This window comes from Mesorhizobium sp. M0340 (genome assembly GCF_040321535.1).
In the GTDB taxonomy this organism is placed as follows: domain Bacteria; phylum Pseudomonadota; class Alphaproteobacteria; order Rhizobiales; family Rhizobiaceae; genus Mesorhizobium.
Genome location: NZ_JAMYRR010000020.1, coordinates 57,672 through 105,084 on the forward strand (window position 1 = coordinate 57,672; position 47,413 = coordinate 105,084).

The window sequence follows — 47,413 nt, forward strand, 5'->3', positions numbered from 1 at the left end:
GTCAGAAGCAGCGCGTTTGCATCGCTCGGGCCTTGGCCGCCGACCCGGAACTCATTATCTGCGACGAAATCACGTCCGCGCTCGACCAGATTGTGCAAGAGGAAATCCTGAAGCTGTTAATGCGGCTTCAGCGCGACTTCGGCATGAGCTACATTTTCATCACCCATGACATTGCCACCGTGCGGGCCATCGCCGACGAAATTGTGGTCATGCACCAGGGTAAAGTCGTTGAGCAGGGATTAAAGAGCGAAATTCTCACGCCGCCGCATGCCCCCTATACCGAACGGCTTTTGTCCTCCGTGCCGGAAATGGATCCGGACTGGCTCACAAGGCTGCTCGCCACCCGGAGGATGTGATCGTCGGGCAGAATGTTCTTCCATATCGCCACGATTTACAGCTGCGCGGTGGGCCCTTGGCGAAGCAGCGCTCGATCGCAAACGGACAGCGCCCATCGCCCATCAATACAAGGATAGCGGCCCTTTGCCGTCACTCGGTTTTCTGAGAGCATGATGGACTACGTGTGATCCGGGAGCCGAGATTCCATGCCAACAAGAATCGATGCTGGTGAAGCGCGCCGGTGGTTTGCCGAAGACCTGCGTGTCTCGTCCCCAGTCTTGCACAACACTGCTGTCATCGAGGCCTTCGCAAAAGTTCCGCGCGAACACTACCTTGGCAACGGGCCATGGCGTATCCATTCGAGATTGCAGATCGGGGCGGTCCATACCAGCCCTTCAGCCGCACTTCATGAGATTTACCACGACGTTCTGGTCTCACTTGACGAAAAGTGCGGACTAAACAGCGGTTTGCCGTCGCTTTGGGCCTTGGTTTTTGACCATATGAACATCGCTCCCGGCCAGACCGTCCTTCAGGTAGGCGCCGGTGTCGGCTATTTCACCGCCATCCTCGCTGAACTGACGGGTTCTGAAGGACGCGTGATTGCCTATGAGATCGACGAAGAACTCGCCCGGCGCGCGCAAAGCAATCTTGCTCATTATGCCCATGTCGACGTGATTTTCGGTGATGCAACGCAGGCAGTTGATCTGCCAGACCTCGATGTCGTTGTCGCCTTTGCCGGAGTGACGCACGTGCCGGAACGGTGGCTTTCAAATTTGTCCGACGCTGGCCGGATGGCGCTGCCGTTCACGGGCGAAGATCAACGAGGCTTCATGATGCTTCTGGAAAGGGCTGGCGATACCTTTCCCGTACGGCCACTTGTGCCATGCGGGTTTTACCCCTGCAGCGGAGCCAGGCGCAGTGACGAAGAAAAGGCCTTGAAGGCTGCCCTCAAGGGGGCCCGAGGCAAAGTCACCGGTCTCGCGCAATATCATCGAGGCCGACCAGCAAACGGCATCGAGAACGCTTGGCTGGTGACTGAGACGTACTGGATTTCGAAGGCCTAGAGATCGACATCAATGTCGGGTGACGCCGTCGTGGCGTGCGGCACGGCTTTCCAAGGGCGATCCATCCGTCGGGAGCAGTCCTGGGCATTGTCATTGCGTCCGAAATTTCCCCGGTCCGCGCGTGGGGATTGCAGCCGCGGTCCTGGCCGGCTGCAGCACAGGCTTCCTCTTGTCCGACGACTGACCAGACCCATCCCGTGCAACACGATCCGCCGAGACGTCTCCGACCAGCGACGCAAGTTCAGTCTCGTCGAGCGTCTCGGTCTCGAGCAGCCTGCGTGCCGCCCTTTCCAGCACGTCGCGCCGCGCGGTGAGCAGGTCGACGGTTCGTTCGAATGCGGCCGCCACAATGTCGCGTACTTCCGCGTCGATGGCATCGGCGGCGGCTTCGCCGTAATCGTGCTCGCGCGGTCCGCCGGCGAGCGGGTTGGGGCTCAGGAAGGAGCGTGGGTCTTTTTCCAGCGCCACGTGCCCGAGTTTTGCCGACATGCCGTAACGCGTCACCATGGCGCGCGCTATGTCGGTTACCTTGGCGAGATCATCGGCGGCTCCGGTAGACAGATGGCCGAATACGATCCATTCGGCCGCCCTGCCGCCAAGCAGCACCGCCATCTTGTTGTCCAGCTCCTCGCGTGTCATCAGGAAGCGGTCCTCGGTCGGACGCTGGATAGTGTAGCCGAGCGCGCCGACGCCGCGCGGTATGATCGACACCTTGTGCACCGGGTCGACGCCAGGCAGCGCCATGGCTACCAGCGCATGACCCATTTCATGATAGGCGACGATCTCGCGCTCCTTCGGATTCAGGAGCCGGTTGCGCTTCTCCAGTCCCGCGACGATGCGCTCCACCGCATTGTTGAAATCGACCATCGTTACCGCATCCGCCTTGCGGCGCGTGGCGAGCAACGTCGCCTCGTTCACAAGATTGGCCAGGTCAGCGCCGGTGAAACCGGGCGTCAGCGCGGCCACTTTTTCCGCATCGACGTCCGTCGCCAGCTTGGCCTTGCTCATGTGGACCTCCAGGATCTTGATGCGGCCTTGCTTGTCGGGCCGGTCGACCAATACCTGGCGGTCGAATCGGCCGGCGCGCAGAAGGGCCGGGTCAAGGATTTCAGGACGGTTCGTTGCGGCCAGCAGCACGACGCCGATCTGTGGGTCGAAACCGTCGAGTTCGACCAGAAGCTGGTTGAGCGTCTGCTCCTTTTCGTCATGCCCGCCGACCATAGTCCCGCGGGCGCGGCCAAGAGCGTCGAGTTCGTCGATGAATATGATGGCGGGAGCCTTGGACCGCGCCTGCTCGAAAAGATCGCGCACACGCGCGGCCCCGACCCCCACGAACATCTCGACGAATTCCGAACCGGAGATCGAAAAGAACGGAACCTTGGCTTCGCCCGCGACGGCCTTGGCAAGCAGGGTTTTGCCCGTGCCCGGCGGCCCGACCAGCAGCACGCCCTTTGGCATGCGTCCTCCGAGGCGGCCGTATTCGCCCGGGTTCTTGAGAAAATCCACGATCTCCTGCAGTTCGGCCTTGGCCTCGTCGACCCCCGCCACATCGTCGAAGGTCACGCCCGTATTGGCTTCGACATAGATTCTGGCCTTGCTCCTGCCAATTTGCATCAAACCCCCGACGCCGCCGTCCATGCGCCTTAGAAGCAGCATCCACAGGCCAAAGAAGACGACCACCGGCACAACCCAGGAAAGCAGGTCGCTCAGGAAGGTGCTTTCGACCTGGCCAGTCACAGTGACGCCGTGTTCCTGCAGGTCACGGGCGAGGTTCGGCTCGACGCGTGTGGTGATAAACAGCGGCCTGCCGTCTTGCGGCTCCTTGAAGCGGCCCTGGATGAATCGGTCCGAAACCTGCACCTCGGCGATTTTGCCGGCGTTCAGCAGGGTCTCGAACTGGCTGTACGGTATCTGGGCGACGTGTTGCGTCGTGGCATAGATATACTGGACGACCATCACGCCCACGAATGCCGCGATCCAATACCAGATATTGAACTGGGTCTTTCTGTTGCTCATGTCCATGGCGGCCTCCACAGGGAAACGGATATAGGTCGCCCAGCCCGCGCGGCATCGGTGTAGGCCAGATCCGGCGCAAAAAAGTGGGACGCCCCAGACCGGCCGGTGACGACAATGGGTCTGTCATTGTCCTTTCCTGTGCGGCATGCCCGGCGCGCCTGTCTTGCCGTTTTCCTCCGCCGGATAGACCCCCTTCAAGACGTCGTTGAAATGATGGCTGACGGCCGCATTGCACTCGCAGGCATGCGAGCGCAGCCCTTCTGGACTGCGTACCGCAAGCCGGGAGCGCCGGGTTTCGATGACGCCGCGCTGCCTCAGGTCTCGAATGACCCGGCTCAGATAGGAGCGGCCGACCCCCAGCATCGTTGCAAGCTGTTCCTGCGTCACCGCCAGGTTTTCGGCGCCCGTCCGTTCTGTCGCGGCCAACAGCCATCTTGCCGTGCGCTGTTCGATCGAATGCGCTGCGCTGCAGGCGACGGATTGGAATACCTGCGCCATCAGGCAATCGGCGTAGCGGGCAAACAGGTGACGCAATGTCAAGGACCGCAATTTGGCTTCTTCGAGATGGTGCAGGTCGATCCTGAAGAATGAACCGCCGAGTTGAACTTCGGCCCGTGCATACGCCGGAAGTCTCCCTTGACTGACGATGCCGCCGACCGCTCCTTCACGTCCGATGAGCGCAGTCTCGATCGCTCGCCCGTCGCTCAGCACGACGCGGTAGGAGACCAGGGCCGATCCGCGAGGGAAGTAGGCGTAACGGACTGCATCGCCTGGCTCGTGCAGCAAGGTCCCGGCGGGCGCCGACCATTGTTCGAGCCTCCGTTCCAGGATCTCCCAGTCGTCGGCTCTGAGGGCCCGAAGCAGGTTGTTTCCGATCGGGTCTGGTTGTTTTCGAGGGTTCTCCATCGCGCTCCTCCTTCCGAATGGCGGCGTTTACAACGGACGGCGCGGAGAAATGTTCACAAGTGCGCAGACGAGGCGGGCGCGGCTATCTACACATTGCACAGGGGCGCTGATCCAGGCCTCACCGAGCGCGAGCCGTGGTGCATCGGCTTCCAGGCAGACCGACGGCTGCTGAGGGAAGAAAAATGCCGGCGACTGGATTCCGCGGCGTGGCGCCTCGTGCACGCCAAAAACTGCAACTCCCTGCAGCAAGGCGTGAACATGAGCGTCAGTGACCGGTCCAATCCAGGGGCCAACGGCCTGCTTCGACTCTATGTCGCCGGCGATGGGCCGGGCGCCCGCCGGGCGCTGGAAAGCCGTCTGAGGATAGTGGAGGAGTTGGCCGGCGGTATCGAAATCCAGGTCGTCGACGTCCTCGCGCATCCTGAAGAGGCGGAAAGGGCCGGCATTCTGGCGACGCCGACGCTCTCGGATGAGTCAACCACTCCTCCGCGCCGGCTGATTGGCGACATCAGCAACATCGCTCAGGTTCTCGACTATTTCGGTTATCGCAAGAAGGACAGTGGCTATGACCACAGCTGAAGAGATCCTCATCGATCCTGTGCTCGAACGCGTCAGGACCGGTATCGAGGCATTCGACGATCTTGTGATGGGCGGCCTGCCGCGCGGGCGCACCACCATCGTCGGAGGCACGCCGGGCAGTGGCAAGACTGTGTTTGCGACGCAGTTTCTGGCCCACGGCATCACCGTGCTCGACGAGCCCGGCGTCTTCGTCACGTTCGAGGAATCGCCGGTCGAGATCGAGGTCAACATGGCCAGCTTCGGCTGGGACATCCGCCGTTGGCGCGAGATGAACAAGCTGGTCTTCGTCGACGCCAGCCCGCGTGACCACGACCAGATGATTATCGGCAATTTCGATTTGTCAGGTTTGCTGACGCGTGTCCTGCACGCTGCGCGACAGGCCGCAGCGAAGCGCATCGTGCTGGATTCCGTCACGCAGCTGTTCGACCACTTCGTGGCGGAGCAGACATCGGTGCGTCGGGAGCTCCTTCGCATCGCGACGGCGCTAAAGAGGGATGGTTTGACGGTGCTGATGACCGCCGAACGCAACAGCGAGTATGGCGAGATCTCCCGCCACCGGATCGAGGAGTTCGTTGCCGACAACGTGGTAATCCTGCGCAACGCACTCGACCGCGAGCGGCGCAGGCGCACGATCGAAGTTCTCAAGATGCGGGGCAGCCGCCACGTCGAGGGCGAGGTGCCGATCACGCTTGTGGTGAAGCAAGGCATAGTGGCAGTGCCACTGTCTTCATTGCGGCTCGAGCAGCAATCCAGCACCAAGCGGGTAACGAGCGGCAATCCGGAACTCGACAGGATGTGTGGCGGTGGATTCTTCCGCGACAGCGTCACCCTCGTCAGCGGTGCGACGGGCACCGGAAAGACGCTGCTGGTGACAAACTTTCTGGCAGGCGGCGCAGCGGCTGGCGAACGTGCCTTGCTGGTCGGCTACGAAGAGAGCCGCGGCCAGCTGTTCCGCAATGCGCGCGGCTGGGGCGTCGATTTCGAGGCCATGGAGGCGGATGGCCGGCTTAAGGTCGTTTGCATTTACCCGGAAGCGCAGAACTTGCCGGACCACCTGTTGATGATCCGCGAGCTCGTTGAGGAGTTCAACCCTGACCGGATCGCTATCGACAGCCTGTCGGCATTGGAACGGATCGCACCAGAGACCGGTTTCCGTGAATTCCTGATCAGCCTCACTTCCTTCATCAAGAAACACGAGATCGCTGGCCTTTGCACGGCCACCAACAAATCGCTCGTCGGCGGCCAGAGTGCCAGCGAACAGCATATTTCAACCCTCACGGACTCGATCATCCTGTTGCGGTACATCCAGGAAGGGGATTTCATGCATCGGGGGATCATGGTGCTGAAAATGCGCGGCAGCGAGCATGACAAGCAGATTCGGCGCTTCACAATCGACGGCGCCGGCATGCATCTCGGTCAGCCCTTCGACGGCGCACCGGACGTGTTCGGCGACTCCGCCGCGTCCTCGGCGTGAGGAGCGTTGAGATGGCGCGCCGCGCAGCCGAAATCTTGGACCAATACGGCGACGCAAGTCTGGCGGGCATCAGCCAGCTCGACTTCCGACGGCTGATCGAAACCACCGCCGACGGGGTTCTCGTCGTCGATCTGTCGGGAACGGTGCTTTATGCAAATCCGGCGGCCGCCGCGATCTTCGGTTATCCGGCTGCCGATCTCGTCCACGTTCCCCTCGGGCGGCCGGTCATATCGGGTGAAACCACGGAAATCACCGTCCACAGGCCCAATCGAGCACCAGCCGAAGTGGAAATGCGGACGGTTGAGCTTAGCTGGGACGGTAGGCCGGCGCTGCTTGCCAGTGTTCGCGACGTCTCCGCGCAACGCGCGCAGCAGGAGCGTCGACGTCAATCACAAAAGCTCGAAGCGGTCGGCCGGCTCGCTGCCGGCATCGTTCACGACATCAACAATCTGCTCGCGGTGTTCGAATCGGGGCTGCGACTGCTTCAGAAGCAGCTGCGCGAGGATCCTGCCAATCCGAACACCGCGATTTTGATCGAAGAGTTGCTCAAACGAACGCAAAACGGCGGTGCGCTCACGCAGCAATTGCTCGCGTTCTCTCGCGGACAGTCGCTGTATCCGGAGACAATCGACCTGAATGGACGAATCAAAGCCGTCACGATGCTGCTGGAGCGGACGCTGGGGAACGGGATCCGCATCAGTCTTGAGCTGGATCCGGCACTTGGCCCTGTCCTCGTCGACGTCAATCAGCTGGACGTCGCCATCCTGAACCTGGCTGTGAATGCCAAGGACGCGATGGCCGGCAGGGGCACGCTGGCGATCGAGACCAGCGACACTCCCGACGACATCGAAGACGTGGCCGCTCTGGCTGCTTCTTTCGTTCGGGTCACGGTCAGCGATACGGGGCGCGGGATGAGCAAGGAGGTCCTGGCCCAAGTGTTCGAGCCGTTCTTTACCACCAAGGCGGATGGCCGCGGAACCGGACTTGGGCTTAGCCAGGTTTACGGCTTCATCAAGCAGTCTGGGGGCCATGTTCGGATCGAGAGTGCGGTCGGCGAGGGAACAAGCGTTCATCTCTTTCTTCCCCGCGCGCCCAGCACAGGAAATCACGAGCCGCAAATGCAGGGAGAGATCCGGCTTAATACACGTCGGTGAAAAGGCGGCCCTGTGTTTCGGCGACCGATGTGCCTGGCCGCAACGCCTGCAACGGCAGACCGCATCCATGGCGGTTGAAAAAAGCGGGCCCGGAAAACCGGGCCCGCCGGAGATGCTGGTCAGGCCGTTGAAAGCGGACGGTCGCCGAAGAACCAGAGGCTTCCGGCAGCCAGGGCCGCCACGATGACGCCCACGATCACATGAGCCCACATGGCCGCTGCCAGGGCCGAAAAACCGAGGGCCCAAGGCGAGATCAGCGTCCACAGCCCAACCACCAGGTTTGCCCATTCCTCATAGGCATGGAACGCAACCAGCGCACCCACGGCGATAAGGGCGATCACCGCACCGGCGATCCAGGCGTTCCAGGCCGCATGGGGTTCAGCCGCAAAGCCGAGATACCAAGGCGACAGGACCAGTGCTATGCCGGCGATCACATTGACGATATCGATCACCGGACGTTTTTCAGTTTTCAGCCATTTCTCCATTGTTCATCCTCCTTTCCGGACATTGTCAGTGCACCGCCCTCTGAGCGAAGGCGGGTGCGGCAGCCAGGAATTGCCCTCGCCACCGCGAAGCTTTCTTCGTCGGCCGGGCCGAATCCGGCCATCGCGCGGAACCGAACCGGCCAGAACGAAGGGCTTGACCTCGTCGGGCTGGAAGCGGTTGCCGGCGATCTCGCGCAGGGCGAGTTCGAGGGCACGGTCACTTTGTCGGACAGGCGAGGCTCAGAGCCCCGGCTGAGCGCGCGAGCCCGCCCCGCCGCGGCGACGGCCAGTGCGAAACGGTTCGGCACGGTATTTTCACAATCGAGCACGATCAGCGGATCCATGACGGCACCTCACATTGCCTTCTGCTTCTGTTGAGGAATGGAAACGGCCAGGTTCGCAGCCGTAACTGGCTCCAGTGCGAGCAGGGCCAATTCCACTTCGTCGAGCCGTGTCGGACGCGCGTTTTCCGGCATCCCCTCGGCCGTCGCGAGATCGACCAGATACTCGTTCCATGCCCAGTTTCGCAGGATGGCGCGTTTCTCGTCGGCTGTCAGAAGAGGATCGACGACCACGTCCATCGGCGATGCATAAAACGCCTCCGGGTCCGTCAGCGCCGGTCCATAATGAGGCGCCTGCGAAACCCCGCCGTGTCTGCTCTCCAGCAAAGCCAACTGGAGGCGGTTCCAGACAACGTCTGCGCCGGCCTGCAGGCGCTTGTCCGCATCAGAAGATTCGACACTGGACTTTTCGGCCGCCGGGCTTCCTTGAACCGCGTAGGCAAGCCCCTGGCGTTCGGCATAGTCGATGGCCGCCTGAGCCGTCGGAAAATCGAGCTCCACCTGGCTCAGCGTGTCACCGCTTCCGGTGTAGCCCATCAGCGGTTCAATGACCGGCGCAGTACGCCGCTCGAACACCAGCCGCCAGCCCTTCGGCCGCGCACGGCCCGAGGTCATGACTGAGCGGCAAGGCTTGTAGATTCGTGCGACCGCATCACGCGGGAACTCCGATCGGCCGAACGACGGCGCTCGCCCGCGTTTGTCGTTTGCCGGTCCGAGATTTTCTAAGATAGGTGTGACTTCTCTTTCTTGCTTCTGCATCACTCATCCCTCCCTTTTTTGGCGAAGGATGCGCCGGAGGCAGCGGCCTGCCGCCTCCGACTTGGTTCCATGCGTCAGTGGGTGATCGGGATGCGCTTCACCTTCGACTGCGCGTTCGGGTTCTTCGGTAGCGTCAGGGTCAGGACGCCATTGGCAAAGGACGCCTTGACCTTGTCGTCCTCGACCTCGTAGCCGAGGGGTATGCGCCGCTCGAAGCGACCGTAGAAGCGCTCGGAGTAGTCCTTCTCGTCGGTCTCCGACCGCTTTTCGCCACGCAGGGTCAGCACGTCCTCCTCAAGCAGGACTTCGATATCCTTCTCCTCCATACCGGGGACTTCGGCGGTGACGCGAAGCTCATTATCCGACTCCGAAATCTCCACCTTCGGCCAGCCGCTATCGAAAGGCGAAAGCTGTCCCGCAGCAGGCAAGCGCGTCTCGAAGCTCCTCAACATATCGTCAAAGAGCCTGTTTACCTCGCGGTGAAGCGAAAGGAACGGGTCGCCACCGCTATAGATGCTCGGGGCCTGGTTGTTGTTGCGGCCCCACGGGATAAGGTCACGCATGTTCATCTTCATTCACCTCCACGTTCAACCGCGCGGCACCGGGCGATTGCCGGTGCCGGTCGCTTCTGATTCACTCTGACTTCAGGCTGCGTTCTTTTCGGCGTCGATCTGCCGAGGCGCCGCCTTTGCCGTACTGCCGGCGATGGCGATGCGGCGCGGCTTCATCTCTTCGGGAAGCTCGCGCTTGAGATCGATGTTCAGCAGCCCATTGTCCAAGCTGGCGCCGACGACTTTCACATGGTCGGCCAGTTCGAACCGACGCTCGAAGTCGCGCCCGGCAATGCCGCGATAGAGATACTGGCCGTCATCGTCGCCAGATTGCGACCCGCTCACAACCAGCAGGTTAGGTTGATGAGTGATGGTCAGCTGATCCTGTGAGAAGCCGGCGACCGCCATGGTGATGCGATAGGCGTCCTCACCAGTCTTGGCGATGTCATAGGGCGGCCAATTGTCTATCGCAGTGACACGGCTCGCATTTTCCAACATGTTGAAAATGCGGTCGAAGCCGATGCTGGACCGGAACAGAGGGGTAAAATCGAGGTTTGTCCTCATAGCCACATCCTCCTTTGAGCAACATGGACACAATGAGACGCCAAGAGAGCCTTGACGCCTCCTGGACTTGCGCCGGCCCCATCTGGCGACCGGCGATTAGGTATTTATAACAGTGCTTTACGGATTCAAGGGCGTTATAGGAAAATTTTCAGCCAGACGAATGGTCGCAGAAGAACACGTCTATCCCGCCCGCCGGCAGGACCTCGCCGGTGGGCGGATGCCTCGGATGAAGAGCGTGGCCGCGCTCCGCTCAAGGTCGATCGACCGATGCTGTAAAACCGGTGACCGCGATGCTGTCAATCTCACGACCCCGACCGGCGCCGGGAAGCTTCTCCAATTGATCCAGTTGGCGCAACGCGTCCATGATGGCATCGAAGCTGACCGGTTCGGTTGCTCCCGGCGGCATGCGCAGCGCCGGCACCGATTCCACTGCACAGGCATCCGATGCCCATGACGAAAGAATTGCACGCTTCTCCTGGACGTCCAGCGTCACGTCAGTCAGCACGTCCTGAGGTCGCTCGAAATGCCGTGCCGGATGGAGCAACCGGTCAAGAAAAACATCAGGTCCCACGGGCCCGATTGAGGGAAAACTCGTCGAAATGGCTCCTTCCATCGATGGTCCTCCGCTTTGAATAGTCTCCTTTGTTGACGTCATGTTTGGTGGCTCTCGCGATTTCCACCAGCCAAAATTTCGGAGAGTTGCGAGCAAATTTCAATGGCCCCGCAAGGCCACATTTTCGCAGTTCAGCCCACCATCAACATTTTTTCGAACCGGTGAAACAATCGCCGTGAATGTCAGTTCTTGCGTCTGGGACAAGTCGCGCAGCAGCGCCAGGGCGGTCGGGCAGGAGAACCAATCATGTCTTACATTTCCAGGAAGCGACTGTGCATTGGCTTCGTCGCAGGAATTTTGATGCTCTCGGCTGGTGGCTTTGCTCCGGTTTCAGCGCAGGAAATCCCGAACGACTTCAGCGCAATCGTGCGTCAGAAGCTGCCGGCCGTGGTCGCGATCACGACAAGGCAGATCATCCAGGACCAAACGATGCTCGACGATTTTCTCAACCCCTTCGACAGCCGCGGGCCTGCCCAGCCGCAGGTGCGAGAAGCCCTTGGCTCCGGCTTCGTGGTCAGTCCCGAGGGCTACATCGTCACCAACAATCATGTCGTGGCCGACTCCACCGAAATCCGCGTCGTATTCTCCGATAAGGAGACTTCGCCCGCTCGACTTGTGGGCCGCGATCCAGCAACCGACATCGCGGTGCTGAAGGTCGATCCACGCCCCAACATGACGACCACCGCCTGGGGTGACTCTGACGCAATGCAGCCGGGGGCCTGGACGATCGCGATTGGCAGTCCCTTCGGCCTCGGGGGAACCGTGACCGTCGGCGTTCTTTCCGCCCGCTCGCGCGACATCCAAGCCGGCCCTTACGACGATTTCCTCCAGACAGACGCCTCGATCAATAGAGGCAATTCGGGCGGCCCCCTGTTTAACGCGCGCGGCGAAGTGATCGGGGTCAATACAGCCATCGTCTCTCCGTCTGGCGGCAGCATAGGCATCGGTTTCGCCGTGCCGTCCCGAACCGCACGAAGCGTTGCCGATCAGCTGATCCGCACCGGCCGGATCGAGCGCGGGTTCATCGGAGTGCGTCTCCAGGAGGTGACGCCGTCGATTGCCCAGGCACTTGGCATATCGAGCACCAAGGGGGCGCTGGTCGCCTCGGTCGAGCCCGGCAGTCCGGCGGAGAAGGCCGGCTTACAATCGGGAGATGTAATCACCCGGTTCAACGGCAAAGACATCCAGGGCGTCCATGACTTGACGCTGGCGGCAGCGAACGAAAAGCCAGGGTCGAAAGCGACGTTGACAAGGAACCGCGGCGGCTCCGAGCAGGAGGTGGAGCTGACCGTCGGTCAACGCAAGGACGAGGAGGTGCAGACCGGTGCCGTTCCGAGTCCGGAAGCGGCGGGCCAACGGCTCGGACTGTCGCTCAGCCCCATTCCGGACGAGGCGCGTCAACAACTCGGTCTCCAGCCGGGTACCACCGGGGTGTTTATCCAGGAGGTGGCGCCAAATAGCCCCGCCGCCGAGAACGGCCTTCGGCCTGGTGACGTCATCGTCTCGGCCAACAACCGCAACGTGACGCAGCCGTCGGATGTCCAGCAAGAGTCGACGAAATCCCGCCAGCAGAAAAAGCCCATCCTGTTCCGCATCGAAAGGCAAGGACAATCGCTTTTCGTTGCAGTGGCCCCTTCCTGACGCGGCGCTGCGTCAGGCTAGGCGCGCTCCTGGTAAGTGGCCGCATTGACAGCACGCCAATTCCGGCGAGGCCGCGCGTTCCTTATAGGGGATGCCGCACATGTGACGCCCCCAACAGGCGCTTTCGGTGGCAATTCAGGCGTCCACGACGCCTATAACCTTGCCCGGAAGCTTGCAGTAGTAGCACGCGGTCATGCCGATCCCTCGTTGCTGGATAGCTATGACATTGAGCGCCGGCCGGTCATCGAGGCTACGTTGGCGCAAGCGCTCGCCCGCCTACAGAAATGGTTCGACGATCCGTCGAAGCGGTTGCCTCCTCCGGTTGCGATCGTCGAGGATTACGACGTGGTATTTGGCCAGCGCTACACTGCAGGCATCGTGGCTCGGGAATCCACTCCGGACGATCACCGTTCCAAAAATCCACGGAGCTGTCAGGTCGCCCTGGCACGCGTTTACCGCATTTCGCGGTCGAGCGCGCCGGCCAGCAGATTTCGAGTCTCGATTTGTGCGATCGCGACCTTCTTCTCCTCTGCGGCGACGAAGCGTGGTGTCAGGCTGCTGACGCCGTAAGCCAACGCCTCCGTATGCCGCTGACCTGCCACGCCTTGGGTGCCAATGGGGATCTGATTGACTTGGACCATCGGTGCCTTCCGCGCCCGAGGTTGAAAGCGGCGGTGCTGTCTTGGTCAGGCCGGACGGCTTTGTCGCGTGGCGGTCATCGCACGGTGTGCCTGATCCGTACAGGTGCTGATCGAAACAATTGACGGGTTTGGTTTCCGCACGCAGGCACACGAACACCATCGGTGAGCGGCGGATGCCTCCTGCGTTCTGGCACGCCGATGTCGTCGCCGGGAATGCGGGCGATGCCAGGGGCGCAGACGGCCAGCGCACAAAGCCCGGCCGCTACGACTCCCTTGCCGATCCCATCGCCTGGAATGGCCGCGATCCCATGGCTTCGCATCGGTCCGGTCTTCCCTTGTGGCGCTAAACTCCGATGGACCACCGTGGCCTTGGCAGACCGAATGTCGCCATTACCGCAAATGGTCAATCAAACCGTTCAGCAGGAGCAGCAACGCCCCAGCGACGACAGCCGCGGCCGCGTCGTCCAGCATGATGCCGGCCCCACCCCTTACCTTGTCATGCATGATACGGATGGGCCAAGGCTTGACGACGTCGAAAAACCGGAAAGCAAGGAAGCCTGCTGCCCACCAGAGTGGGTCGAGCGGCAGCATGGAAAGTGTCGCGGCGGCGCCGAAGGTCTCATCGATGACGACGATCTGCGGGTCCTCCGTCCCGGTTCGGGAGATGACATGCGACGACGCCCATACGCCGACGGCGAACAGGGCCGCATAGGCAAGCACAGTCAGCCAAGGCGATGCCGGTATCAGAGCTGCGGCAACAGCCACTCCAACCATTGCGCCGGCCGTGCCCGGCCATATTGGAGATAATCCCGCGCCAAGAGAGGTCGCGAGCAGGTAGGCAAACTTGGGTGAAAATTTATGCATCGAGTTTCGGCCGGCTTCCGACGGATGGCAAGCAATCATAGTCACATCGTTCGGGCGCGGCCGCCAGACCGCCGGTCGATTTGCGCCGTCGGCTTGGCGAGCGCCTTAATCCGCCGGCCGCATCCGCCAAAAAGAAATCGCTGTTGCCGCCGGTTGAGAACGTTGCTGAGCCAGTTCTCCGTCTGCGTTGACCAAGTCGAACGGTGGCGACGGTGGAACAAACCCGCAAATTGCTGGTAAAGCTCGGTGAAACGACATCATCAGAGGAGCCGCCATGATCGCCGGTCTCATGAAAAGTCGCATCGACCCGCTATGGGAGCAGGCCGCCTCTCCGCTGATCGGCATCGGCATGACGCCGAACCAGGTTACGGCCAGTGGACTCGTGCTCGTCGCTTTGTCGTCGGCGGCCTACGTCTATCACCATTCAAGCCTTGCCTTTGGCCTTTGCCTGGCGTTTGCCTTCACCTTCGATGCGCTGGACGGTGCTGTCGCCCGCCGAACAAATATGATCACCAAGGCCGGTGGCTATTTCGACGCTGTCGTCGACCGCTATCAGGAATTGGCCGTCTTTGCGGCTATCGGCTGGGTCGCCGATCTGTGGGCGATCGCAATGTTCGCGTTCGCCGGCGGGATACTCACAAGTTACGCCAAGGCGCGGACGGCGCTGGAAATCCCTGTGGAAAACCATGGTTGGCCGGATTTCTTCGAGCGGATGGAACGTCTGGTTTTCATTTGCGTGCTGCTCGCCGCCGACGGAGTCGCGGCCGCCCTGGGCGCGGCATCGCCCTGGATTCTGGCGGGTGGGTTCGCGCTTTACGCAGTGCTGGCCAACGCCACAGCGCTGCAACGGATCAGTCGCGCATTCACGATGCTGAAACGAGCCGACGGAAAGCAGCCGTGAGACTGCAGCCCACTTGCGCGTAGTCTCACATGAAGGTATATCATGCTTCACATGAGGAGGCAGTGATGATGCTGGCGTTCGGAAATGTCGCCGACGTGCTGGGCTTGCCGCCCAAGGAAACGGCTGCACGGTCACCATTCGGGCTGATGGCTCGAATTGAAGACGGATTGCCCATCGGCGCGCTCGAACGCGTCTCACAATTGCTGGCACCGGCCGATGCCCAGTTCAAATATCGCCTCGTTCCAAAGGCAACCTATGAACGTCGCAAGAGGGGTGCTCTTCGACTGTCTTCGGAAGAGGGCATGCGGGTGGCACGAGTTGCTCGTGTATGGGACTTGGCCCTCGACGTCTGGAAGGTCGAAGATGAGGCTCGTGACTTTCTATTTCGGCCTCATCTCATGCTGGAAGACCGGCGCCCGATTGAAATGGTCATCCAAAACGAGATCGGCGCCGAGCTGGTGATCGATATCCTTGCAGGCCTGAAGTACGGCACCGCCGCTTGACGGCGCAGATACTCGATCGGACGCTGCTGTGCTTCAGGATCGGCGATCCTGCCGGCACTTATCCGATCTTTGACGCGACGGGCTCGACGATTGCGCCCGGCCGCTGGAACACGCCCGGCAGCCCGGTGATCTACGCCAGCGAGCATTATTCGACTGCCTTGCTGGAAAAGCTAGTGCACGGCAGCGGCAGACTGCCGCCCAACCAGCACTACGTCCAGATCATGGTTCCGCGCGGGCTGAGCTACGAGACCTTTTCTCAGCCGTCGCTGCCGGGTTGGGACGTAACGCCGGCAAAGGTGAGCAAGGAATTCGGTGAGACTTGGTGTATCGAGCGCCGCAGCGCGATCGTAATCGTACCAAGCGTCGTGGCTCGCCTCGACAACAACGTGTTGATCAATCCGGCCCATCCGGAGTTTGCCTTGATCACAGCCAGCCTGCATCAGCCCGTGTATTGGGACAGGCGGCTGTTCGGTTCCTGAGCGGGGCCGGGAGGGGAGGTTCCTGCCTCCTGCGGTCGATTGCTCAAACTCGTCAGCGCCAGCCCAAGCCCGGAGCGACATGGGTCAGGATCGCCTCGATGACGTGGGCATTGTAGTCGACGCCGAGCTGATTGGGGACGGTAAGCAGCAGCGTATCAGCCTCGGCGATGGCTTCGTCGCCCTTTAGCTGCTTGATCAGGACGTCCGGTTCGGCGGCATAGGAGCGGCCGAACACGGCGCGTCTGTCTGCCTCGATGTAACCGAAATGATCTCCGCTTTGGTTGCCGCCGAAATAGGCCCGGTCGCGATCGTCGACAAGCGCAAAAATGCTCCGGCTGACCGACACCCGCGGCTCGCGCGTGTGTCCGGCCGCCTTCCAGGCCTCACGAAAAGCCCGGATCTGTTCGGCCTGCTGGATGTGAAACGGCTTTCCGCCCTCATCGAATTTGAGCGTGGAGCTCTGCAGGTTCATCCCCAGTTTCGCCGCCCATTCGGCGGTGGCGTTTGTGGCGGCGCCCCACCAGATGCGCTTGCGCAGGCCCTCCGAGTGCGGCTCGACGCGGAGCAGGCCAGGCGGGTTGGGAAACATCGGCCGCGGGTTGGGCTGCGCAAAGCCTTTGCCCAGCAACACTTCGAGCAGCACTCCGGTGTGTCTGCGGGCCATGTCGGCATCGCTCTCGCCCTCTTGCGGGGCGTAGCCGAAGTAGCGCCATCCCTCGATTACCTGCTCCGGCGAGCCGCGGCTGATGCCCAGCTGCAGACGCCCTCCGGCGATTAGGTCGGCGGCGCCGGCGTCCTCCGCCATATAGAGCGGGTTCTCGTAACGCATGTCGATCACCGCCGTGCCGATCTCGATTCGTCTGGTCTTCGCCCCAACCGCTGCCAGCAGCGGGAAGGGCGAGGCGAGTTGGCGCGCGAAGTGATGCACGCGGTAATACGCGCCGTCCGCACCCAGCTCCTCGGCCGCGACAGCCAGCTCGACGGACTGCAAAAGCGCATCAGATGCCGTCCGGGTCTGCGATTGCGGCGAGGGCGTCCAGTGCCCGAACGAGAGGAAACCAATCTTCTTCATGAAATAGCCAGCCTAGAGGGAAGACAGGTGCAGACTATGCTTCGACGCAGAGCAAAGCATCCCGAAATCGGTACCGACGCCCCAGTTTGAGGTGAACGGTCCGTTGTTGATCAGCGATGCCGTCAATGGCGACCCTGTTGCCGGCGCGAGCGCATCTAGGAAGGCGCCGCGAATGCGAGCACTATCGCGATGAGGATCAACAGCGGCCCCATCCATTTAAAATGGGTTCCAAAGTTGGTCCACCATGCCTGCCGTTGGCCGGGGCGAGCTTGAGAGGGGTCCGGGAAAAATCCGAAGCCGACGCCAGCCATCCACAACCCGGCGCAGAACATGATGAACTCGTCGATGTAATCCGCGACCACGCTTCGAAGCTTTCGAATTCATGCCGCCGCTACATGCGCCGAATTCGAGCCGATATAGTTACGGATCGTTTCGATGATCCGGTCCTGGTCAGCCTCGCTCAGATAGGGATGCATCGGCAGGCACAGGATGCGCTTCGGCAACTCTTCCGAAACGGCAAGGCCGGTCGGCGTGCGCGGATAGTCGCGATAGGCAATCTGGCTGTGCAGCGGTTTCACATAGTAGATGACCGACGGAATGCCCTTTTCACCGAGATGTACCTTGAGCCCGTCGCGTTTCGGCGTTTCGATGGCGTATTGCGCCCAGGCCGAGCGGCCGCCGCCCAGATTGCGCGCCGCCTTGACGATATCGCCGAGACCTTCGGCGTAGCGATTGGCGACCGCTTGCCGCGCCACCATCTCGTCCTCGAGGATGGCCAGCTTCTCTATCAGGATCGCCGCCTGAAGCGTGTCGAGCCGTGAATTGATGCCGACGCGGACATTGTCGTATTGCGTTTCGCCCTTGCCGTGAAAGGCGAACGAGCGCAGCTGTTCGGCCAGCGCATCGTCATTGGTGAACATCGCACCGCCGTCGCCATAGCAGCCGAGCGGCTTTGCCGGATAGAAGCTGGTCGAGCCGACGGTGCCGAACGAGCCGCACATTTTGCCGTCGGCCGAGCCGCCGGTCGCCTGCGCCGCATCCTCGATGACCATCAGGCCTTCGCGATCGGCGATGGCCATGATCGCCTCGTAATCGGCGGCGAGGCCGAACAGGTCGACGGGAATGATTGCCTTCGGCCTCAGCCGGCCTTCCGCCTTGATCATGGCGATTGCCGCCTCGAGGCTGGCGGTGTCGATATTGTAGCTGTCGGCATCGACATCGACGAACACCGGTTCGGCCTTGGTCAGCGCCACCACTTCGGCCGTGGCGGCAAAAGTGAAGCTCGGCACGAACACCGCGTCGCCCGGGCCGATACCGGCGGCAAACAGCGGCAACAGCAGCGCGTCGGTGCCGTTGGCGCAAGCGACCACGTGCTTGGTGCCGATATAGGCGGAGAGCTTGTTTTCGAATTCGGTGACCTGAGGTCCGAGGATAAAGCGGCCTTCGTCGACGACCCGGTCGATTGCCGCTTTCAGCCTGTCGCGGATGCGTTCGCGCTGCGCGCCAAGATCGATAAACTGCATGTCGGCCTCAAACGGTTTAGTCAGATAACCGGCCGCTGGTAGCAGACTTGGCACGGCCGAGAAAGCCGCAGGGCAAAACCCTGAATTGCTCAAATGTCGCAGCCTGTTACCGCTGACTTCCGACCTGCTCTCTTAAACGCGGGGAAATCCGGGCTTCGGCCGGCTCGATATGGACCTTCACAGCCGGTCCCGCCGGGTCGACGAAACATAAAGTGATCGCGGCAGGCAGTCCTTGAGCGTGTTGCCAGCCGGTCAGGCGATTTCATGCCGCCATGGCGGGTTGGCGCCGGCCCGCGAGACCGTCACAGCCGCGGCTTTCGCGCCGAGCGTCAGCGCCTTATGGATGGCTTCTTCCGGCAGGCTGGCGATTGCCGTCTTCGACAACAGGCCCTGTTCGTGCAAGGAGGCAAGGATGCCGGCATTGAATGTGTCGCCGGCGCCGACCGTATCGACCACCTCGACCTTGTCCGGCACGACCGTGACCTGGTGCCGGCTGCTGTAGCCGACCGCGCCCTCGCTACCGTGGGTGACCACGATCAGCTTCGGGCCGCGCTCCAGCCAGTTGCGCACGACGTCCTCATGCGAGCCGGCTTCGCCGAACCAGTTCAGATCCTCGTCCGACAGTTTCACGATGTCGGCCATCGCCATCATGCCGCGGATGCGCCTGAGGTGCTTGGCGTTGTCGGGAATGAAGTTTGGCCGGATGTTGGGGTCGAGCATCATCACTCGGCGCTCATGCTCGCGTCGCATGAACTCTTCATAGGCCGACCCCGCCGGCTCCGAGATCAGGCTGATGGCGCCGAACAGCATGGCCTCGATCTCGCTGCCGAGTTCCGGCAGGTCCTCGATGGTCAGCATGCGCCCGGCGGTGTTTTCGTCATAGAACGTGTAGGTCGCCTGGCCGTTGTTGAGCCGCACGAAGGCGAGCGTAGTCGGGCGCGGCGAGGTGTGTGCATAGGTGGAACTGACCTTGCTGGCTCCCAGTGCCTCCCTGAGCTGGCCCCCGAACAGATCCGACGACAGGCCGGAGAAGAAGGCAGCGGGCGCGCCGAGCCGGCCAAGCGCAATTGCCGAGTTGAAGACGGCACCGCCGACATAGGGCGCAAAGGCCGACTCGCCCTCCGTCGTGGTCCGCGGCAGCATATCGATCAGGGCTTCGCCACAGCAGAGGATCATGAAGTCTTGCTTTCCGGCGGATAGATCACGCCCTTGCGAATGATGATGTTGGCGAAAAGCCGCGGCTCGCTCGTCGCGACGATCGCATGTGCGGCCTTCACCCGTGCATAAAAGTCGGCGCCGGCAAGCGCAACCACCTTGCGGCCCGGCGCACGCCTGGCGCAGATCGCTTCCATCTCATGGTGAACCGGATCGGCGAGCAGGGGATCGCCTTTGGCCGAGGCGCGAAACAGCGCCTGCGGCACGGCGTCGTCGACCGGCAATACGCTCAATACCGCATCGAGCACCGGAACGAGATGATGACCGTCGGCGCGGATCAGCCGCTGTGCCTGCTGCTCGGCCGGGTAGTTGCCGTCGACCAAGGCGATCTCGTCGCCATGGCCCATGGCGCGCAATATCGCCAGAAACTCCGGGCCGAGCAGCGCCGGGATGCCGATCAGCATGCTCAGAAGCTCCGGGAAATCGTGGTCGAGCCGATGAGGAAGCGCTCCGACAGCGGCAGGCTGGCGCCACCAAGCGCCCGCGCATGGATGCCGACGGTTCCCTCGCGAATGGCCGGCAGCCTCAGGCCCTCGCCGTCGATCCGGCCGATGGCCTGGATGACGGCATCGACAAGCCGACTGCGCACGGCAAGCGGCATCCACCCGTCGATCACTGCGGCTTCGAAATCAATGACGGAGGACGCCGAAACGATGGCATAGGCGAGCGCCTGCGAGGCGCTGGCGATCCAGTCGTCGAGCTCGGCGCCGATCTCGCCCCAGTCGCCCGGTGATGTCCACAGATGCGAGGCCTCGATGCCGCGCGCGTTGAGCGCCTTTTCCAGCATGGCGATCGACGCCACGTCGATCAACTGCGTCGGCTTGCCGTCCGGCCCGGGCACCGGCATCGAGCCCAGCGCGCCGGCATTGCCGGTTGGGCCGCCAAACAACCGGCCGTTCAGCACGATGCCGCCGCCGGCAAAGGCGCCGATGTAGAAATAGACGAAATCGCGTGCCGCGCCCGCCGCGTGGCCGAACACGAGCTCGGCACCGCAGGCCGAGGTGGCGTCGTTCTGCAGATAGACTGGAAATTCGCATTGCGCCTGGATGTCGGCGCGGATGTCGCGATGGCGCCATTCGTCCATGATTTCGCGCGGTGCGCCCGCGGTATCGGCCCAGTTCCACAATTCGAACGGCATGGCGATGCCAAGCCCGGCAATGCGCTTATCCTGCGCCGGGGTGAGCTCGCCGCGCATCTTGTTCATGCCGCCTGTGACGAATTCCACCGTCTCGCGCGGGGCAGGGTAGCGGTAGGAATGCTGCAGCATCGAGCGTACGTTGCCGAGGAAATCGATCAGCACCAATTCGGCGCTGCGGCGGCCGATCTTCAGGCCGATGAAATAGGCACCGTCGGGATTGAGCGCCATGGGTATCGAGGGCTGGCCGATCTTGCCGCGCAACGGCGCCTGGCGGACGAGCAGGTCGTCCTCCTCCAACTCGCGCATGATCACTGAGACTGTCTGCGCCGAAAGGCCGGTCATGCGTGCAATGTCGGATTTGGCCAGGCTGCCATGCTGGCGCACCAGCGACAGCACCAGCCGCTCATTGTGGTCCCGCATGCCGCTTTGATTGGTGCCGCGGTGCAGACGGCTTTCGGCCGCATTGGGCGAACCGTGCCTCGTAACGCCGGTCTCCACCCTGTTCCTCCGTCGTTTCCCCTCAATGCTTTTGGTCTAGAGTGGGTGAACAATCCTGCGTTGTCAATAATAAATAAGAGTGATTTAATTATTGACAGTGCTGGCGGACTGGTGTCTCTTGGGATCGGCGCCGATGCTGGGAGATTTCGTCGGACGCGCTGCAGATGTCGGTTGGCCGGCATCCTAAATGGTTCCATGGGAGGAAAATCGTGACTACGTCAAAACTGTTGAAATCCACCGTGTTCGCCGCGGCCGGACTGAGCTTGATGGCCTTTGCGTCGACGGCATCGGCCGCCGGGGTCGGCGCCTGCTTGATCACCAAGACCGACACCAATCCCTTCTTCGTCAAGATGAAGGAAGGTGCGACGGCCAAGGCCAAGGAGCTTGGCGTCGATCTCAAGACTTACGCCGGCAAGATCGACGGCGACAGCGAGAGCCAGGTTGCTGCAATCGAGAGCTGCATCGCCGACGGCGCCAAGGGTATCCTCATCACCGCGTCCGATACCAAGGGCATCGTGCCGACGGTGAAGAAAGCGCGGGACGCCGGGCTGTTGGTGATCGCGCTCGACACGCCGCTTGATCCGATCGATGCGGCTGACGCGACCTTCGCGACGGACAATCTGGAAGCCGGCAAGCTGATCGGCGCATGGGCCGCCGCGACACTCGGCGATAAGGCCAAGGATGCCAAGATCGGCTTCCTCGACCTGACGCCGTCGCAGCCGACGGTGGACGTGCTGCGCGACCAGGGCTTCATGATGGGCTTCGGCATCGACGTGAAGGACCCCAACAAGATTGGCGACGAGGACGACCCGCGCATCGTTGGCCATGACGTGACGAACGGCAATGAAGAGGGCGGCCGCAAGGCGATGGAGAACCTTCTGCAGAAGGACAACACCATCAACGTCATCCACACCATCAACGAGCCGGCAGCTGTCGGCGCCTACCAGGCGCTCAAGGCCGTCGGTCTCGAAAGCCAGGTGCTGATCGTCTCGGTCGACGGTGGTTGCCCCGGGGTGAAGTCGGTCACCGAAGGCGTGATCGGCGCTACCTCGCAGCAATATCCGCTGCAAATGGCGGCGCTCGGCATCGAGGCGATCGCCACTTTCGCCAAGGACGGGACGAAGCCGAAGCCGACCGAAGGCAAGAACTTCTTCGACACCGGCGTTAACCTTGTCACCGACAAGCCCGCCAACGGTGTGAAGTCCATCGACACCAAGGAAGGCCTCGCCAAGTGCTGGGGCTGAGCCTGGCCTGACCGGCAACAGATCGCGATCGGCCGGGGCTTGATCCCCGGCCGCTCAGGGTGGACGATGTGCCGGTCTAAACGCAAATAGTCCCGGCGGCAGACCGGAAGGCGTGGACGGCGTTGGCTCTTGGCTGAAGCCCAGGGGAGGAAACATGTCTCAAGCACAAGAATTCGAAAAAGTTCTATCGAGCAGCGACACAAGCGTCGCCGCGTTCGACGAGCATAAATCGGCCGTCAAGCGCGCCCAGCATTTCCTGCATTCCACGCCGGCAGCGGTGCCGCTGATCGTGCTGGTTCTCGCGATAATTATCTTTGGCATCACCATCGGCGGGCGTTTTTTTTCATCCTATACGCTGACGCTGATCCTTCAGCAGATCGCCATTGTCGGCATTCTGGGCGCCGCGCAGACGCTGGTGATCCTGACCGCCGGCATCGACCTGTCGATTGGCGTGATCATGGTGATTTCGGCTGTGATCATGGGCAATTGCGCGGTCAGCTACGGTATGCCGGCCGTGCTCGCGGTGGCAATCGGGCTTGTCGCTGGTGGCGCATGCGGCCTGCTCAACGGGGTGCTGGTCGCCTACATGAAGCTACCGCCATTCATCGTGACGCTGGGCACCTGGAACATCGTCATGGCCACCAACTTCATCTACTCGGCCAATGAGACCATCCGCGACACCGACGTCGACGTTCAGGCGCCTCTGCTGCACCTGTTTGCCTTGAGCTTCAAGGTCGGCACGGCCGTGCTGACGCTTGGCGTCATTGCCATGGTCGTTCTCGTGTTGGTCCTCTGGTACGTGCTCAACCACACCGCGTGGGGCCGCCATGTCTACGCGGTTGGCGACGATCAGGAGGCCGCGAAACTGTCGGGCATCCAGACGAAGAAGGTGCTGGTGACGGTATATGCCCTTGCCGGGCTGATCGCCGCCTTCGCAGCCTGGGTCTCCATCGGCCGCAATGGCTCGATCTCGCCTTCCGCCGCCGTGACCGACTACAATCTTCAGGCCATCACCGCGACGGTGATCGGCGGTATTTCGCTGTTCGGCGGGCGCGGCTCGATCCTCGGCACGCTGTTCGGCGCCATGATCGTCGGTGTCGTCTCGATGGGCCTCAACATGCTGGGCGCCGATCCGCAGTGGAAGGTGCTGCTCACCGGCGTGCTGATCATCGGCGCCGTGGCGATCGATCAATGGATCAGAAAGGTTTCGGCATAGCCATGACCCAGGAACCCATCCTCACAGCGCGCAGCCTGGTCAAGCGCTACGGTCGCGTCACCGCACTCGACAATGCCGATTTCGATCTCTATCCGGGCGAAATCCTTGCCGTCATCGGCGACAATGGCGCCGGCAAATCGTCGCTCATCAAGGCGATTTCCGGCGCGGTCGTGCCCGATGAAGGTGAGATCCGGCTTGAAGGCAAGCCCGTTGCGTTCAAGTCGCCGATGGAGGCCCGCGAGGCCGGCATCGAAACCGTCTATCAGAACCTGGCTCTGTCGCCGGCGCTGTCCATCGCCGACAACATGTTCCTCGGCCGGGAGATCCGCAAGCCGGGGTTCCTCGGCGAATGGCTGCGCATGCTCGATCGCCCGGCGATGGAAAAGCGCGCCCGCGACAAGCTCACGGAGCTTGGCCTGATGACCATCCAGAACATCAGCCAGGCAGTGGAAACGCTTTCCGGCGGCCAGCGTCAGGGTGTGGCGGTGGCGCGCGCCGCCGCCTTTGGCAGCCGGGTGGTGATCATGGATGAGCCGACGGCCGCACTTGGCGTCAAGGAGAGCCGCCGCGTCCTCGAACTGATCCTCGACGTGAAGAAGCGAGGCCTGCCGATCGTGCTGATTTCACACAACATGCCGCATGTCTTCGAGGTGGCCGACCGCATTCACATTCACCGGCTTGGCCGTCGCCTGTGTGTCATCGATCCCAAGCAGCATACGATGTCCGACGCCGTCGCCTTCATGACCGGCGCCAAGGTGCCGCCGGAAGCGGCGCTGGCAGCTTGAGCAAGAGCTTGAGGCCCATCGCCGAGGAACCCGAACGCGCTGTTTCCAAATGCCAAATTGCCGCAGGGCAACCCGGCTTTCGGTCGACTGAATCGATTGAACATCCGGTGGGATACACTAGCATTGGTAGAGATGGTGAAAGCCGCATGATCCTGGCAACGTCACGAGAGGCAGCATGACGCGCGCGATGACAACCGAAGCTCCTCCGCCCACGCTCGAAAACCCGGATCCCAAGACGCTCGCCGACGAAGTCTTGCAGGCCCTCAAATACAGGGTCGGCAAGGGCACCAACGTTGCAACCCAGTACGATTGGCTTACCGCCTCAATCAAGGTTGTGCGCGACCGCATCGTCGATCACTGGATGCAGGCAACCCAAGAGGCCTACGCCCAGCAGGAAAAGCGGGTCTATTACCTGTCGCTGGAATTCCTCATCGGCCGCCTGATGCGCGATGCCTTCTCCAATCTCGGCCTGATGGACAATATGCGCGAGGCGCTGTCGTCGCTTGGCGTCGACCTCGACATCATTGCAGCGCTCGAACCGGACGCTGCCCTTGGCAATGGCGGTCTTGGCCGGCTCGCCGCCTGTTTCATGGAAAGCATGGCTACCGTCGATATCCCCGCGCATGGCTACGGCATTCGCTATGCCAACGGCATGTTTCGGCAGGAGATTCATGACGGCTGGCAGGTGGAACTGCCCGAGACATGGCTCGATCACGGCAATCCCTGGGAGTTCGAACGCCGCGAGCGCTCCTTCGAGGTCGGCTTCGGCGGGTCGGTGGAATCGATCACCTCGAAGGACGGCAGGCTCGAGCGCCACGTCTGGAAGCCGACCGAACATGTTCTGGCCGTTGCTTACGATACGCCAGTGGTCGGCTGGCGGGCCAATCGCGTCAACACGCTGCGTCTGTGGTCCGGCATGCCGGTCGACCCGATCCTGCTCGACAAGTTCAACGCCGGCGATCACATCGGCGCGCTCGCCGAAAGCAACAAGGCCGATGCATTGTCGCGCGTCCTTTACCCGGCCGATTCCCACAAGGCCGGCCAGGAGCTGCGACTGAGGCAGGAGTATTTCTTCTCCACCGCCTCGCTGCAGGACATCGTCCAGCGTCATCTCAGCCAGTATGGCGACTTGCAATCGCTGCCCGACAAGGCGGCGATCCATCTCAACGACACCCATCCGGCGATCGCCGTAGCCGAGCTGATGCGCCTGTTGATGGATGTCCACGGCATGGATTTCGACCAGGCCTGGAGCATCACCAAGCGCACCTTCGGCTACACCAACCACACGCTGCTTCCCGAAGCGCTCGAAAGCTGGCCCGTGCCGCTGTTCGAGCGGCTGTTGCCGCGCCACATGCAGATCGTCTACGCCATCAACGCCGAAGTGCTGCTCGAGGCGCGCGCCTCCGACCAGTTCTCGGACGAGCAGATCAGCCGCATCTCGCTGATCCAGGAAAATGGCGATCGCCGCGTGCGCATGGGCAATCTGGCCTTTGTCGGCTCGCACTCGATCAACGGCGTCTCGGCCCTGCACACGGAATTGATGAAGGAGACGGTGTTTGCCGATCTCCACAGGCTCTACCCGGACCGCATCAACAACAAGACCAACGGGATTACGCCGCGGCGCTGGCTAATCCAGTGCAATCCCGGCCTCACGACACTCACCCGAGAGGCGATTGGCGACGGCTTCCTCGACGACATCGACGAGATAAAGCGGCTCGATCCTTTCGCCGAGGACGCCGCCTTCCGCGACAAGTTCGCCGCCGTCAAACGGGCGAACAAGACGAGGCTTGCCAATCTTGTTGCCGACCGGCTCGGCATCAAGGTGGACCCCTCGGCGCTGTTCGACATCCAGGTCAAGCGCATCCACGAATACAAGCGCCAGCTCTTGAACATTCTCGAAGCGGTCGCGCTTTACGACCAGATCCGCTCACATCCAGAGCGCGACTGGATGCCCCGCGTCAAATTCTTCGGCGGCAAGGCGGCGCCCAGCTATCACAATGCCAAGCTGATCATCAAACTTGCCAACGACGTCGCCCGTGTCATCAACCGCGACCCCGCGGTGCGCGGCTTGCTGAAAGTGGTGTTCGTGCCGAACTACAATGTCAGCCTGGCCGAGATCATGATGCCGGCCGCCGATCTTTCGGAGCAGATATCGACCGCCGGCATGGAAGCCTCCGGCACCGGCAACATGAAGTTCGCGCTGAACGGCGCGCTGACCATTGGCACGCTCGACGGCGCCAATGTGGAGATCAAGGAATGCGTCGGCGACGACAACATCTTCATCTTCGGCCTGACCACAGAGGAAGTCGCCGAGCGGCGCAACAATGGTTACGATCCGCGCGCCGTGATCGAGGGCTCGCCCGAATTGGCGCAGGCCCTGTCGGCGATTTCATCGGGCGTCTTCTCACCTGACGACCCGGACCGTTATCGGGACCTGATCAACGGTCTTTACCAGAGCGACTGGTTCATGGTCGCCGCGGATTTCGATGCCTACGCCGCAACCCAGCGCGACGTCGATGCCGTCTGGCGCAACAGCCCGGACTGGTACGCCAGAGCCATCCGCAATGTGGCCCGCGTCGGCTGGTTCTCGTCCGACCGCACGATCCGCCAATATGCGAAAGACATATGGCACGTGCCCGCCTGATATGATTGCATGAGACCACGGACAATGTGGCCCTGGTGGAGTGGATTTGACCCTCGCATCCTTTGGAGGGTCAGGCGGCATGCGAATGTCGAATTCAAAACTCCACTAGAAACATACACTTGGTACCCGGGGAGGATCACTGCCTGATGAGCAAGCCGCGCGCGACCGTTGCGACAAGCGGGCCGGACGGACTGGCGCAAACCAGCGATGTCGCGGCGATTGTCGCGGGCACGCATGGCGACCCGTTCGCGGTGCTCGGCGTGCATGAGGTGGGGAAGGGCTTTGTCGCCCGCTGCTTCGTCCCCCATGCCGAGTTCGTCACCGCCTACACGCTGACCGGCAAAAAGGCCGGCGAGCTGTCGAGACGCGACGATCGCGGCTTCTTCGAAGGCAAACTGTCGCTGCGCAAACGCCAGCCGCTGCGCTATCATGCAAGGAATTCCGGCGGTGACTGGTGGCTGACCGATCCATATTCCTTCGGCCCCGTGCTCGGTCCGCTAGACGATTACTATATCGCCGAAGGATCGCATCTCAGGCTGTTCGACAAGCTCGGCGCCCATCTCATCGACCATGAAGGTGCATCGGGCGTACATTTTGCGGTGTGGGCGCCCAATGCAAGGCGTGTCTCGGTGGTCGGCGACTTCAACGAGTGGGACGGCCGCAGGCATACCATGCGCGTCCGCCGCGACACCGGCATCTGGGAGCTATTCATTCCCGACATCGGCGCTGGCCGCCCGTATAAGTACGAAATCATCGGGCCAGATGGCGTGAGATTGCCGCTCAAAGCCGATCCGTTCGCCTTCAAGTCCGAACTGCGCCCGGCCACCGCCTCGGTGACGGCTTTGCCGCCGGCGCATGAATGGGGTGACGAGGCGCACCGGAACTACTGGCGCAATGCCGACCACAGGCGCGAAGCTGTATCGATCTACGAGCTCCATGCCGGGTCATGGCGGCTTCACGACGACGGCAGCTTTCTGTCGTGGGATGAGCTCGCCGACAGGCTGATCCCGTACGTGGTCGAGACCGGTTTTACCCACATCGAATTCATGCCGATCTCCGAACACCCTTATGACCCGTCCTGGGGCTACCAGACGACGGGTCTTTATGCGCCGAGCGCCCGCTTTGGCGATCCGGACGGTTTTGCCCGCTTCGTCGACGGCGCCCACCGTGCAGGCATCGGCGTCATCCTCGACTGGGTGCCGGCGCATTTCCCTGTTGACGAACACGGTCTGGCAAAGTTCGACGGTACCGCGCTCTACGAACATGCCGATCCGCGCAAGGGCTTCCATCCCGACTGGAACACAGCGATCTATAATTTTGGGCGCCGCGAAGTGATTTCGTTCCTGGTCAACAATGCGCTGTTCTGGGCCGAGAAATATCACGTCGACGGACTGCGCGTCGATGCGGTCGCCTCGATGCTTTATCTCGATTATTCGCGCAAGGCCGGCGAATGGATCCCCAACGAGAAGGGCGGACGCGAAAACCTCGAGGCGGTCAGCTTCCTGCAGCGCATGAACAAGGAAGTCTACGGCCACCATCCGGGCGTGATGACCATCGCCGAGGAATCGACCTCGTGGCCGAAAGTCTCGCAGCCGGTGCATGAAGGCGGGCTGGGCTTCGGCTTCAAGTGGAACATGGGCTTCATGCACGACACTCTGGAGTATTTCTCCAAGGAGCCGATCTTCCGCAAGCATCACCACAACGACATCACCTTCGGCCTGGTCTACGCCTTCAGCGAGAATTTCGTGCTACCGCTGTCCCATGACGAGGTGGTGCACGGCAAAGGCACGCTGCTCAACAAGATGGCCGGCGACGACTGGCAGAAATTCGCGACGCTGCGCGCCTATTACGCCTTCATGTGGGGTTATCCCGGCAAGAAGCTGTTGTTCATGGGCCAGGAGTTCGCGCAGCGCCGCGAGTGGAGCGAGGCGCGCGCGCTCGACTGGAACCTGCTCGATTTCCGGCTCCACCGTGGCGTCTGGCAGACAGTGCGCGACCTCAACTATCTCTACCGCTCGCGCCCGGCGCTGCATGCCCGCGACTGCGAGCCGGAGGGCTTTTCCTGGCTGATCGTCGACGACAGCGCTAACTCGGTCTTTGCCTGGCTGCGCAGCGCGCCGGGCGGCAACCCGGTCGCCGTCATTTCCAACTTCACGCCGGTGCCGCGCGACAATTATCGCGTGCCGTTGCCGCAGGCCGGAAAATGGCGCGAGGTCATCAACACCGACGCCACAGACTATGGCGGTTCCGGCAAGGGCAACAGCGGCGCGGTCGAGGCTCGAGCGGAAGCGGGAGGAGGCATTTCGGCGACGATGCTTTTGCCGCCATTGTCGACGATCATGCTCGAATTCGTCCCGGACTGAGCTATGTCTGGAGTATCTAACCTGGGAGGATAAGAATGGCTGAAATAAAACGAACCCAGCCGCTGGCACGCGACGCCATGGCTTATGTGCTGGCCGGCGGCCGTGGCAGCCGGCTCAAGGAACTGACCGACCGCCGTGCCAAGCCGGCGGTCTATTTTGGCGGCAAGACCCGCATCATCGATTTCGCGCTCTCCAATGCGCTCAATTCCGGTATCCGCCGCCTCGGCGTCGCCACCCAATACAAGGCGCATTCGCTGATCCGCCACCTGCAGCGCGGGTGGAACTTCCTGCGGCCCGAGCGCAACGAGAGCTTCGACATCCTGCCGGCCAGCCAGCGTGTGTCGGAAACGCAATGGTACGAGGGCACCGCCGACGCCGTTTACCAGAACATCGACATCATCGAGGCCTATGGGCCGGAATACATGGTCATCCTGGCCGGCGACCATGTCTACAAGATGGACTACGAAATGATGCTGCGCCAACATGTCGAGGCCGGCGCCGACGTCACCGTCGGCTGCCTCGAAGTGCCACGCATGGAAGCTACCGGCTTCGGCGTCATGCATGTCGATCCCAAGGACACCATCATCTCCTTCATCGAAAAGCCCGCCGATCCGCCGGGCATTCCCGACAAACCGGATTTTGCGCTGGCCTCGATGGGAATCTATGTGTTCAAGACCAAGTTCCTGATGGAGCAGTTGCGTCGCGACGCGGCAGAGCCCGGCTCGAGCCGCGACTTCGGCAAGGACATCATCCCCTACATCGTCGAGCACGGAAAGGCGATCGCCCATCGCTTCGCCAAATCCTGCGTGCGCTCGACCGCCGAGAACGAGGCCTATTGGCGCGACGTCGGCACGGTCGACGCCTATTGGGAGGCCAATATCGACCTGACCGACATCACGCCGGAACTCGACCTCTACGACCGCGACTGGCCGATCTGGACTTATGCCGAGTTGAAGCCGCCGGCAAAGTTCGTGCATGACGAGGATGGCCGCCGCGGGTCGGCCGTGTCGTCTCTCGTGTCGGGCGATTGCATCGTTTCGGGCGCTTCGCTGAAGCGAAGCCTGATCTTCACCGGCGCGCGCATCAATTCCTATTCGACACTGGAGGAGGTCGTCATGCTGCCCGACGTCCATGTCGGCCGCAGCGCCAGGCTGAAGCGCGTAGTCATCGATCACGGCGTCAGGATTCCGGAGGGGCTGGTGGTCGGCGAGGATCCCGTCCTCGACGCCAAGCGTTTCCGCGTTTCGGAAAAAGGCATCTGCCTGGTCACGCAGGACATGATCAACAGGCTGGGATCGTAGTGCATGCAGGTTCTGTCGGTGGCGCCCGAGATCTTTCCGCTGGTCAAGACCGGAGGGCTCGCCGACGTAACCGGCGCCTTGCCCATGGCATTGGCCGGCAAGGGCGTCACCATGCGCACGCTCGTCCCCGGCTACCCGCAGGTGATGGGCGCCTTCAAGAAAAAGAAGGCGGTTCAGCAATATCCGTTGCTGCAGGGCGGCAAGGCGTCGGTGCACGCCGTCCAGATCGCCGGCCTCGACCTGTTCGTGCTCGACGCGCCGCATCTTTTCGACCGCCCCGGCGGTCCATACGGCAACGCGACCGGCGCCGACTGGCCGGACAATTGGCGGCGGTTCGCTGCCTTGAGCCAGGTAGGCGGCGACATCGCCGGGGGCTCCATCTCGGGCTACCTGCCCGATATCGTCCATGCCCATGACTGGCAGTCGGCAATGACGCTCGCCTACATGCGCTACGGCAAGGCGGTCGGCACGCCGTCGATGATCACCGTGCACAACCTCGCCTTCCAAGGCCAGTTCGGCGCCAGCATCTTTGGCGAGCTTGGCCTGCCGGCGGCGGCGATGGCGCTCGACGGCGTCGAATATTACGGCGGCGTCGGCTTCCTCAAGGCCGGCCTGCAGGCCGCCTGGGCAATCACCACGGTCAGCCCGACCTATGCGCAGGAAATCCGTTTGCCCGAATTCGGCATGGGCCTCGACGGCCTGATCAATATGCGCTCCGTCGATCTCCATGGCATCGTCAATGGCATCGATACCGAGATATGGAACCCGGAAACCGACAAGCATCTGGTCTCCAACTACACGGCAAAGACGCTTAAGGCGCGAATGCCCAATAAGGCCGCGGTCGAGGACCGGTTCAGCCTCGATCGCGATGACAGCCCGATCGTCTGCGTCGTCAGCCGGCTGACCTGGCAAAAGGGCATGGACATATTGGCTGCTGCCGTCGACGGCATCGTCGCGGCAGGTGCACGGCTGGCAATCCTTGGGTCTGGCGACGCTGGGCTGGAAGGCGCGTTGCTTGCCGCGGCAGCCCGCCATCGTGGCCGCATCGGCGTCGTCGTCGGCTATGACGAGGGGCTCTCCCACACCATGCAGGGCGGCTGCGATGCCATCATCATCCCGTCGCGCTTCGAACCTTGCGGGCTGACGCAGCTTTACGGCCTGCGCTATGGCTGCGTGCCGGTCGTCGCGCGCACCGGCGGCCTTGCCGACACGGTCATCGATGCCAACGAAGCCGCCATCTCTGCCGGCGTGGCGACCGGCTTCCAATTCGCGCCCGCCAATGCCGGCGCCTTGCTGCACGCCGTCCGCCGCCTTGTCGAGGCGCATGCCAATCCCGCGGTGTGGACGTCGATGCAGCGGCAAGGGATGAAGGCCGACGTTTCGTGGGACAAAAGCGCCGAAAAATATGTTCAACTCTATCGCTTGCTGCTTTCGAAAAGGGCTGCCTGACTGATGATCCGCACCGTCGCCACCAAACCCTATCCCGACCAGAAACCCGGCACCTCCGGGCTGCGCAAGAAAGTCCCGGTGTTCCAGCAGGAGCACTATGCCGAGAACTTCATCCAGTCGATCTTCGACGCGCTGGATGGATTCGATGGTAAAACCCTGGTGATCGGCGGCGACGGCCGCTTTTATAACCGCGAGGTCATCCAGAAGGCCATCGCCATGGCCGCGGCAAACGGCTTCGGTAAGGTGATGGTCGGGCAGGGCGGCATCTTGTCGACGCCGGCCGCTTCGAATGTAATCCGCAAATACAAGACCTTCGGCGGCATCATCCTGTCGGCCAGCCACAATCCGGGTGGCCCACATGAGGATTTCGGGATCAAGTACAATGCCGGCAACGGCGGCCCGGCGCCGGAAAAGCTGACCGACGCAATCTTCGAAAAAACCAGGGCGATTTCAAGCTTCAAGATCGCCGATATCGGGCCGGTCGACATCGACACGATCGGCACGGTCAAGGCGGCTGACATGACCGTCGAAATCATCGATCCGGTTGCCGACTATGCCGATCTGATGGAAAGCCTGTTCGATTTCGAGGCCTTGCGGGCGCTGTTCAAATCGGGTTTCCGCATGCGCTTCGATGCCATGCATGCGGTGACCGGCCCCTACGCCAAGGAGATCCTCGAAAACCGGCTCGGCGCGCCGAATGGCACCGCCCGCAATTTCATTCCGCTGCCGGATTTCGGCGGCCACCATCCCGATCCCAATCTGGTGCATGCAAAACACCTCTACGACGAGATGATGAGCCCGAATGCGCCCGACTTTGGCGCTGCCTCTGATGGCGATGGCGACCGCAACCTGATCATCGGCAAGGGCATTTTCATCACCCCGTCGGATTCGCTGGCGATGCTCGCCGCCAACGCCCATCTGGCGCCGGGCTACAAGGCCGGGCTGAAAGGCATAGCCCGTTCGATGCCGACCAGCGGTGCTGCCGACCGCGTCGCCGAAAAGCTCGGCATCGGCATCTATGAAACGCCGACCGGCTGGAAGTTTTTCGGCAATCTGCTCGATGCCGGCATGGCGACGATCTGCGGCGAGGAGAGTGCGGGGACCGGCTCCAACCATGTACGCGAAAAGGACGGCCTGTGGGCCGTGCTTTTGTGGCTCAACATCCTTGCCGTGCGCGGCGAAAGCGCCAAGCAGATCGTTACCCAGCATTGGGCAGCCTACGGCCGTAACTACTATTCGCGGCACGATTACGAGGAGGTCGAGACCGACCGTGCCAATGCGCTCGTCGACGAACTGCGCGCCAAGCTCGGCTCGCTGCCTGGCACCAGCGTGCGCGGCATGACGATCGCCAGCGCCGATGATTTCGCCTATCACGATCCGGTCGACGGCTCGGTCAGCAAGAACCAGGGCATCAGGGTGTTGTTCGAAGGTGGCTCACGCGTCGTCTTCCGCCTGTCCGGCACCGGCACCTCGGGCGCGACACTGCGGCTTTATGTCGAGCGCTACGAGCCGGACAACAGCCGCCACAATCTGGAGACCCAGGAGGCACTTGCCGACCTGATTGCGGCGGCCGACGACATCGCCGGGATTCGCAGCCATACCGGCCGCGCCAAGCCGAGCGTGATTACGTGACTTTGGTTGACAGCCGGCCGTCTGAGTTCGGCCTGCGTTGCGAGGCTCCCCCTTCTCCCACAAGGGGAGAAGGAGACGCCGTATGAGCCAACTCGGCGCAACAATCACCCAAGAAGGCATCCGCTTCGCCGCATGGTCCTCGTCGGCTCGGCGCATCTGGGTCTCGATCTTCGACCAGCGCGGCAACCGCGAAATCGACCGGCTGCAACTCCAGTCGGAAGGCGAGGGCGTGCACGCGCTTTTTGTTGCCGGTCTCGGCGCCGGCACCCGATACGGGTTCCGCGCCGATGGCGACTACGCGCCGGAGCAGGGCCTTTGGTTCGATCCCGACAAGATGCTGGCCGATCCCTACGCCGTCGAGATCGACAGGCCTTATGCCTATGACGGCCGGCTGGCCGCGCGGCGGGGCGAGGGGGTCGATACCGCGCCGCTGATGCCGAAGGCGATTGCCGGCGCCTTGCCGAAGCCGCTGCCTGCCTTGCCGCCGCTGTTTCGGCCCGGCGGCCTAATCTACGAAGTGCCGGTACGCGCCTTCACAAAGCTGCATAAGGACATCCCCGAGAAACAGCGCGGCACCATTGCAGCTCTCGCTCACCCCCTTGTTGTAGAGCATCTGCAAAAACTCGGTGTTGCAGCCGTTGAGTTGATGCCAGTGACGGCATCGATCGACGAACGGCATTTGCCGCCGCTCGGGCTGCGCAACGCCTGGGGCTATAATCCCGTGACCTTCATGGCGCTCGATCCGCGACTGGCGCCCGGCGGTCTGGCCGAGTTGCGCGGAACGGTCGCCGCGCTGCGGGAGGCCGGCATCGGCACCATTCTCGACCTGGTGTTCAATCACACCGGCGAAAGCGACCGGCTCGGCCCGACATTGTCGCTGCGCGGCCTAGACAGCCGCGCCTACTACCGGCACGAGGCCGACGGCGCTCTGGTCAATGACACCGGAACCGGCAATACGGTGGCCTGCGACCATCCGGTCGTCCGGGACATGGTCCTCGATACGCTTCGCCACTTTGTCCAGCGCGCCGGCGTCGACGGTTTCCGCTTCGACCTGGCGCCGATCCTCGGCCGCGGCGACGGCGTTTTCGACGCCGATGCGCCGCTGCTGAACGCCATTCGCAACGACCCTGTTCTTGGCGACCGGGTGCTGATCGCCGAGCCTTGGGACATCGGACCGGATGGCTATCAGCTCGGCAATTTTCCGCCGCCCTTCCTAGAATGGAACGACAGATACCGTGACGATGTCCGCCGCTTCTGGCGCGGTGACGGCGGCATGATCGGTGCGCTGGCGACGCGACTTGCCGGTTCGTCCGACGTCTTTTCCAAAGCAGGCCAGACAACGAGCCGAAGCCTCAATTTCATCGCTGCGCATGACGGCATGACGCTGGCCGATATCGTTGCCTACGAGCACAAGCACAACGAGGCCAACGGCGAACAGAACCGGGATGGTCACGATGACAACCTGTCCTGGAACAATGGCGTCGAGGGTCAGACCGACGACCAGTCAATCGTTACGGCCCGTTTCGATGACCAGTGCGCGCTGCTGGCGACGCTCTTTGCCTCGCGCGGCACGATCATGCTGACGGCCGGAGACGAGTTCGGCCGCACGCAGCGCGGCAACAACAACGCCTACGCGCAGGACAATGACATTACCTGGCTCGACTGGTCCGGGCGCAACCGGGCGCTGGAGCGGTACACGGCTCTGCTCGCCAAGATGCGTCGTGCCGCGCCAGCGCTTTCGGACACCAACTTCCTGACCGGAGAGCTGCCAGCCGGCTCGCAAATACCTGACGTGGCCTGGCTGACGGAAACCGGCGTGCCGCTCGATGAAGCAGCCTGGCACGACCCTAGGCGACATCGGCTGGTCATGGTGCTCGGTGGCAATGAGGACGGTCGCCTTGCGGTGGTCATCAATGGCGACCGCCGAGCCTGCGTGTTCACGCTGCCGGAACGGGCGGGTTTTCATTGGCGCCCAGCCATCGAAACGGATACTGGCGACATCTCACGGCCGGTGCCTGGGCGAACGGTCATGTTCATCATCGAAAGCAGGACAGCGCGGGCGGGCGCAGGGGGAAGCCATGATGGCTGACAATGCCGAATGGTGGCGCGGCTGCGTCATCTACCAGATCTACCCGCGCTCCTTCCAGGACACGACAGGCGACGGCAGCGGCGATCTCAGCGGCATCACCTCGAGGCTGGCCCATGTCGCATCGCTCGGTGTCGACGCGGTCTGGCTGTCGCCTTTCTTCAAGTCACCAATGGCCGATATGGGTTACGACGTTTCGGATTACTGCGCCGTCGATCCGATGTTCGGCACATCAGAGGACTTCGACGCGCTGGTTGCCGAGGCACACCGGTTGGGCCTGAAGGTGATCATCGACCAGGTCCTGTCGCACTCATCGGATCGGCACGAATGGTTCGTCGAAAGCCGCACGAGCCGCGACAACCCCAAGGCCGACTGGTACGTCTGGGCCGATGCGAAGCCCGACGGCACCGCCCCCAATAATTGGCTGTCGCTCTTCGGCGGACCCGCCTGGGAGTGGGATGCGACGCGCAGGCAATATTACCTGCACAATTTCCTCGCCTCGCAGCCGGACCTGAATTTCCACAACCCGCAGGTGCAGGACGCCTTGCTGGAAACGGTGCGGTTCTGGCTCGAGCGCGGCGTCGACGGTTTCCGGCTGGATACGGTCAACTATTACGTCCACGACCGCTGGCTGCGCAGCAACCCGCCTTTGGCGGAAAGCGTCGCCGGCTCCAATACGGCAACCAGCCCCTATCTCTATCAGGAGCATCTGTTCGACAAGAGCCAGCCGGAAAACCTTACTTTTCTCAAGCGCTTCCGGGCCTTGCTTGACGAGTATGAAGGCCGCGTCGCTGTCGGCGAGATTGGCGACGAAACTCGTTCCTTGCAGACACTCGCCGCCTATACCGGCGGTGGCGACAAGCTCCAAATGTCCTACACGTTCGATCTGCTCGGCCCGCAATTCTCGGCGTCGCATGTGCGTGGCTGTGTCGAGGCCTTCGAGAGTAAGGTGTTCGACGGCTGGGTTTGCTGGGCGTTCTCCAACCACGATGTCGTGCGCCACGTCAGTCGATGGACAAGGCCGGGCGGCGATCCGGACAGGGTGGCGAAATTCTCGATCGTGCTGCTTTCCTGCTTGCGCGGATCGATCTGCCTTTACCAGGGCGAAGAACTCGGGCTGGAGGAGGCCGAACTGGCGTTCGAGGATTTGCGCGATCCCTTCGGCATCCGCTTCTGGCCGGCAATCAAGGGGCGGGACGGGTGCCGAACGCCGATGGTCTGGGAGGCTGTCGCCGACAATGCCGGCTTTTCAACCGGCAAGCCGTGGCTTCCGGTCCCGGCAAGCCATCGCGCCCGGGCGGTCGACGTCCAGAATGGCGAGCAAACCTCCGTCCTGGCGAGCTACCGGGCGATGCTGGCCTTGCGCAAGCAGCATCCGGCGCTGGTTCGAGGCTCGATCCGATTCCTCGATGCCGAAGGCGACGTCCTTGCTTTCATTCGCGAAGGCGGTGACGAAAAGCTGCTGTGTGTCTTCAATTTCGCCGACGAGCCGGCCGGCTGGCAATTGCCACCGGATCTGGAAGCGATTGAGCCGAGAGATCTTGGCGGTGCTGCCGGCGTCTTGCAGGAAAGAACTCTGTCGCTGCCGCCGCTGGGCTGCTTCTTCGGCCAGATCGGCTGAGCTCTATTTCATCATCTCATTGAACAAGCACGGAGCGCCCGCAAGTCGCGCCGACAACCCGCACATCGGCCTCGCCGACATGCACGCCGACCGCCGCAAGCACGTTGTAGACCAGTGCGTCGACCGGCGCCGTCACGCCGTTCAGAACCGTTAGCACCGCCGGCTTAACCGTTCCGAGCAGGGCCGTCACGTCCAGTCCGAGGCCCAGTGCATTGACGGAGAGCGAGAGGCCGCTGACCAGCGATGTCGTGAGCGATTGCGTCAGGTTTTTTGTGGCCGCAGTTTTTATCGTCTTGTTGGCGATATCGGTGCTGTCGAAGGTCAATGTGGTCGGATCGTTGTTGGTGATGGCAAGTGATGAAGAACCCTTCACATCGAGCAGATTGAGGGTAAGCAACAGAAGCTTCACGCTTACCTGGGCAATCGTGGCATCGGAGAACGATTGCGGATTGCTGAAATCGGCGAAGGCCGATGGATTGTTGTCGGCGTCGCTGGCGGCTAGGTGCAACGAGGCCACGCCAGGCTGCGCGGCGATCGACACCTTGATGCTATCCGGCCGGCCAGTCGGGCAGCTGATGTCAGTCAGCTTGGCTTCCGCATAGGCGACTTCGACATGCAGAGGCAGATTGACGGACAGCAGACTGATGCCGCCGCCGAGATTGGAATTGCCGATGCCGACTGTGGTGACCAGTTTGATTCGTGTCTGCGCGGTGCGCACCACGGTGCCTTTTTCACCTACGGCCAGCCAGGGTGAATATTGCAACGGTTCACCGATGGCGATGGCGAGCGTAGTGGAGGTAAGTCCCGGAATAGTGGCGCCGAGATCGAGCTGGACCTGGTTTGAGCCATTGGCCAGCGAGGCGGCGGCACCCAGCATGCCCATCGCGCTTGCGTCGACGGAAAAGCCGGGAGACTTTTGTCCGAGGCCGAGCTTACCGATCGGGCCAAGATCGATAAGATGACTGAGGGGTATCTTGACCGTGTTCGTGGCCCTTGACGCGATCGTCTGCAGCACAAGTTTGCTGGCGCTGCCCGACCCGGACGCATTGGCCATGGCGGTCGCGATCTGGCCTACCGTCGCTTTTGACGCCAGCACGTCGGCATAGCTGACACCTGTCAGTTGCAACTGTACGGCAAGGGCATCGACGAACGAAAGCACGTTGACGTCGGCCGAGATCAGCGCGTTGTAGTCCATGACGCTGAGCGAGATGTTGCCGCCCAGCAACTTGCTTAGAAGCGCGTTAAGGATGCCGCCATTGACGCTGAGGAGCCTTGACCCGACCGAGAACATCGCTTGCGGGGTCACGCTGGCAATGGCTTCGGTGCCGATAACCGGAGTAGGGATGAGCGAACTGGCGAAATACCGGGCGGGGATTTTGTGCAGAGTGACGCGAACGGCGTTGTACGGCGTTTTACCGGCTTCGAAGCGCTTGTCGACACCAACGGAGGAAGCCGCTGAGTATCGACCGCCGGTGACGGACACGACGGTTTTCCCGGCCGTGGGGACGATTGTCTGACCTGGCTTTTGAACAATGATGCCGGGCATTCGGTTGTCACTGAGCGTGGTTACTGCCGCGGCTTCCATATTGTTGATGTTCGACGCCGCGGTGATCGCCGCCAGATCCGTCATCGCCTGGGCTTCCCTGCGCTCCGTGTAGATCGAACCTTCGTCGACGGCGAAGGCCGCAAGCCCCAGGGCGAATGGCGCTATCAGCGCCGTCATGACGGCAAAGTTCGCCTTCTCGTCGCCAACCAGCGAGCGAGCGATCCGCCCGATGCCCCTCAGCAAGAACTGCGACATTCAAATGCCTCCAATCCTTATGGTCGACCTGCGTGAGATCGTGGTTTGCGGCATCGCAAGGCTTGGTAACAGGTTCCAGATCGGCAGGTTGCTCGCATCGTACTGGATCGACACGACGAACTGATTTCCATCGGCCGTGCTGTCCGTCGCCTGATATGTCAGCTTGCCGGAATCGACGAACGGGTATCCACTGGCATTGTTTTTGACGAAACTCGCCACCAGCGCCTGGCGCTCGGTTTGGTTCAATCCGGCAATCGCAGTGCGGGCGGCATCGGCGGCGATCTGCTGTAAGGAGTTGCTTGCACCAAAATAGATACCATATGCAACCATTCCGAGCAGGAGCAGGATGAAGACCGGTGAAAGCAGGGCAAATTCGATCGCGGAAGTTCCGGACTCATCTCCAACTTTGCGTAGATTTGTCCTTATTCGACACGTGTTTTTTGCCGCTAATGAGACAGCTTTACTGTCTGTCTTATCCATTGCCCTTGTCCACGGAACTTAAGAGAGATGTGCCGAACCCGTCCAAATATGTAACCCGTGGTTGACTAAGAACCAATTAAGACATTCCCGCAAACTGAAATGATCCGCCAGATTATCTCCCACGGACGGGCGTTTTCTGGGCGATGAAACGCAGCCAAGCCCATGGTTCGATCATTGATTGGCCGTTCGCAAGGCGACTATCCCGGCGCCTTACTTTGGGTGACCCCGAGAGACTGTTGAAATAAAAAATCTCCACGTTACTGTTTGGCCACCAGCTGCCGGAAAGGGAACCGGCTGCGCGCTCGAAAGGAACCAGCCAATCGGTTTCGGGGCGTCAACGCTTAGAGACGTGGCTGAAGGGCGACGTCATTAGGGAGAACTCCATGTTGAAACATGTGCTGAAGGCGACGGTACTCGCCACGACCATGGCCTTGGCCGCCGGTACGTTCTATACGCCGGCTTTCGCCGAGACCGTCTACAACCGCGGAGCCGCCGCCGAAGCGGAAACGCTCGATCCACACAAGACCTCGACGGTCTACGAAGCCGATATCATACGCGACCTGTTCCAGGGCCTCGTCATGCATGACCAGAAGACGAACCTCATTCCGGGTGCCGCCGAAAGCTGGACGGTCTCCGACGACGGCACTGTTTACACTTTCAAGCTGCGCAAGGACGGCCTCTGGTCGGATGGCAGCCCGGTGACGGCGGACGACTTCGTTTATTCGTTCCGTCGGCTGGAAGATCCGGCCACCGCTGCCGAATACGCTTCCATGCTCTATCCCGTGAAGGGTGCCGAGGAAGTCAACACCAAGAAGGGCAAGCCGGAGGATATGGGCGTCAAGGCGATTGACGCAAATACTCTCGAAGTCACGCTCAAGGCGCCAACGCCTTACTTCCTGGAGATGCTGACCCATCAGGCGACCTATCCGGTTAACAAGGCGTCCATCGAAAAGCTTGGCGCCGACTGGATCAAGGCAGGCAAGCTGGTCTCCAACGGGGCCTTTACAGCGGCGGAGTGGATTCCCAATGACCATCTGAAGCTGGTCAAGAATCCGAAATTCTGGGATGCCGCGAGCGTCAAGTTCGACGTGGTCAACTACATCCCGACCGAGGATCGCTCGTCTGCGATGAAGCGCTTCGAGGCCGGCGAACTCGACAGTTACGGTGACCTGCCGACCGAACAGCTCGCCGATCTCAAGGCCAAATTCGGCGACCAGGTCCGCGTCGGGCCATATCTCGGCATCTACTATTATGCGATCAAGACCGACAAGGCGCCGTGGGACAATGTCGAACTGCGCAACGCCATCTCTATGGCGATCGATCGCGACTTCCTGGCCGAGAAAGTCTGGCAGAATTCGATGCTGCCCGGCTATTCGATGGTACCTCCGGGCATCGAAGGCTACACGCCGGCACTGGCAAAATACGCCGACATGCCGCAGATCGACCGCGAAGATGAAGCCAAGAAAATCCTGGAGAAGCTCGGCTATACGCCCGAGCATCCGCTGAAGATGCAGATCCGCTACAACACTTCGGAGAACCACAAGAACACCGCTGTCGCCATCCAGGAACAGCTGAAGCCGCTCGGCGTCGAGGTCACGCTGCTCAACACCGACACCAAGACCCACTACTCCTTCCTCGAGCAGAAGGGTGATTATGACGTGGCGCGTGCCGCCTGGATCGCCGACTACAAGGATCCGGAAACCTTTCTCGGCATCTCTCGCAAGGCCAGCGGCAACAACTATTCGGTTTACAACAGTCCGAAATTCGAGGCAGCCATGGACGAGGCGGCCGCCGCAGGCGGCAAGCCCGAAGAGCGTATGAAGAAACTCGCCGAAGCCGAGCGCATCCTCGTCGACGACGTCGGCGAGATCCCGCTTCTCTACTACAGCTACCACGATATCGTTTCCTCGAAGCTGCATGGCTTCGACGACAATGTGATGGACATCCATCCGTCCCGCTTCATCAGCAAGGACTGATCCCTTAGCTGGGCCGCCGCGCAACTCAATGCGCGGCGGCGCTGGTTTGCTATCGCATCGGCCCGGGAACCGGAATCGATTTTCGGCAATGTCGGTGCGAAGATTTGAAGGCTAGAGCGCAACCGTCCAGCTGGACGCGCGCTCTGGATCAAGCGGGGCACCGATGCTGCGTTACGTATTCCGGCGGCTTCTGACCGCCATTCCGACGCTGTTCGTCATCGTGACCATAGCGTTCTTCCTGATACGTGTCGCGCCGGGCGGCCCGTTCAACCAGGAGCGGGGTCTGAGCCCCGAGATCAGGGCCAATCTCGAAGCCCAGTTCGGCCTCAATGATCCGCTCTGGCTGCAGTACGTCCACTATCTGGGCAATCTTCTGCGCGGCAATTTCGGTCCCAGCTACAATATGCCGGATTTTACCGTCGGCGAGTTGTTCAGGGAGGGCCTGCCGATCTCGATCCAACTCGGCGCTTCGGCACTCGTTCTGGCGCTGCTGCTCGGCAGCGTGCTCGGCACTGTTGCGGCGCTCAACCAGAACAAGCTTGCCGACTATTCGGTGATCGCGCTGGCGACCGCCGGCAGCACCATTCCGACCTTCGTCATCGCCCCCGTAATCCAGCTTGTATTCGGATTGACCTGGAAGCTGCTGCCGATCGGTGGCTGGGGCGATGGAGCCCTTATCAACAAGGTCGGCCCGGTACTGACGCTCGCTCTGCCGCAGATCGCCATCGTTGCCCGCCTGATGCGCGGCTCGATGATCGAATCGCTGCACTCGCATCACATCCGTACCGCGCGCGCTCTCGGCCTGTCCGACTGGTCAGTCGTCGTCAAGCATGCGCTGCGCGGCGCCATCCTGCCGATCGTCTCCTTTACCGGTCCGGCAGCTGCAGCCCTTCTCACCGGCTCGATCATCGTCGAGACCATCTTCTCTATACCGGGCATCGGCCGCCATTTTGTCGTTGCAGCGCTCAACCGCGACTACACTCTGGTTATGGGGACGGTGGTGGTCATCGCGCTCTTCACCATTGTCTTCAACCTGATCGTCGACGTCCTCTATGGGGTCGTCGACCCGAGGGTGCGCTATGACTGATATCGCAGTTGCCGCACCGGTCGTCGGCCGGTCCCTGTGGGGTGACGCCTGGGCGCGCCTCAAGGCCAATCGCGCGGCCATGTTCAGTCTGTATTATCTTGCCTTCATCACCGTCATCAGTGTGTTTGGGCCCTATTTCGTGCCGCACCAGTATACCACCATCTATGCCGACTATGTGCGCACGCCGCCGAGCTTCTCCGCCTATCCGCAGGCCGACATGATCGAAGGCGCTCTCGATGAGGCGATCAGGCGTATGCGCGTCGACATCAAGGATTGGCGGCAGGAGGGCAGCCGTGTGTTCGTTACCGTCAGATCGTCCAAGCCGATCGACGACCGCAACATTCGCTACCTTGATCGTTCCGATACCTTCGATGACACAAAGATCGAGAGCAAATCGCCGGATGGTCTCGAAATGGTGATGAGTGCCTCGATCAAGCAGCAATATTTCCTGTTCGGCACCGACAACACCGGCCGCGATCTGCTGTCGCGAACGCTGATGGCCGGGCGCGTATCGCTGGCCATCGGATTGCTTGCCGGCATTGTGGCCGTGGTCATCGGCGTGCTCTACGGCGCCACCGCAGGCCTTGCCGGCGGCAGGGTCGACGAGGTGATGATGCGTGTCGTCGATGTGCTCTATTCTTTGCCGTTCATCTTCTTCGTCATCATGCTGGTTGTGTTTTTCGGCAGGAACTTCGTGCTGATGTTCCTGGCCGTCGGCGCGGTGCTGTGGCTCGACATGGCGCGCATCGTGCGCGGACAGGCGCTGTCGATCCGCCGGCAGGAATATGTCCAGGCGGCGGAGGCGATGGGCGTCGGACAGCGTGGCGTTTTGCTGCGCCACGTCATCCCCAATTTGCTCGGGCCGGTGGTGATCTACATGACGCTGCTGGTGCCGCAGGTCATCATCCTGGAAAGCTTCCTGTCGTTCCTCGGGCTCGGCGTCCAGGAGCCGATGACAAGCTGGGGCGTGCTGATCTCGGTTGGCGCCCAGAACATCGGCTCGGCCAACTGGCTGCTTTTGTTCCCGGCATTCTTTCTCGTCTCGACGTTGTTCGCGTTGAATTTCGTCGGCGACGGCCTGCGCGACGCGCTCGACCCGAAGGATCGTTGAGAGATGGCTGCTTCCGAAACCATCCTCAGCGTCAAGGACCTTCGGGTCCGCTTCCGCACCCTCGACGGTGTGGTGGAGGCGGTGAAGGGCATCAATATCCACGTCAAATCAGGCGAGACCGTCGCCGTCGTCGGCGAATCCGGTTCCGGCAAGAGCCAGACGATGATGGCGGCGATGAGCCTGCTCGCCTCGAACGGCGAGGCCACCGGCACAGTCGATTATCGCGGCCGCAATCTTTTGACCTTGAGCAAGCCCGAGCTCAACAAGATCCGCGGCCGCAAGATCAGCATGATCTTCCAGGAGCCGATGACGTCGCTAGACCCGCTCTATTCGATCGGCAACCAGTTGATCGAGCCGATCCGCAAGCATCGCGGACTTGGCGCCGCCGCGGCGCGCGAGGAGGCGCTCAAGCTACTGCGGCTGGTCCATATTCCCGATCCGGAGCGGCGGATGAAATCTTATCCGCACGAGTTGTCGGGCGGTCAGCGCCAGCGCGTCATGATCGCCATGGCGCTGGCCAACGACCCCGACATACTGATCGCCGATGAGCCGACCACCGCCCTCGACGTCACCATCCAGGCGCAGATCCTCATGCTGCTCGCCGAATTGCAGCGCAAGCTCGGCATGGCGATCGTCTTCATCACCCACGATCTCGGCATCGTCAGGCGCTTTGCCGATCGGGTCTATGTGATGCGCTATGGCGAAGTGGTCGAGGAGGGCGAGGCGGAAGCGATCTTCGCCAACCCGCAGCACGCCTACACCAAGATGCTGCTTGCCGCCGAACCGACCGGCACCAAGGCGCCGCCGCCGCCGAATGCCCCTGTCCTGCTTGAAGGCAGGAACGTCGAGGTGACCTTCAAGATCGGCGGCGGATTTCTTGGCGGCGAGCCGCTGCTGCTGCGCGCCGTCGATCGCATTTCGATACGGCTGAAGCGCAACCAGACGATCGGCATCGTCGGCGAATCCGGCTCGGGAAAATCGACGCTCGGCCGCGCCTTGCTGCGGCTCCTGCCCAGCGACGGCATCATCCGGCTTGGCGACCGCGACATTTCCCACGCCGACCGCCAGGCGATGCGGCCGCTGCGGCGCGAATTACAGCTGGTCTTCCAGGATCCATTCGGCTCGCTGTCGCCACGCATGACCGTCGGCCAGATAATCACCGAAGGGCTTCTGGTCCACGAGCCCAATCTGTCGGGCAGGCAGCGCGATCTCCGCGCGGTCGACGCCTTGCTCGAAGTAGGGCTCGACCCGAACACGCGTAACCGCTATCCGCATGAATTCTCCGGCGGTCAGCGGCAGCGCATCGCCATTGCGCGCGCCATGATACTCAAGCCTAAAGTGGTGGTGCTGGACGAGCCGACCTCGGCGCTGGACCGCTCCGTGCAGAAGCAGATCGTCGAATTGCTACGCAAGCTGCAGGCTGACCACGAGCTGTCCTATCTGTTCATCAGCCACGATCTCGCCGTCGTGCGCGCCATGGCCGACTACATTATCGTCATGAAACAGGGCAAGATCGTCGAGGAGGGACCGGCCGAGGCGATCTTCAGCAATCCGCAGGCAACCTACACACAGACACTGATGGCCGCGGCCATCGATGTCACGCGATTTCGTCTGAGTGCATAGCCTTGCTGGCGATCCGCCACATGTCGACGTCGCACAGTACAGGCCACATGGCGCGGGTGTAGCGAAGCACATTCGGGGTGACATCGTCGCCGAGCCCGGCTTCCACGCGGCAGGTGCGGAACGCCCTCCCGATGCGCTTTGTCGGTTCGCCCAGGCTGTCATGGACGACCGGCCCGCAGTCGCAATCGATGCGCTTCCAGCGGCGCATATGGGCGATCAGCCGGGACGGCAGTTGCGCCGGCGGACGCCATTTCTTGCTTTTTTTCGCGCGCTGATCTTTGCAATAGAGCACGCCGCGGCCAAGGTCTGGCCAAGCTCCTGCGGCCTCGCCATCCCAATTGAGTTCCAGGATTGAACGATGTCGGCAGCCCGTGTAGAGCCCCACAATGATGAACCGGCAGAGATGAGCGTACTGACCATGCTTCCGGCGCAGCCGCAATGCCGCGCGCAGCAGTCCCGCTGCTTCCTCGCGCGTCAGCGAGCGCTCGCGCGCTGCTGGTTTGTCTGGCAAGGTGACGGACGGCTTCGGATCGAGACCGTATTCCTTGGCCCAAAAGTTGATCGCCGAGCGGAGGTCCTCAAGATCGCGACGCGGGCCTGATGTAAAGTTCTTGTCTTGCCACGCCGGGAGTAACGCACGGCGGGTCTCCATCGCGGCGGCGTTGAGCTTGGCGATTCGTTCACGCTCAACCCGATTGCACTCGCGCGAACGGTGCTCGACGTAGGCGCGGCAGCGATCTTTATTAATGCTGGCGACCGGTTCGGGGCCGAAGAATTCGTTCAGAAAACGCATCCTGGCGAGAAATTCCTTGCGACCGGCAATCTTGGCCTGGCGTGCTTCGGTGTAGGCGGCGAGGATGTCACCGACAGTCAGGCGGCGGGCAATGGCCCTGGAGATCGGGGGCTGATATTTGCCGGCGGCGGCAGGCCCGAGTTGAGGGGGCAGCATACCTGCGGCGCTAGACACTGCCCCCATGCGGGCATGATGATGGGTCGTCACGATGGTCCCCTTTTTCGCTACGAACTTGTTCGTCCTGCGGACGGGGATCATTTAGAAGAGGCAACAAGACCGGCTTTGCAACAAGCAAAATGGGCGATAGTGCCGTGAGATGCAAAGACTTGCGAAATGCGGCGCAGAATAGCACCGGCTTGGCTTTCCCGCCGGACGACGAGTCTTGGTGAATTCCCCGAGGTAGCTGACAGCCGCATCAAAATGCTGGCTCGGGCTATCCCATGTTCCGGCTGCAACTGAGATATAAGTCTCACGCCGACCTTGACGGGACGACTTGGCATTTCGAAGCGGGGGAGGTTTCCGGTGCCTTGGAAATCCGCTTTTTTCGGTGACGAACATGCCGCGATCCGATGCCACTGCGGGCACCGCGTAGCCCCTCGGCCGAACCTCTTTTTGTCGAATGTACAGGCACAACTTGCAAGAGCCCTTACGAGCCCTGAGCCATCCCTCCCGGGATGGACCGGAGTGGACATGTGAGCGGCCCGAGACATAGGTGACGATTTGTACCGGACACATAGGTAACACTTTTCGGTTTTTGCCGGGAGGTGTTGATGCCGTGGAGAGAGTGTTCGGTGATGGAGGAACGTCTTCGCTTTGTGGCTCGCCTGCTCGACGGAGAAGGCATGAGCGCGGTGTGCCGGGAGTTCGGGATCTCGCGCAAGACC

Annotated in this window: 44 protein-coding genes and 1 pseudogene (1 of these 45 running past the window's edge); 26 read left to right on the forward strand and 19 right to left on the reverse strand. The window is 61.9% G+C overall.

From position 1 onward, the window contains the following. A protein-coding gene (locus NKI79_RS24765) for an ABC transporter ATP-binding protein (protein WP_352805254.1) crosses the window boundary here: on the forward strand, nt 1–356 show its 3' end. It extends 1,276 nt beyond the left edge of the window; 356 of the gene's 1,632 nt are visible here — the last part of the coding sequence; the start codon falls outside the window, past its left edge; its stop codon occupies nt 354–356. A gap of 186 nt (nt 357–542) precedes the next feature. Next, on the forward strand, nt 543–1,400 hold the full coding sequence (locus NKI79_RS24770) for a protein-L-isoaspartate O-methyltransferase family protein (RefSeq protein ID WP_352805257.1): 858 nt from the start codon (nt 543–545) through the stop codon (nt 1,398–1,400). A gap of 90 nt (nt 1,401–1,490) precedes the next feature. On the opposite strand, the gene ftsH is transcribed toward NKI79_RS24770, so the two are convergent. After that, nucleotides 1,491–3,422, reverse strand: coding sequence for an ATP-dependent zinc metalloprotease FtsH (gene ftsH, locus NKI79_RS24775; protein ID WP_352805258.1), 1,932 nt, complete (start codon nt 3,420–3,422; stop codon nt 1,491–1,493). Between the two features lie 117 nt (nt 3,423–3,539). Then, nucleotides 3,540–4,322 (reverse strand): Crp/Fnr family transcriptional regulator, encoded by a 783-nt coding sequence (locus NKI79_RS24780; protein WP_352805260.1) that lies wholly within the window; start codon nt 4,320–4,322, stop codon nt 3,540–3,542. Nucleotides 4,323–4,538: 216 nt separating this feature from the next. Here NKI79_RS24780 and NKI79_RS24785 point away from each other — a divergent pair, with 216 nt between their 5' ends. Genes NKI79_RS24785 through NKI79_RS24795 form a run of 3 tightly spaced genes read left to right on the forward strand, consistent with a single transcriptional unit; the run spans nt 4,539 to nt 7,529 of the window. Beyond that, on the forward strand, nt 4,539–4,901 hold the full coding sequence (locus tag NKI79_RS24785) for a circadian clock KaiB family protein (RefSeq protein ID WP_352805262.1): 363 nt from the start codon (nt 4,539–4,541) through the stop codon (nt 4,899–4,901). Next, nucleotides 4,888–6,375, forward strand: a complete 1,488-nt coding sequence (gene kaiC, locus NKI79_RS24790; protein WP_352805264.1) for a circadian clock protein KaiC — start codon at nt 4,888–4,890, stop codon at nt 6,373–6,375. Before NKI79_RS24785 ends, kaiC begins: the two co-directional genes overlap by 14 nt. An 11-nt stretch (nt 6,376–6,386) precedes the next feature. Continuing rightward, entirely contained in the window at nt 6,387–7,529 is a 1,143-nt protein-coding gene (locus NKI79_RS24795; protein ID WP_352805266.1) for a two-component system sensor histidine kinase NtrB, read from the forward strand. Between the two features lie 119 nt (nt 7,530–7,648). On the opposite strand, the gene NKI79_RS24800 is transcribed toward NKI79_RS24795, so the two are convergent. The 6 genes from NKI79_RS24800 to NKI79_RS24825 form a co-directional block, all read right to left on the reverse strand. Beyond that, entirely contained in the window at nt 7,649–8,014 is a 366-nt protein-coding gene (locus NKI79_RS24800) for an SPW repeat protein (protein WP_352805267.1), read from the reverse strand. Further along, nucleotides 7,999–8,358, reverse strand: a complete 360-nt coding sequence (locus NKI79_RS24805; RefSeq protein WP_352805269.1) for a DNA-directed RNA polymerase subunit omega — start codon at nt 8,356–8,358, stop codon at nt 7,999–8,001. The genes NKI79_RS24800 and NKI79_RS24805 overlap by 16 nt, the downstream gene beginning before the upstream one ends. A 9-nt stretch (nt 8,359–8,367) precedes the next feature. After that, nucleotides 8,368–9,114: an ETC complex I subunit gene (locus NKI79_RS24810; protein ID WP_352805271.1), complete on the reverse strand. Its 747-nt coding sequence runs from the start codon at nt 9,112–9,114 to the stop codon at nt 8,368–8,370. A 74-nt stretch (nt 9,115–9,188) separates the two neighbouring features. Next, complete coding sequence (locus tag NKI79_RS24815; protein ID WP_254819880.1) at nt 9,189–9,683, reverse strand: Hsp20/alpha crystallin family protein; 495 nt, start codon at nt 9,681–9,683, stop codon at nt 9,189–9,191. Nucleotides 9,684–9,758: 75 nt separating this feature from the next. Next, nucleotides 9,759–10,229: an Hsp20 family protein gene (locus NKI79_RS24820; protein WP_352479470.1), complete on the reverse strand. Its 471-nt coding sequence runs from the start codon at nt 10,227–10,229 to the stop codon at nt 9,759–9,761. A 250-nt stretch (nt 10,230–10,479) separates the two neighbouring features. After that, entirely contained in the window at nt 10,480–10,842 is a 363-nt protein-coding gene (locus NKI79_RS24825; RefSeq protein ID WP_352805272.1) for a hypothetical protein, read from the reverse strand. Between the two features lie 246 nt (nt 10,843–11,088). Here NKI79_RS24825 and NKI79_RS24830 point away from each other — a divergent pair, with 246 nt between their 5' ends. Further along, nucleotides 11,089–12,483 carry a Do family serine endopeptidase gene (locus NKI79_RS24830; RefSeq protein WP_352805273.1) on the forward strand — a complete coding sequence of 465 codons (1,395 nt, stop codon included), beginning with the start codon at nt 11,089–11,091 and terminating at the stop codon, nt 12,481–12,483. 36 nt (nt 12,484–12,519) lie between these two features. After that, a pseudogene (locus NKI79_RS24835) lies at nt 12,520–12,735 on the forward strand (FAD-dependent monooxygenase); the annotation flags it as partial. Nucleotides 12,736–12,935: 200 nt separating this feature from the next. On the opposite strand, the gene NKI79_RS24840 reads toward NKI79_RS24835, so the two are convergent. Continuing rightward, nucleotides 12,936–13,124: a hypothetical protein gene (locus tag NKI79_RS24840; protein WP_352805331.1), complete on the reverse strand. Its 189-nt coding sequence runs from the start codon at nt 13,122–13,124 to the stop codon at nt 12,936–12,938. 2 nt (nt 13,125–13,126) lie between these two features. On the opposite strand from NKI79_RS24840, the gene NKI79_RS24845 reads away from it, so the two are divergent. After that, nucleotides 13,127–13,234 (forward strand): aromatic-ring hydroxylase C-terminal domain-containing protein, encoded by a 108-nt coding sequence (locus NKI79_RS24845; RefSeq protein WP_352805276.1) that lies wholly within the window; start codon nt 13,127–13,129, stop codon nt 13,232–13,234. Nucleotides 13,235–13,514: 280 nt separating this feature from the next. Here the strand turns inward: NKI79_RS24845 and NKI79_RS24850 are convergent, their stop codons facing one another. After that, nucleotides 13,515–14,027 carry a phosphatidylglycerophosphatase A family protein gene (locus tag NKI79_RS24850; RefSeq protein ID WP_352805277.1) on the reverse strand — a complete coding sequence of 171 codons (513 nt, stop codon included), beginning with the start codon at nt 14,025–14,027 and terminating at the stop codon, nt 13,515–13,517. A gap of 235 nt (nt 14,028–14,262) precedes the next feature. On the opposite strand from NKI79_RS24850, the gene NKI79_RS24855 reads away from it, so the two are divergent. The 3 genes from NKI79_RS24855 to NKI79_RS24865 all read left to right on the forward strand — a co-directional run bounded on the left by NKI79_RS24855 (nt 14,263) and on the right by NKI79_RS24865 (nt 15,871). Further along, nucleotides 14,263–14,889, forward strand: a complete 627-nt coding sequence (locus NKI79_RS24855; RefSeq protein WP_352647135.1) for a CDP-alcohol phosphatidyltransferase family protein — start codon at nt 14,263–14,265, stop codon at nt 14,887–14,889. Nucleotides 14,890–14,957: 68 nt separating this feature from the next. Further along, complete coding sequence (locus NKI79_RS24860) at nt 14,958–15,392, forward strand: antitoxin Xre-like helix-turn-helix domain-containing protein (protein ID WP_352805326.1); 435 nt, start codon at nt 14,958–14,960, stop codon at nt 15,390–15,392. Continuing rightward, entirely contained in the window at nt 15,389–15,871 is a 483-nt protein-coding gene (locus NKI79_RS24865; RefSeq protein WP_352805280.1) for an RES family NAD+ phosphorylase, read from the forward strand. The genes NKI79_RS24860 and NKI79_RS24865 overlap by 4 nt, the downstream gene beginning before the upstream one ends. Before the next feature lie 52 nt (nt 15,872–15,923). On the opposite strand, the gene NKI79_RS24870 is transcribed toward NKI79_RS24865, so the two are convergent. The 6 genes from NKI79_RS24870 to NKI79_RS24895 form a co-directional block, all read right to left on the reverse strand. Then, complete coding sequence (locus NKI79_RS24870; protein ID WP_352805283.1) at nt 15,924–16,943, reverse strand: LLM class flavin-dependent oxidoreductase; 1,020 nt, start codon at nt 16,941–16,943, stop codon at nt 15,924–15,926. 155 nt (nt 16,944–17,098) lie between these two features. Next, nucleotides 17,099–17,305 (reverse strand): hypothetical protein, encoded by a 207-nt coding sequence (locus tag NKI79_RS24875; protein WP_352805285.1) that lies wholly within the window; start codon nt 17,303–17,305, stop codon nt 17,099–17,101. Between the two features lie 18 nt (nt 17,306–17,323). Then, nucleotides 17,324–18,466 carry a DegT/DnrJ/EryC1/StrS family aminotransferase gene (locus tag NKI79_RS24880; RefSeq protein ID WP_352805287.1) on the reverse strand — a complete coding sequence of 381 codons (1,143 nt, stop codon included), beginning with the start codon at nt 18,464–18,466 and terminating at the stop codon, nt 17,324–17,326. Nucleotides 18,467–18,718: 252 nt separating this feature from the next. Beyond that, a complete protein-coding gene (locus tag NKI79_RS24885) occupies nt 18,719–19,642 on the reverse strand; it encodes a carbohydrate kinase family protein (RefSeq protein ID WP_352805289.1) in 924 nt (307 codons plus the stop codon). Further along, the gene (locus tag NKI79_RS24890; protein ID WP_352805292.1) at nt 19,639–20,085 is read right to left on the reverse strand and encodes an RbsD/FucU family protein; all 447 of its coding nucleotides are present in this window, start codon (nt 20,083–20,085) and stop codon (nt 19,639–19,641) included. Before NKI79_RS24890 ends, NKI79_RS24885 begins: the two co-directional genes overlap by 4 nt. A 2-nt stretch (nt 20,086–20,087) precedes the next feature. Then, nucleotides 20,088–21,317: an ROK family transcriptional regulator gene (locus tag NKI79_RS24895; protein WP_352705726.1), complete on the reverse strand. Its 1,230-nt coding sequence runs from the start codon at nt 21,315–21,317 to the stop codon at nt 20,088–20,090. Nucleotides 21,318–21,583: 266 nt separating this feature from the next. Here NKI79_RS24895 and NKI79_RS24900 point away from each other — a divergent pair, with 266 nt between their 5' ends. The 10 genes from NKI79_RS24900 to bglA all read left to right on the forward strand — a co-directional run bounded on the left by NKI79_RS24900 (nt 21,584) and on the right by bglA (nt 37,658). Next, nucleotides 21,584–22,561: a sugar ABC transporter substrate-binding protein gene (locus tag NKI79_RS24900; protein ID WP_502894341.1), complete on the forward strand. Its 978-nt coding sequence runs from the start codon at nt 21,584–21,586 to the stop codon at nt 22,559–22,561. Between the two features lie 154 nt (nt 22,562–22,715). Further along, the gene (locus NKI79_RS24905) at nt 22,716–23,777 is read left to right on the forward strand and encodes an ABC transporter permease (protein ID WP_352479482.1); all 1,062 of its coding nucleotides are present in this window, start codon (nt 22,716–22,718) and stop codon (nt 23,775–23,777) included. Between the two features lie 2 nt (nt 23,778–23,779). Next, on the forward strand, nt 23,780–24,562 hold the full coding sequence (locus NKI79_RS24910; protein ID WP_254819893.1) for an ATP-binding cassette domain-containing protein: 783 nt from the start codon (nt 23,780–23,782) through the stop codon (nt 24,560–24,562). Between the two features lie 175 nt (nt 24,563–24,737). Beyond that, a complete protein-coding gene (locus NKI79_RS24915; protein ID WP_352738804.1) occupies nt 24,738–27,206 on the forward strand; it encodes a glycogen/starch/alpha-glucan phosphorylase in 2,469 nt (822 codons plus the stop codon). Between the two features lie 146 nt (nt 27,207–27,352). Next, a complete protein-coding gene (gene glgB, locus NKI79_RS24920; protein ID WP_352805295.1) occupies nt 27,353–29,569 on the forward strand; it encodes a 1,4-alpha-glucan branching protein GlgB in 2,217 nt (738 codons plus the stop codon). Nucleotides 29,570–29,604: 35 nt separating this feature from the next. Further along, nucleotides 29,605–30,870, forward strand: a complete 1,266-nt coding sequence (gene glgC, locus NKI79_RS24925) for a glucose-1-phosphate adenylyltransferase (RefSeq protein WP_352805298.1) — start codon at nt 29,605–29,607, stop codon at nt 30,868–30,870. A 3-nt stretch (nt 30,871–30,873) separates the two neighbouring features. After that, nucleotides 30,874–32,319: a glycogen synthase GlgA gene (gene glgA, locus NKI79_RS24930; RefSeq protein WP_254819897.1), complete on the forward strand. Its 1,446-nt coding sequence runs from the start codon at nt 30,874–30,876 to the stop codon at nt 32,317–32,319. A 3-nt stretch (nt 32,320–32,322) separates the two neighbouring features. Then, complete coding sequence (locus tag NKI79_RS24935; protein WP_352805300.1) at nt 32,323–33,951, forward strand: alpha-D-glucose phosphate-specific phosphoglucomutase; 1,629 nt, start codon at nt 32,323–32,325, stop codon at nt 33,949–33,951. Nucleotides 33,952–34,033: 82 nt separating this feature from the next. Beyond that, the gene (gene glgX / locus NKI79_RS24940) at nt 34,034–36,040 is read left to right on the forward strand and encodes a glycogen debranching protein GlgX (protein ID WP_352805301.1); all 2,007 of its coding nucleotides are present in this window, start codon (nt 34,034–34,036) and stop codon (nt 36,038–36,040) included. Continuing rightward, complete coding sequence (bglA, locus tag NKI79_RS24945) at nt 36,030–37,658, forward strand: beta-galactosidase BglA (protein WP_352687669.1); 1,629 nt, start codon at nt 36,030–36,032, stop codon at nt 37,656–37,658. Before glgX ends, bglA begins: the two co-directional genes overlap by 11 nt. Before the next feature lie 16 nt (nt 37,659–37,674). Here bglA and NKI79_RS24950 read toward each other — a convergent pair whose 3' ends face one another. Continuing rightward, nucleotides 37,675–39,459 (reverse strand): pilus assembly protein TadG-related protein, encoded by a 1,785-nt coding sequence (locus NKI79_RS24950; RefSeq protein ID WP_352805304.1) that lies wholly within the window; start codon nt 39,457–39,459, stop codon nt 37,675–37,677. After that, entirely contained in the window at nt 39,460–39,939 is a 480-nt protein-coding gene (locus NKI79_RS24955; protein WP_352805307.1) for a TadE/TadG family type IV pilus assembly protein, read from the reverse strand. It lies immediately after the preceding gene. Nucleotides 39,940–40,322: 383 nt separating this feature from the next. Between NKI79_RS24955 and NKI79_RS24960 the strand changes: the two genes are divergently transcribed. The 4 genes from NKI79_RS24960 (at nt 40,323) to NKI79_RS24975 (ending at nt 45,736) form a co-directional block, all read left to right on the forward strand. Then, nucleotides 40,323–41,915, forward strand: coding sequence for a peptide ABC transporter substrate-binding protein (locus NKI79_RS24960; protein WP_352479492.1), 1,593 nt, complete (start codon nt 40,323–40,325; stop codon nt 41,913–41,915). 163 nt (nt 41,916–42,078) lie between these two features. Then, nucleotides 42,079–43,002 carry an ABC transporter permease subunit gene (locus NKI79_RS24965; RefSeq protein ID WP_352479493.1) on the forward strand — a complete coding sequence of 308 codons (924 nt, stop codon included), beginning with the start codon at nt 42,079–42,081 and terminating at the stop codon, nt 43,000–43,002. Beyond that, complete coding sequence (locus NKI79_RS24970; RefSeq protein WP_352805311.1) at nt 42,995–44,113, forward strand: ABC transporter permease; 1,119 nt, start codon at nt 42,995–42,997, stop codon at nt 44,111–44,113. Before NKI79_RS24965 ends, NKI79_RS24970 begins: the two co-directional genes overlap by 8 nt. 3 nt (nt 44,114–44,116) lie before the next feature. Then, nucleotides 44,117–45,736 carry an ABC transporter ATP-binding protein gene (locus tag NKI79_RS24975; RefSeq protein WP_254819906.1) on the forward strand — a complete coding sequence of 540 codons (1,620 nt, stop codon included), beginning with the start codon at nt 44,117–44,119 and terminating at the stop codon, nt 45,734–45,736. Here the strand turns inward: NKI79_RS24975 and NKI79_RS24980 are convergent. Then, nucleotides 45,711–46,736, reverse strand: coding sequence for a site-specific integrase (locus NKI79_RS24980; RefSeq protein WP_352805314.1), 1,026 nt, complete (start codon nt 46,734–46,736; stop codon nt 45,711–45,713). The genes NKI79_RS24975 and NKI79_RS24980 overlap by 26 nt on opposite strands. Before the next feature lie 563 nt (nt 46,737–47,299). On the opposite strand from NKI79_RS24980, the gene NKI79_RS24985 reads away from it, so the two are divergent. Further along, nucleotides 47,300–47,413, forward strand: a 114-nt coding sequence (locus tag NKI79_RS24985) for a helix-turn-helix domain-containing protein (protein WP_352805328.1), incomplete at its 3' end; no start/stop codon positions are given.

What these genes read in the sequence shown, in the direction of transcription:
- NKI79_RS24770 (WP_352805257.1), top strand. Translation starts at nt 543, where the DNA reads ATGCCAACAAGAATCGATGCTGGTGAAGCGCGCCGGTGGTTTGCCGAA.
- ftsH (WP_352805258.1), bottom strand. Translation starts at nt 3,422, where the DNA reads ATGGACATGAGCAACAGAAAGACCCAGTTCAATATCTGGTATTGGATC.
- NKI79_RS24780 (WP_352805260.1), bottom strand. Translation starts at nt 4,322, where the DNA reads ATGGAGAACCCTCGAAAACAACCAGACCCGATCGGAAACAACCTGCTT.
- kaiC (WP_352805264.1), top strand. Translation starts at nt 4,888, where the DNA reads ATGACCACAGCTGAAGAGATCCTCATCGATCCTGTGCTCGAACGCGTC.
- NKI79_RS24795 (WP_352805266.1), top strand. Translation starts at nt 6,387, where the DNA reads ATGGCGCGCCGCGCAGCCGAAATCTTGGACCAATACGGCGACGCAAGT.
- NKI79_RS24800 (WP_352805267.1), bottom strand. Translation starts at nt 8,014, where the DNA reads ATGGAGAAATGGCTGAAAACTGAAAAACGTCCGGTGATCGATATCGTC.
- NKI79_RS24805 (WP_352805269.1), bottom strand. Translation starts at nt 8,358, where the DNA reads ATGGATCCGCTGATCGTGCTCGATTGTGAAAATACCGTGCCGAACCGT.
- NKI79_RS24810 (WP_352805271.1), bottom strand. Translation starts at nt 9,114, where the DNA reads ATGCAGAAGCAAGAAAGAGAAGTCACACCTATCTTAGAAAATCTCGGA.
- NKI79_RS24815 (WP_254819880.1), bottom strand. Translation starts at nt 9,683, where the DNA reads ATGAACATGCGTGACCTTATCCCGTGGGGCCGCAACAACAACCAGGCC.
- NKI79_RS24820 (WP_352479470.1), bottom strand. Translation starts at nt 10,229, where the DNA reads ATGAGGACAAACCTCGATTTTACCCCTCTGTTCCGGTCCAGCATCGGC.
- NKI79_RS24825 (WP_352805272.1), bottom strand. Translation starts at nt 10,842, where the DNA reads ATGGAAGGAGCCATTTCGACGAGTTTTCCCTCAATCGGGCCCGTGGGA.
- NKI79_RS24830 (WP_352805273.1), top strand. Translation starts at nt 11,089, where the DNA reads ATGTCTTACATTTCCAGGAAGCGACTGTGCATTGGCTTCGTCGCAGGA.
- NKI79_RS24840 (WP_352805331.1), bottom strand. Translation starts at nt 13,124, where the DNA reads ATGGTCCAAGTCAATCAGATCCCCATTGGCACCCAAGGCGTGGCAGGT.
- NKI79_RS24850 (WP_352805277.1), bottom strand. Translation starts at nt 14,027, where the DNA reads ATGATTGCTTGCCATCCGTCGGAAGCCGGCCGAAACTCGATGCATAAA.
- NKI79_RS24855 (WP_352647135.1), top strand. Translation starts at nt 14,263, where the DNA reads ATGATCGCCGGTCTCATGAAAAGTCGCATCGACCCGCTATGGGAGCAG.
- NKI79_RS24860 (WP_352805326.1), top strand. Translation starts at nt 14,958, where the DNA reads ATGCTGGCGTTCGGAAATGTCGCCGACGTGCTGGGCTTGCCGCCCAAG.
- NKI79_RS24870 (WP_352805283.1), bottom strand. Translation starts at nt 16,943, where the DNA reads ATGAAGAAGATTGGTTTCCTCTCGTTCGGGCACTGGACGCCCTCGCCG.
- NKI79_RS24880 (WP_352805287.1), bottom strand. Translation starts at nt 18,466, where the DNA reads ATGCAGTTTATCGATCTTGGCGCGCAGCGCGAACGCATCCGCGACAGG.
- NKI79_RS24885 (WP_352805289.1), bottom strand. Translation starts at nt 19,642, where the DNA reads ATGATCCTCTGCTGTGGCGAAGCCCTGATCGATATGCTGCCGCGGACC.
- NKI79_RS24890 (WP_352805292.1), bottom strand. Translation starts at nt 20,085, where the DNA reads ATGCTGATCGGCATCCCGGCGCTGCTCGGCCCGGAGTTTCTGGCGATA.
- NKI79_RS24900 (WP_502894341.1), top strand. Translation starts at nt 21,584, where the DNA reads ATGGCCTTTGCGTCGACGGCATCGGCCGCCGGGGTCGGCGCCTGCTTG.
- NKI79_RS24905 (WP_352479482.1), top strand. Translation starts at nt 22,716, where the DNA reads ATGTCTCAAGCACAAGAATTCGAAAAAGTTCTATCGAGCAGCGACACA.
- NKI79_RS24910 (WP_254819893.1), top strand. Translation starts at nt 23,780, where the DNA reads ATGACCCAGGAACCCATCCTCACAGCGCGCAGCCTGGTCAAGCGCTAC.
- NKI79_RS24915 (WP_352738804.1), top strand. Translation starts at nt 24,738, where the DNA reads ATGACGCGCGCGATGACAACCGAAGCTCCTCCGCCCACGCTCGAAAAC.
- glgB (WP_352805295.1), top strand. Translation starts at nt 27,353, where the DNA reads ATGAGCAAGCCGCGCGCGACCGTTGCGACAAGCGGGCCGGACGGACTG.
- glgC (WP_352805298.1), top strand. Translation starts at nt 29,605, where the DNA reads ATGGCTGAAATAAAACGAACCCAGCCGCTGGCACGCGACGCCATGGCT.
- glgA (WP_254819897.1), top strand. Translation starts at nt 30,874, where the DNA reads ATGCAGGTTCTGTCGGTGGCGCCCGAGATCTTTCCGCTGGTCAAGACC.
- NKI79_RS24935 (WP_352805300.1), top strand. Translation starts at nt 32,323, where the DNA reads ATGATCCGCACCGTCGCCACCAAACCCTATCCCGACCAGAAACCCGGC.
- glgX (WP_352805301.1), top strand. Translation starts at nt 34,034, where the DNA reads ATGAGCCAACTCGGCGCAACAATCACCCAAGAAGGCATCCGCTTCGCC.
- bglA (WP_352687669.1), top strand. Translation starts at nt 36,030, where the DNA reads ATGATGGCTGACAATGCCGAATGGTGGCGCGGCTGCGTCATCTACCAG.
- NKI79_RS24950 (WP_352805304.1), bottom strand. Translation starts at nt 39,459, where the DNA reads ATGTCGCAGTTCTTGCTGAGGGGCATCGGGCGGATCGCTCGCTCGCTG.
- NKI79_RS24955 (WP_352805307.1), bottom strand. Translation starts at nt 39,939, where the DNA reads ATGGATAAGACAGACAGTAAAGCTGTCTCATTAGCGGCAAAAAACACG.
- NKI79_RS24960 (WP_352479492.1), top strand. Translation starts at nt 40,323, where the DNA reads ATGTTGAAACATGTGCTGAAGGCGACGGTACTCGCCACGACCATGGCC.
- NKI79_RS24965 (WP_352479493.1), top strand. Translation starts at nt 42,079, where the DNA reads ATGCTGCGTTACGTATTCCGGCGGCTTCTGACCGCCATTCCGACGCTG.
- NKI79_RS24970 (WP_352805311.1), top strand. Translation starts at nt 42,995, where the DNA reads ATGACTGATATCGCAGTTGCCGCACCGGTCGTCGGCCGGTCCCTGTGG.
- NKI79_RS24975 (WP_254819906.1), top strand. Translation starts at nt 44,117, where the DNA reads ATGGCTGCTTCCGAAACCATCCTCAGCGTCAAGGACCTTCGGGTCCGC.